Here is a 56475-nt window from a genome sequence, read left to right on the forward strand (position 1 = left end):
GCCGCACGCGCTGCTGGTCGACGTCGCCGAGACGATGTCCCGGTACGGCCGCCTGCAGCTGGTCGCGCACCCCGTGCACGGCCTGGTGCTGCACGCCCTCGACGCCGCGGTCCTGGCCGAGGTGCTGCGGTCCAAGCGCACCGCGGGCCTGGTCGGCGAGCGGATCGACGCCACCGACGTCGTCGTGCACCCCTCCGAGCGCGGGTCGCTCAAGCAGGCGCTGCTCAAGCTCGGCTGGCCCGCCGAGGACCTCGCGGGCTACGTCGACGGCGAGGCGCACCCCATCGACCTGGACACCTCCGGCGAGTCCGACCCCGCCGCGGACGGCACCCCGCGGCCGTGGCAGCTGCGCCCGTACCAGGCCGAGGCCGCCGACGGCTTCTGGCACGGCGGCTCCGGCGTCGTCGTGCTGCCCTGCGGCGCCGGCAAGACGCTGGTCGGCGCGGCCGCCATGGCGCGGTCCAAGACCACGACGCTGATCCTGGTGACCAACACCGTGTCCGCACGGCAGTGGCGCGACGAGCTGCTCCGGCGCACCACCCTGACGCCGGACGAGATCGGCGAGTACTCCGGTGCCCGCAAGGAGATCCGGCCCGTCACCATCGCGACGTACCAGGTGCTCACGCTCAGGCGGAAGGGCGTGTACCCGCACCTGGAGCTGCTCGACGCCCGCGACTGGGGCCTGGTGGTCTACGACGAGGTGCACCTGCTGCCCGCGCCGATCTTCCGGATGACCGCGGACCTGCAGGCCCGCCGCCGCCTCGGCCTCACCGCCACGCTGGTCCGCGAGGACGGCCGCGAGGACGAGGTGTTCAGCCTGATCGGCCCCAAGCGGTACGACGCGCCGTGGAAGGACATCGAGGCCCAGGGCTACATCGCGCCCGCCGACTGCGTCGAGGTGCGCCTCACGCTGCCCGAGCGCGACCGGATGCTCTACGCGACCGCCGAGCCGGAGGACAAGTACCGCCTCGCGGCGAGCGCCCCCGGCAAGACCGACGTCGTCAAGCACCTGGTGGCGAAGCACGCCGGCGAGCCGCTGCTGGTGATCGGCCAGTACATCGACCAGCTCGAGGAGCTGGCAGACGACATCGGCGCGCCCGTGATCACCGGGTCCACCTCGGTGCCCGAGCGGCAGCGGCTGTTCGACGCGTTCCGCGCCGGGGAGATCACGACGCTCGTGGTGTCCAAGGTCGCGAACTTCTCGATCGACCTGCCCGAGGCCTCCGTGGCCATCCAGGTCTCCGGGTCGTTCGGCTCGCGGCAGGAGGAGGCCCAGCGCCTCGGCCGGCTGCTGCGCCCCAAGGGCGACGGCCGCACCGCGCACTTCTACGCCGTGATCGCGCGGGACACCGTCGACCAGGACTTCGCCGCGCACCGGCAGCGGTTCCTGGCCGAGCAGGGCTACGCCTACCGCATCGTCGACGCGGAGGACCTGCAGGCCACCGAGGGCACCCCCGACCCGGCCTGACCGTCCGCGGGCGCTGCTGCGCCCGGCTCGGCGGGTGTCCAGGAACCCGGCCGGTTCGCGGCCTTCGTCCGCGGGTTCCTGGACACTCGACGGGGGGACGGGCTCGGCCCGCGGGAACTCGGCCCGGGGTGCACGCGTTGCGACGGGTGCACGCCCTGAGAAAGGATCGCCGGGTGCCGTCGTCGTTGCGTGGTCTGTCCCTGCTCGTCCCGCTCGCCGTGGGGGTCCCGCTGCTCGCGGGCGCAGCACCCGTGCCCCAGGCGCTGCCCGCGACGACGCTGACCAGCGAGATCACGGACGAGGTCGGCGCGCTCGGCGGGCAGGAGGCGACCGTCCAGGCGGCGCTCGACCAGCTGGCGACCGAGACCGAGTACCAGCTCTACGTCGTCTACGTCGCGGAGTTCGACGGGCAGACCCCCGAGGACTGGACCACCGCGACCCGGTCGTCGTCCGGGCTCGGCGCGAACGACCTCACGCTCGCGGTCGCCACCGAAGAGCGGCAGTACTACCTCGCGCCCGCGTCGGTGCCCGGCCTCACCAGCGCCCAGCTCGACGACGTCGCCGCCGACGTCGAGGACCAGCTGCGCGCCGAGGACTGGGCCGGCGCCGCCGTCACCGCGGCGGACGAGATCCGCGGGGCCGCCACCGGCGCGAGCACCGGCGGCTCGTCGGCCGGCGGCGGCAACCTGCTCGGCAACCTGTTCGTGCTGGGCCTCGTCGCGATCGCGATCATCACGTTCGTCGCCTGGTGGCGGTCCCGGCGGCGCGCGCCGCAGCGGGTGGGCGCCGGGCAGCCCGGTCCGAGCGGCCCGCAGGTGCCCGGCGGCCCCGCCGGCGAGCTCGCCGCGCTCCCGACCGCCGAGCTGGACCGCCGATCCGCGTCCGCGCTGGTCGGGATCGACGACGCGCTGCGGGCCTCCGAGCAGGAGCTCGGGTTCGCGCAGGCCCAGTTCGGGCCCGAGGTCACCGGCGACTTCGAGCGGGTGCTCACCCAGGCCAAGGCGCAGGTCACCGAGGCGTTCCGGCTCCGGCAGACCCTCGACGACGACGTGCCGGACACGGAGCCGCAGGTCCGCGAGACGGCGACCCGCATCCTGCACACCGTCGGCGCGGTCTCCGCGGCCCTCGACGCGCAGAAGGAGGGCTTCGACCGGCTGCGGGACATCGAGTCCCGGGCGGGAGAGGCGCTGGACGCGCACGAGCGCGGCGCCGCCGCCCAGCGCGCCCGGGTCGAGGCGGCGCGCGGCACGCTCGCCCAGCTGGCCGCGGCCTACCCGGCGGTCACGCTCGCGTCGGTGACGGGCAACCCCGACCAGGCCCTCGCGCTGCTGGACGAGGTCGGCACCGCGATCGGCCAGGGGCGGCAGGCCGTCGCCGCCGGCGACCGCGGCGTGGCCGTCCGGTACGCCCGGGCCGCCGAGGAGGCCCTCGGCCAGGTCGGCACCCTGCTCGACGCCGTGGAGCGCGCGCGCACCGACCTCGCGACCATCGGCTCCCGGCTCGACGCCGCGGTCGCGTCGATCGCCGCCGACGTCGACGACGCCGAGCGCCTGGCCCCGCGGCACCCCGAGGTCGCCGCCCGCGCCCAGGACGCCCGCACCGCCGTCGCCGCCGGCCGCGTCGCCCGCGCGGGCGACGGCGACCCGCTCGCCGCGCTGCGCGACCTGTCCCGGGCCGAGGCCGCGCTGGACGCCGCGCTCGCCCCGATGCGCGAGGCGCAGGAACGCGCCCGGCGCGCCCGCCAGCTGCTGGACCAGACGCTCGGCCGGGTCGACTCCGCGGTGCGCGGCACCACCGACTACGTCGAGACCCGCCGCGGTGCGGTCGGCCCCGAGGCCCGGACCCGGCTCGCGGAGTCCCAGCGCCTGCTGCGGACCGCGATCGACCAGCGCGACACCGACCCGGAGCGCGCGCTCGGCGCCGCGCAGCAGGCCGAGCGCCTGGTCCGCGAGGCGCAGCAGCTCGCCCAGCGGGACGTCGACTGGTACGACCAGCAGCGGCGCGGCGGCCCGGGCGGCGGCGGCGGCGGTCTGGGCGACGTCGGGGGCATGGTGCTCGGCGGCATCCTGATCGACTCGATCCTGCGCGGCGGGGGCGGCGGCTGGGGCGGCGGCGGCGCGCACGGCGGCTTCGGCGGCGGTGGCGGCGGCTTCGGCGGGGGCTTCGGCGGCGGCGGTCGTGGCGGCGGCTTCGGCGGGGGCGGTGGCGGCGGAGGCCGCGGCGGCGGGTTCTAGGACATGTTCGGCAGAGGCAAGAGACGAGAGAGGCACCAGGCGATGACCGAGAAGCAGAGCATCTTCGGCCGGATCACCCAGCTCGCGCGGGCGAACATCAACGCCCTGATCGACCAGGCCGAGGACCCGCAGAAGATGCTGGACCAGCTGGTCCGCGACTACACGAACTCCATCGCGGAGGCCGAGAAGGCGATCGCCCAGACGATCGGCAACCTGCGCCTGGCCGAGCAGGACTACAACGAGGACGTCGCCGCGGCCCGCGAGTGGGGCGCCAAGGCCCTCGCCGCGTCCGCGCGCGCCGACCAGTACCGCACCGCCGGCGACGCCGCGAACGCCGACAAGTTCGACAACCTGGCCAAGATCGCACTGGGCAAGCAGATCAGCGCGGAGGGCGAGGTCCGCGACTCCGAGCCGCTCATCGCCTCGCAGCGCGAGACCGTCGAGAAGCTCAAGTCCGGCCTGTCGCAGATGAAGGACAAGCTGGGCCAGCTCAAGCAGCGCCGCGACACCCTGGTCGCCCGGCAGAAGTCGGCCCAGGCGCAGCAGACCGTGCAGACCGCGATCTCCTCGATCAACGTCCTGGACCCGACCAGCGAGCTGGCCCGGTTCGAGGAGAAGGTGCGCCGCGAGGAGGCCATGGCGATGGGCCAGGCCGAGATCGCCGCGTCCTCGCTCGACGCGCAGTTCGCCGAGCTCGAGACGTCCGGCGAGCAGATCGAGATCGAGGCCCGGCTCGCCGCGCTCAAGTCCGGCGGCCAGCCGCAGCAGCTCGGCAGCACCCCGGTGACGCCGCAGATCGAGGCCTGACCCGCCCGCAGCACCACGACGGCCCGGCCCCCCTGCGCGGGGGCCGGGCCGTCGGCGTGCCGGCGCCGGCAGCGTCAGCGGCGTCAGGCGGTGACGCGCCGCGCGGCCCGCGCGCGGACCAGCTCCGCGAACGTCGTCGCGAGCAGCGCGCCGTCGGCGCGGACGCGCTCGTCGGCGGCCTCGACCGCGGCGTCCACGGCGGCCGTCTCCTGCGCGGAGTCGCCGTCGTCCACCGACCAGGCGTGCATCGTCGCCGGCGAGGCCTCCGGGTGGAACTGCACGCCCCAGGCCTGCTCGCCGACCCGGAACGCCTGGTACGGGTACATCCGCGACGCGGCGAGCCAGCTGGCGCCGCGCGGCAGGTCCACGATCGCGTCGGAGTGCATCGTCGGCATCGGGGTGCTGCGGCCGTCCGCCGCCGCGGTCGCGAGGCCGCCGAGCAGCGGGTCGGCCAGCGCCTCGGGACGCCAGCGCACGTCGACGACGCCCGACTCGCGCCCGGGAGGGGCCGACACGTCGACCCGGCCGCCGGTGGCGACGGCGAGCAGCTGCGCGCCCAGGCAGATGCCGAGCGTCGGCACGCCGGCCCCGGCGGCCTCGGTCAGCAGCGCGCGGGTCGCGGCGACGCCGGGCTCGTGCTCGTCGTGCGCGGACATCTGCCCGCCCAGCACGATCAGGCCGTCCAGCTCCGCGGCGGGGGCGAGCGGCTCGCCCAGGTCCGCGCGGACCAGCCGGACCTGCACGCCGGGCAGGTGGTCGGCGAACCGGTCCAGGGGCGCGGTGGCGTCCAGCTGGACGACGGTCACGACGGGCTGCGGGGATGTGTCGGCGCTCACGAGGCAGCACCGTACCGCTCCTGCGGAGCAACCAGCCCGCTCCCAGGAACTCTCCAGCCTCGAGGAGCACACTGGCAGCGTGAGCACCGCACCGCAGACCCCCGAGGCCCGGCTCCTCGTCGTGGACGACGAGCCGAACATCCGCGAGCTCCTCGCGACGTCGCTGCGGTTCGCGGGCTTCGAGGTGCACGCGGCCGCCGACGGCGGCGCCGCCCTGCGCCTCGCCCGCCAGGTGCAGCCGGACCTGCTGGTGCTCGACGTGATGCTGCCCGACATGGACGGCTTCACCGTCACCCGCCGGCTGCGCGAGAAGGGCCAGCACGTGCCGGTCCTGTTCCTCACCGCGCGCGACGACACCGCCGACAAGATCACCGGCCTCACCGTCGGCGGGGACGACTACGTCACCAAGCCGTTCAGCCTGGAGGAGGTCGTGGCCCGGATCCGCGCCGTGCTGCGCCGGACGCAGGTGGGCGAGGTCGCCTCCACGAGCGTCCTGACCTACGAGGACCTCGAGCTCGACGAGGACAGCCACGAGGTGCGCCGCGCCGGGCAGGTCGTCGACCTGTCGCCCACGGAGTTCAAGCTGCTGCGCTACCTGCTGCTCAACCCCGGCCGCGTGCTGTCGAAGGCGCAGATCCTCGACCACGTCTGGCAGTACGACTGGGGCGGCGACGCGAACATCGTCGAGTCGTACATCTCGTACCTGCGCCGCAAGGTGGACCAGGTGGAGCGCGCCGACGGCACCAAGGTGGACCCGCTGATCCAGACCAAGCGCGGGGTCGGGTACATGCTGCGCAAGCCGAGCGGGTCGTGACGGCACCGGCGGACCCGACCGTGCAGCCGCAGGACGGCGTCGACGTCCCCGTCCCGGAGCCCGAGCGGGTGCAGCAGCGCCCGGGCGGCGGCGTCGCCGGGCGCGCGCGCGACGTCTGGTCCCGCACGCCGCTGCTCGCGCGCCTGGTCGGGATCACCACCGCCCTGCTCGCGATGGGCCTGGCGATCGCCGGGACGGTCACCACGACGCTGCTGTCGACGTACCTCGTGCAGCAGGTCGACGAGCGGCTCGGCACGTCGGCGGTGAACTACCGCAAGTGGCTCGGCGAGCAGTACAACGCGACCAACGACATCAGCCTGTCCAACTACTTCGTCGGCGCGCAGGACTTCGCGATGCAGGCGAGCATCCTCGGCTCGGACGCCGTCGTGCGGCCCGCGCCGGAGGTGATCGACAAGTACGGCAGGCCCCACCTGCCCGAGGACGTGACGCTCGAGGACGTGCCGGCGCTGGCGCGCGCGCCCTTCACGGTGACGAGCACCGAGCGGGGGTCCGCGTGGCGGGTCGCCGTGCTGCCCGTGCGGGACCCCGCGAAGGCCACCGTCGGCTGGGTGATGTACGCCGAGCCGCTCGGCGAGGTGCAGGACATCGTCCGCCGCGCGAGCCTGCTGCTCTGGTCAAGCGCCCTCGCGATCCTGGTCATCGGCGTCGTCGTCGGGACCTGGGCCGTGAAGCGCTCCCTGCGCGGCCTCCGCGAGATCGAGACCACGGCCGCCCGGATCGCCGACGGCGACCTGTCCCAGCGCGTCCCGCCCGCCCCCGAGACCACCGAGGTCGGCCGGCTCGGCGCCGCGCTGAACAGCATGCTGGCCCAGATCGAGGCCGCCTTCGACGCCCGGACCCGGTCCGAGGACCGGATGCGCCGGTTCGTCGCCGACGCCTCGCACGAGCTGCGCACGCCGCTGGCCGCGATCCGGGGCTACGGGGAGCTCTACCGGATGGGCGCGCTGACCCAGAAGGACCAGGTCGACGACACCATGCGGCGGATCGAGCAGTCCGCGACGCGGATGGGCGGCCTGGTCGAGGACCTGCTCGCGCTCGCCCGCATGGACGCGGACCGACCCGGCCGCAGCGACCCCGTCGACCTGGCCGTGCTGGCCACCGACGCCGCGCACGACCTGCGAGCCATCGACCCGACCCGGGAGGTCCGGGTCGGCGCGCTGGACGGGGCCGCCGGGGCGGGCGACGAGGACGTGCCGGCGACCGTCGTGCGCGGTGACGAGGCCCGGCTGCGGCAGGTGCTCGCCAACCTGGTCGGCAACGTCGCCCGGCACACCCCCGCCGGGTCGCCGGCCGAGATCGGCGTCGGCCGGCTCGGCGACCGGGTCGTCGTCGAGGTCCGGGACCACGGCCCGGGCATCGCGCCCGAGCACGCCCGGCGGGTGTTCGAGCGGTTCTACCGGGTGGACGCCAGCCGCACCCGCGAGGGCGACGGCGCCGGCGGCGGTGCCGGCCTGGGCATGGCGATCGTCGCCGCGATCGTGGACGCGCACGGCGGCGAGGTCGCGATCGAGCCGACGCCGGGCGGCGGCGCGACCGTCCGGGTCGCCCTGCCCGCCGACGGGCCGCAGCCGTCCGAGCGCCTCGAGGATCACCCGGACAGGTGACGCCCGGGCCGTGCGCGATGTGTCCGCGGCTGGGGCTACGATGGCGCGTCCGAGCAGGGTCGTCTGTCGCAGTGAGGCTGTTCCATGGGCGTCTACGACGCACCACAGTGGCTGTTGTCCGCGTTCACCCGGAGCGCGCAGGGCGCGGGGGCCACGGCCACCGTCGAGCGCATCCGCGAGGTCGGAGCCGACCTCCTCGAGCGGTGGAGCGGCGCCGGCCGGACCTACCACAACCTCCGGCACCTGTGCGACGTGCTGGCCCGCGTCGACGAGCTCGCGGAGGAGACCCACGAGCCCGACCTGGTCCGCCTGGCCGCCTGGTACCACGGCGCCGTGTTCGACTCGGCGCAGGTCGCCGCGTACGCGAACCGCGGCGGCGAGGACGAGATCGCCTCGGCGCGCCTCGCCCGCGAGCAGCTGACCGACCTCGGCGTGCCGGCCCCGCGGGTCGACCGGGTGCACCAGCTGGTGATCGCCCTGGTCCGGCACGCCGCCGACCCGTCCGACTTCGACTGCGCGGTGCTCTGCGACGCCGACCTCGCGATGCTCGCGGCCGAGCCGCAGCGGTACAAGACGTACCTGCACGACGTCCGCGAGGAGTACGCCGACATCCCGACGCCCGACTACCTGCGGGCGCGGCAGCGGATCGTCAACAAGCTGCTCAAGCGGCCGAGCCTGTTCGTCAGCCCGCTCGGCGCCGCCTGGGAGGAGCCCGCGCGGCAGAACCTCGGCGCGGAGCTGCACAAGCTGGACAAGGTGCTGGCCGAGCTCGACGCGCAGCAGCCCGCCGACGACGCGGCGGACGACCGCCGGCCCCTCCCCCACGGCGCGGGGGCGTGACGGTCCTCGTCGACCCCCCGCTCTGGCCGCAGCACGGCCGCTTCTGGTCGCACCTGGTCAGCGACACCTCGCTGGCGGAGCTGCACGCGTTCGCCGAGCGCGCCGGACTTCCCCGCCGCGCGTTCGACCTGGACCACTACGACGTCCCCGACGAGCGGCACGCCGACCTCGTCGCCCTCGGCGCCGAACCGGTCACGGCGGGCGAGCTGATCCGCCGCCTCCGCGCGAGCGGCCTGCGCGTCCCCGCGCGCGACCGCCCCCGCCACCAGCACTGACCTGGGCCGGACCGATGCCGAGCGGGCAGCAGATGTCCCCTCGAGCCCGCCGGAGGGGACGACTACTGCCCGCTCGGCGAATGCCGCGAGACCCCGGACGCGAGACGGGCCCGGCACCCCCGAGAGGGGGGCCGGGCCCGTCGCGTGCGGTGCGGGGCGCTCAGCGTCCCGCGCGCGGCCGGATCAGAAGTCCATGCCGCCCATGCCGCCGTCGCCACCCGGCATCGCCGGGGCAGCCTTCTCGGGCTTGTCGGCGACGACCGCCTCCGTGGTGAGGAACAGCGCCGCGATGGACGACGCGTTCTGCAGCGCGGAGCGGGTGACCTTGACCGGGTCGTTGACGCCGGCGGCCAGCAGGTCCTCGTACACGCCGGTCGCGGCGTTCAGGCCGGAGCCCGCGGGGAGGTTGCGGACCTTCTCCGCCACGACGCCGCCCTCGAGGCCGGCGTTGATGGCGATCTGCTTCAGCGGCGCGTCGATCGCGATGCGCACGATCTGCGCACCGGTCGCCTCGTCACCCTCGAGCTCGAGCGTGGCGAACGCCTTCTCGCCGGCCTGGATGAGCGCGACGCCACCACCGGCGACGATGCCCTCCTCGACGGCGGCCTTGGCGTTGCGCACCGCGTCCTCGATGCGGTGCTTGCGCTCCTTGAGCTCGACCTCGGTCGCCGCGCCGGCCTTGATGACGGCCACGCCGCCGGCCAGCTTCGCGAGGCGCTCCTGGAGCTTCTCGCGGTCGTAGTCCGAGTCCGAGTTCTCGATCTCGGCGCGGATCTGGTTGACCCGACCGGCGATCTGGCCGGCGTCGCCGGAGCCCTCGACGATGGTGGTCTCGTCCTTGGTGACGACGATCTTGCGCGCCTGGCCGAGGACCTCGAGGCCCACGGTGTCGAGCTTCAGACCGACGGTCTCGGACACGACCTGGCCACCGGTGAGGATCGCCATGTCCTGCAGCATCGCCTTGCGGCGGTCGCCGAAGCCGGGCGCCTTGACGGAGACCGACTTGAAGGTGCCGCGGATCTTGTTGACGACGAGCGTGGCCAGGGCCTCGCCCTCGACGTCCTCGGCGACGATGAACAGCGGCTTGCCGGACTGGATGACCTTCTCCAGCAGCGGCAGCAGGTCCTTGACGTTCGAGATCTTCGACTCGACGAGCAGCACGTAGGCGTCCTCGAGGACGGCCTCCTGGCGCTCCGGGTCGGTCACGAAGTACGCCGACAGGAAGCCCTTGTCGAAGCGCATGCCCTCCGTGAGCTCGAGCTCCAGGCCGAGGGCGTTGGACTCCTCGACCGTGATCACGCCCTCCTTGCCGACCTTGTCCAGCGCCTCGGCGATGAGCTCGCCGATCGCCGTGTCGCCGGCGGAGATCGACGCGGTCGCGGCGATCTGCTCCTTGGTCTCGATCTCCTTCGCCTGCTCCAGCAGGGCGGCGGTGACGGCCTCGACGGCCTTCTCGATGCCGCGCTTGAGGGCGATGGGGTTGGCGCCGGCGGCGACGTTGCGCAGGCCCTCGCGCACGAGCGCCTGGGCGAGCACGGTGGCGGTGGTGGTGCCGTCACCCGCGACGTCGTCCGTCTTCTTGGCGACCTCCTTGACGAGCTCCGCGCCGATCTTCTCGAAGGGGTCCTCGAGCTCGATCTCCTTGGCGATGGAGACACCGTCGTTGGTGATCGTGGGGGCGCCCCACTTCTTGTCCAGGACGACGTTGCGGCCCTTGGGGCCCAGGGTGACCTTGACGGTGTCGGCGAGGACGTTGAGTCCACGCTCGATGCCGCGGCGGGCCTCCTCGTTGAAGGCAATGATCTTGGCCATGGGGCTATCGATCCTTCACTGTGGCTCGTGGTTCGGCCGGTCGGTGCCCGCGACGGACGGCCGCGCCGCTGCGACGGTCATGTCCCGTCGTGCGGCGGACCTCACCGGGTCGGCCTCGCTTCTCATTCTGTCACTCTCGACCCGAGAGTGCTAAGTCCATGGTTAGCACTCGACCCCCGTGAGTGCAAGGCGCTCCCCTCACCGCGAACGGGCCGATAGCCTGCCCGGCATGCCCCGCACCGCCGCCGTCGCCCTGGTGCTCGTCGCGCTCGCCGGGGGCCTGATCGCGTGGGGCGCCACGGGGCCGCGGACGGCGACGGTCGACCTGTACGCCGAGGGCGTGGTCGCGACGCCGGACGGGCCGCGCTCCGTGCCCGCCGGCGAGGTGCCCGAGCTGCACCCCGGCAGCCGGGTGCCGGTGGACGACGGCGGCACCGCCGACGAGGCGCTCGCCGCCGAGCAGCGCGACTGGCTCGCCGCCGGGGTGGTGCCGGGGGCCGACGGCCCGTACGCGGACATGGTCACGGACGCCCTGCTCGACCTGCGGACCCTGGTCCTGGACGACGGCGCGGCCGTCGCCGCCTGGACCCCGCACTGGCGGTACGTCTGGCCGCGGGACGCCTCGTTCGTCGCGGTCGCGCTGGCCCGCACCGGGCACGTCGAGGACGCGCTGGAGGTCCTCGGGTTCCTGGCGGACGTGCAGGCGGCGGACGGCTCGTTCCAGGCGCGGTACCTGCCCGACGGCTCGGGCGACGTGCCGGACGACCGCGAGGCGCAGACCGACGGGACGGGCTGGGTGCTGTGGGCCGCCGGCCAGGTCGTGGCCGCCGCGCCCGCCGACGCGCGGGCGGCGACCGCCGAGCGGCTCGCCCCGCTGGTGCGGCGGGCGGCCGCGTCGGCGGTCGGGCTCGTCGCCGACGACGACCTGCCGGCGGCCTCGCCCGACTACTGGGAGCGCCCCGAGCGCGAGCTGACGCTGGGCACGGTCGCCCCGCTGCTGGCCGGGCTGGAGGCGGCCGGCGGCGTGCTGACGCTGCTGGGCGACGACGAGGCCGCGGCGGAGGCGCGGGACGCGGCGGTGCGCACGCGCGGGGCGGTGGAGCGCGAGTTCGGCGACGCGACCGCGTACGGCCGGTACGCCGACGGCGCGCTGCCGGACGCGGCGAGCGCGTTCACCCTGCCGCCGTTCCAGCCGGCACCGCTCGCCGGGGCGCCCGAGGCGTGGCTCGCGTCCGCCGACGCGATGGCCCGGCCCGCAGGCGGGCTCGCGCCGGGCGCGGGCTGGAAGCAGGACGGCATCTCCTGGACGCCGCAGACGTCGCTGTACGCCCTGACCGCGGCCGCGAACGGCTACGACGCCGAGGCCCGCGAGCGGCTGGACTGGCTGGACGCGCACCGGACCGCGATGGGGGCGCTGCCGGAGAAGGTGCTCGCGGACGGGTCCCCGGCGGCCGTGGCCCCGCTCGCCTGGACGGCCGCGTGCGTGGTGCTGGCGGTCACCGAGCTCGAGGGCTGAGGGCCGGCCCGGGCCGCGGCCGGCGTCGGCCGCGGTCCCGCCCGGGTGTCAGAGGGGGCGGACCTGCTCCGCCTGCGGGCCCTTGGTGCCCTGGCCGAGCTCGAACTCGACCGACTGCCCCTCCTCGAGGCTGCGGTACCCGTTCGTCTGGATCGCGCTGAAGTGGACGAACAGGTCCTGGCCGCCGTCGGCCGGGGTGATGAACCCGTAGCCCTTCTCGGCGTTGAACCACTTGACGGTGCCCTGCGACATGCGGCGCTCCTGGGGACGGCGTGATCGGTCGCCGTCGGTGCCCGTGGTCCCCCCGGGTGGCCGGAGGGCGGTCACCGCGACGCGGCCGAGACTAGCCGGGGCCGTCCCACCTGCGGAAGGGGTCAGTTCGCGAAGTCGCGCAGGAGGAGGACGACCACCCCGTCGGGTGCCACGTCGGCCGACTCGACGACGTTCGCGATGCCGAGCGTCGTCGCGACCTGCTGGGCGGTCGCGGCCAGGTCGGCGCTGCCGTAGAAGACCGTCGTCGCCGTGCTGCCGCCCGCGTTGCCGTTCCCGGCCGTGACGTCGGTGAAGCCGGCGTCCTCGAGGTCGCCCTGCGCGCCGCCCGCGAGACCGGAGATGTTGGCGGCGTTGAGGACGCGCACGGAGGCGGTGAGGTCGGCGACAGGCGGTGCCGGCTCCTCGACGACCGGGGGCTCCTCGGTCGCGGGCTCCTCGACGGGCGCCTCGCCCGTGCCGTCGTCCTCGCCGGTGCCCTCGGTCGCGGCGGGGTCCCCCGCCGGCGCGCTCGTGGCCGGTGCGCTCGCGACGGGCTCGTCCGAGCCGCCGAAGCCCGGCAGGCGCCCGTCCCAGGACGACGCCCACAGCACGAAGACCACGGTCAGGGCCGGGACCACGACCAGGACGGCGACGAACGGCCACCACTTGCTCCACCAGCTGCGGGGTGCGCGGTGCACGCCGATCGGCACGTCGTGCGCCGGCTCGGCGTCGAACTCGTCCTCCGGGTACCGGTCGCTGCCCTTGGTCACGGCGGACAGGCTACTGGTTGCAGCCGTGCGTCCCGGCCACCCGGGGCGCGTCGCCGCGAGCCGCGCGCCTGCTCAGGCGTCCGCGCCGAGGCGCCGGGCGCTGCGGGCGCGCTGCCGGGTGGACCGCATCCGGCGCAGGCGCTTGACCAGCATCGGGTCGTGCGCCAGCGCCGCCGGGGAGTCGATCAGGGCGTTCAGCACCTGGTAGTAGCGCGTCGCGGAGAGGTCGAACAGCTCGCGGATCGCCTGCTCCTTGGCACCCGCGTACTTCCACCACTGGCGCTCGAACGCGAGCACCTCGCGGTCGCGCTCGGACAGGTCGTCCGCGGCCGGCGCGCCGTCCTCCACGGCCACCAGGGCGAGCCGGTCGGCCGTGCGGTCGAGCTCCGCCGTCGCGTCCATCCGTGCGCCCCTCCCCGTCGCCTGTGCCTGCCGTGCGCACGCGGGCCCACCGGCCCGCGTCCGGCGCCCATCGTACGGCCGGAATCACACGGGTGTCATTCCCCGCGCCCGCCGGGACGCCGCCCGTCGGCTAGCGTCGGACCCCGTGATCGCCGCGCCGCTGACCGACCTCGTCGCGTCCGACTGGGCGGCCGCGCTGGCCCCCGTCGAGCCCCAGGTGCACGCCGCCGGCGCCTTCCTGCGCGCGGAGCTCGCGGCCGGCAGGGAGTACCTGCCCGCCGGGCCCGACGTGCTGCGCGCGTTCACCCGCCCGCTCGCCGACGTCCGGGTGCTGGTCGTCGGCCAGGACCCGTACCCGACGCCCGGGCACGCCACGGGGCTGTCGTTCTCGGTGCAGCCCGGCGTGCGGCCGGTGCCGCGGTCGCTCGCCAACATCTTCGTCGAGCTGCAGGCCGACGTCGGCGTCCCGGCACCGAGCACCGGCGACCTGACGCCGTGGGCCGACCGCGGCGTCCTGCTGCTCAACCGGGTGCTGACCGTCCGCCCCGGCGCGGCGGCGTCGCACCGCGGGCGCGGCTGGGAGGTCGTCACCGACCGGGCGATCGCCGCCCTCGTCGAGCGGGGCGGTCCGCTGGTCGCGGTCCTGTGGGGCAGGGACGCGCAGTCGCTGGCCCCCGCCCTGGGCGACGTGCCGGTGGTGGCGAGCGCGCACCCCAGCCCGTTGTCCGCGCGCCGCGGGTTCTTCGGGTCCCGTCCGTTCTCCCGGGTGAACGCGCTGCTGGCCGAGCAGGGCGCCGAACCCGTCGACTGGACGCTGCCGTGACCGGCGCGGACGCACCGAACGGCTGACACCGGCGACCCGCCGAGGGCACACTGCGAGGGTGACGACGCACGGAGAACCCCCGGTCTGGCAGCGCTACGTGGCGGTCGGCGACTCGTTCACCGAGGGGCTGTGGGACAGCCCCGAGGGCGACGACGGCCCGGTCCGCGGCTGGGCCGACGTGCTGGCCGGGCTGCTGTCGGAGCGCCGCCGCGCCGCCGGTGCCGAGCCCCTGCAGTACGCGAACCTGGCCGTGCGCGGCCGGCTGCTGCGCCCGATCATCGCCGAGCAGCTCCCGCAGGCGCTCGCGATGCGCCCCGACCTGGTGAGCCTGGTGGGCGGCGGCAACGACATCCTGCGCCCGACCTCCGACCCGGACCGGCTGGCCCGCACGCTGGAGCAGGCCGTGGCGCGGGTCCGCGCGACCGGGGCCGACGTGCTGCTGGCGACCGGCTTCGACTCGTCCGGGTCCGCGATCGTGTCGAGCACCCGGCCGCGCGTCGGCGTCTACAACGCGCACATCTGGTCGATCGCCCGGCGGCACGGGGCGCACGTGCTGGACCTGTGGGGCATGCGGCACCTGCGGGACATGCGGATGTGGGCGCCTGACCGGATCCACCTGACCACCGAGGCGCACGCGCGGGTGGCCCAGGGCGCGCTCGTGGCGCTCGGGCTCGAGCCGGACGACAGCGCGTGGGACGAGCCCCTGACCCCGCGCCCGCGGCTGCCCCGGGGGGAGCAGGCCCGGCTCGACGCCCGCTGGCTGCGGCTGTACGCCTACCCGTGGGCGACGCGGCGGCTGCGCGGGACGTCGTCAGGCGACACCCGGATGGCCAAGCTGCCCTCGCTGACCGAGGTCTGACCCCGCCGCCCCGCCTGCCCGGTCTCAGCCGACCGGCGGTCCGGCCTGCCCGACGTCGGTCACCAGCGCGAGCGACACCCCGGACAGGTCCGTCACCGCGACCGGCGGGCCGAGCATCGGCACCGTCGTCTCCGGCACGACCACCGGGGTGCGGGCCTGCGCCAGCGCCTCGTCGTCGGGGCCGTGCAGCGTGACGGCGACCTCGCGGCCGGCGCAGCCGTCCGGGACGTCCGACAGCGACGTGGCCACCACGCCGTAGCCGCCGAGGCCGGCGACGTAGTCGACGTCGTAGTCCACGGTGATCCGGCTGACCACGCAGGCGCCGGCCGGGGCGTCCTCGCCGCCGTCCCAGGTCAGGGCGCGGGCCATCGACACCGCGAGCCCGGCGCAGCCGAGCCACGCCAGGGTCACCCCTGCCGCACGGCGTGCGCGGACGTGCTCGTGCGCCATCGGCGCCCCCTCCGTGGACCAGCCCGGTCGATCCGTCGACCTGGCGGACCCATCGTCGGGCGGGCCCCGGGGATGAGCATCCGGAGCGCGGACCACCCGTCCGGGCGAGCGCCGCGCTCGCCCGGACCGGGACGGCGGGGACGGCGGGGCGTCAGCCGCGCAGGCAGAGCTGGACGGTGCGCGTGGTGTCGTCGCGCACGCCCCAGGTGTCCCAGGCCGTCGGCGTGACCCTCCACACCGTGCCGCCGCGCGCGCTCAGGCTGTAGTTCCCGGACGCGGACAGGGTCCGCAGGTCCGGCGTCGCGCCGCGGGCGGTGAAGTACGCGACCAGGGGCGCGACGTCGACGTCGGCGTACCAGCCCGCGTAGAACTGCGGCGTCCCGGACACCCCGACGGTCGTGCTGGTGCACGCCCAGCCGCCGCTCGCCGTGACCGGCGTGGTCGTCTGCGTGTACGCCAGCGCGGGGTCGTGCACCGGGGCGGGCAGACCGTAGTGGCAGATCGTCACCGACTGCCGCTGGCCCGGCTGCAGGGTGCCGGACCCGAGCCACGCGCCCACCGACACCACGCCGTCGACCGGACGCGTCTGCTCCACGCGCGCCCACCACGGGTCCATCACGAGGAACCCGGCACCGGAGGTCACGCCGTTGAACGGCCGCTGGTCCAGGTGCAGGTCCACGCGCCAGTCGGTGCCGGACGCCGCGGTCAGCACGACGGTGACGCAGGCCTGCGTGCCCGACGACGCCAGCTGGCTCCAGGTCACCGAGGTGAACGTGGTGCCCGGGCCGGGGGTGACCGGGCCCGTGACGGCCCCGGCGGGCGTGGTCCACGACGTCGGCAGCGACCAGGTGCCGACGGTCAGCGCGACGCCCGCCACCCGGGCCGTCGGGTAGGCCGGCACGGTCACGGTGGTCTGGTCGGCGGCCGCCAGGGTCGCCGTGGTGTCGGCGGTCGCCAGGGCGGTGCCGTCGGCCGCGTAGAGCCGGACGGTCGCGACCTGTCCGCGGCAGGCGGCGGGCACCCCGGAGAGCACCACCTGCGTGGCGGCGCCGGAGGTGCCGGCGGACGCGGGCACGGCCGCACCGAGGGTGCTCGCGGCGCACGGCGCGCCGGTCCCGGTCATCAGCTGGGCGCCGGTCAGCGGCAGCCGCGCCGCGCTCGCCGGGGCCAGCGCGAGCGCGGCGAGCACGCCGACGACGGCGGCGAGCAGCAGGACCGGGAGCGCGCGGCGGCGGGTCGCCGAGGTCATGCGGCACCGACCTCGGCCGGCTCGCGCTCCGCGGCGGGCGGGTCGACCTCGCGGTCGGCGGCGTCGGCGGGGTCCGCGGCGTCGGCGGGATCGGCGGCGTCGGCGCGGTCGGCGCGGTCGGGCCACAGCAGCACGCCGCCCGCCACCACGACGAGCGACAACCAGGCCCACGGGTCGAGCAGGATCGAGGCGACCCGCCCCAGACCGGGCACGTGCAGCCGGGCGATGCCGAGCACGTCGTCGACGTGCGGCCGCCACGGGTCGAGGAAGTCGTTGTTGTCGCCCTGGATCACCCAGCCGGTCGCGGCGTCGCCGGCGACCACGCGGTGGATGATGCGGCCGCGCTCGAGGTCCGGGGGCGTGTACACGACCACGTCGCCGACCTCGGGGACCCCGCAGCGCGACACCACGAGGTCACCGGTGACGTACGTCGGCTCCATCGAGCGGCCGGACACGATCGTCAGGGTCGTGCAGCCGCCCAGCGTGCTCGGCCAGCCGAACCAGACCAGCACGGCCACGACCGCCGCGGTGCCGGCCCAGCCGACCGCGCTGCGCAGCCGCTCGCGCGGGCTCCGCGGGACGCGCGGGGCCACCCGCCGCCCGGGCACGCCGACGGGCCGACGCGGGGCGCGGGTGCCCCGGCCGGCCTGCTCGGCGCGCCGCGTGCGGATGGTCGTCGTCCGCGTCAGCTCGCGATGACGACGGCGACGCCCTTGACGTCGGCCGCCTTGACCGTGCCGGGCACCGCGAGGGTCAGGGTGGTGCCGGAGACCGTGGCGGTCATCTGGCCGAGCGAGGCACCGGTGGAGCCGTCGGCCGGGTCGGTGTTCAGCAGGTCGACCTTGGCGACCTGGCCGGCGCAGCCGGCGGCGACGCCGGTCAGCTTGACCTCGGTGACGGTGTAGCCCTTGGCCGCGGCGGCGAAGGCGTTGGTGAACGCGACGGCCACGCCGTCGGCGTCGCAGGACGCCACGACCGAGGTGCCCGCGCCGAGCGCGCCGGCGGTCAGGTTGAGCTGGGCCGCGGACGCGAGGCCGAGGCCGGCGATGCCCAGGCCGGCGACGGTGAGGGCGACCACCTTGCGGCGGACGGAGCGGCGGGGGCGGGTGGCGGGGGCGGTGACGGACACGGAAGGACTCCTCGGGAGGACGACGGCTCAGCGGGTGCGGCACGCCTCACGGAGCCGGGAGACGCAGGGCGTGCGTCCGCGGCGTCGGAGCAGGGGATCCCGGCGAGGCGGCTCGCGCACACTAGGGCCGCCGCGGACCCCCGCGGCACCACTCTTCTGGGTGCCAGCACCCACCCGTCTGCACGCACCCGTCCGGGTCGCAACATTTATCCGGACGAACCGGACAAACCGTGTGGGTGAAAAAGCAGCGCCGCAGGTCAGGAGCCTGTAGGGCGCAGTGATTCCACCGGAAGACGGGCGACCACCTGGGTGCCGTCCCCGGGCACCGACGTCACCCGCAGGTCACCCCCCACCAGCCGGAGCCGGTCGGCCAGCCGGGCCGTCCCGGACGGGGTGCCGGCGTCGGGCCCGAAGCCCTGGCCGTCGTCCGAGATGCGCACCTCGACGGCGTCCTCGTCCAGCGAGACGCGCACGTCCACCACCTCGGCGTGGCCGTGCCGCAGGGCGTTGCTCACGGCCTCCTCGACCACCCGCACGGCCAGGAGCCGCTCGCTGCGGTTCAGCCGGGACGCGGCCGGGTCGTCCAGCACGCGGACCGCGTCGGTCACGCCCAGCCGGGTGTTGACCGTGCTGGGGATCCGGCCCAGCAGCGCGCGGATCGCCGGCACCATGCCGACCTCCAGCTGCTCCGGGTACAGCATCCGGCTGGTGGCGCGCACGTCGGCCTCGCGCACGGTCTCGATCTCCTCGCGCATCTCGCGCAGCAGCGCCACCTCGTGGTCGGTCACCGGGCGGCGCTCGGCCCCCGCGAGGCCGGACAGCAGGCTGTCCAGGCGGGCCACGACGAGCACCAGCCGCTGCTGCATGCTGCCGTGCAGGCCCTCGGCGACCTCGCGGCGCACCCGGATCTCCTCGTGCTGCAGGGCCGCCAGCGCCAGCTCGATCTGCAACCGGCCCTGCGCCGCCGCCGCGACCTGGTTGCGCAGCCGGCGCTGGGACAGCATCGCCGCCAGCCCCATGCTGGCCGCGATCCACGCGATCACCGCGCCGCTGCTGAGCTCCGCGACGATCGTCGAGCGCGGCGGGTCCACGTAGACGTCCAGCAGCAGCTGGGACGCGAACCGCACCCCGGACGCGGTCACCCCCGCGCTGACCACACCCACCACGACGGTGAGGGGCCCGCGCTGCGGCATCGAGACCCCGGTGACGGCCAGGATCAGCAGCATCGAGGCGACCGCGGTGAGGTTGGCCAGGATGCGGAACGTGACCGGCACCTCGCCGCCCTGGTTGCCGTACACCCACGCGGTCTGCACGGCCGCGCCGACCGCGAACGCGGTCATCACGGTGCCGGCGGCGAGCAGCAGCGCCCGGCGGTCGGCGCGCACCGCCTCGGCGTCGCGCGTCAGAGCCGTCGGCATCCGTCACCACCTGTCCGTGCGCGGTCGCCCGCGTGCCGTCTCCCACTTGCCGGGCCGGGCCACCATACTGTCCGCGATGTCCGAATCCGCACCCGAGTCGACCCGCGTGGTCGTCGTCGAGGACCAGCCGCTGTTCCGTTCGATGCTCGAGCTGACGCTCGGCGCGGCCGGCGACGTGCGCGTCGTCGCGTCCGTCGGCACCGTCAAGGAGGGGCTCGCGGCCCTGCGCCCCGGCGCCGCCGACGTCGCCGTGCTCGACATCGACCTGCCCGACGGCAACGGCATCGCGCTGGGCGTCACGCTGCGCCGCAGCCAGCCCGACCTGGGCATCCTGCTGCTGTCCGCGCACGACGCGATGGACCTGCTGCTCGACCTGCCGCCGGACGTCGCCGCCGGCTGGTCGTACCTGTCGAAGACCTCCTCGACCAGCGCGCAGACCCTGGTCACGGCGATCAAGGCCGCAGCCGCGGGCCGCACGACGCTCGACCCGGCGCTGCTCGACCGGATGGCGCCGCGCGCCGGGTCCGCCGTGTCCCGGCTGACCGACCGGCAGTACGCCGTGCTGCGCCTGCTCGCGCAGGGGCTGTCGAACTCGGGCATCGGCGAGTCCCTGCGGATCACCGAGAAGTCCGTGCAGAACCACATCAACGGCATCTACGCCACGCTCGGCATCGACGCCGACCCCGCGCGCAACCCGCGCGTCACGGCCGCGCTCCGCCTCCTGGAGGAGACCGGCCCCGCGTCCTGACCACGCGTCGGGCCCGGCCCGCGCACACCCCGCGTGCCCGGCCCACGCGCGCGCTCGCCGAGTGTCCAGGAACTCGTGCGGTACGCGTCGTTCGTCCCTGAGTTCGTGGACACTCGACGGCAGGTCGGCCCGGCCCGGAGCGGGCGCGCAGGGTCGGCCCGGGCGCACGTACGGGGACGGGGCACGCGCACCGACCGGTGCACGCACGCACGGGGGCCGACCGGTGCGCGCGCACGGGGGTCGACCGGCGCCCGCGCGCGGGGGCACGATGGGTCCGCGGCCCGGGGCGCCCGGGCACCGTCGACCCCGGGGGGGACGCATGGAGCGCGCGGACGTGATGGCCTGGGTGGCCGCCTACGAGCGGGCGTGGCGGGAGGACGACGTCGCGGCGACCGGCTCGCTGTTCACCGACGACGTGCGGTACCTGCGCTCGCCCTACGAGCCCGCCCTGGAGGGCATCGCCGCCGTCCGGGACTTCTGGTCGGACCCGACCCCGTTCACGATGGACGCCGAGGTGGTCGCGGTCGAGGGCGTGGACGCCGTGGTGCGCGCGGAGGTCCGGTACACCGGCGACGAGCCGCAGGAGTACCGGGACCTGTGGGTGCTGCGGTTCGCGCCGGACGACCGGGTGCAGCACTTCGAGGAGTGGGCCTACTGGCCCGGCAAGACGTACACGGCGGCCGACGCCGGCTGACCGCGGATCACCCGCCGTCGGTGGCATCCGTTCGGGTGAGCGGGCTTGGCACCGGTCCCGCGTGGTGGGTTAGAGTAGGCAACGCCCTCGGTCGCCTGCCCCCTGCGCGGCCGAGGGCACTTTCGTGTCCGGGACCGTCGGGACCGGCGGCGCCGTCAGCGGGCGCGCCACTCCATCGCCCCGCAGAGCGTGCAGCGGGCGACGACCATTCCGAACCGGACGGGACTGGTGTCGAGCTGCCACCCCGGCCGGGTGCACGACGGCGCGTGCTCGGCGGGGTCGAGCGGGTGCAGCGGCCGTGCGAGCGCGTGGTTCATGGCGGGTCCTCCTCAGGACGTGTCGCCCGCCCTGTTCGGCCGCGCGCACCCGGATGTGAGGAGTCGGCCGCCGCACCCGGGTGCTGGCACCCCCTGCGCGACGAGCCGCTCCAGCAGCGGGAGCTCGGGGGATGGCTGGTCCCGCTCGCCGGCGTCCGCCGATCCGGTCCGCCGGTGCCGTGGACGACGATCGCGCGCCCCGTCGTGCCGGACGCCTCCGCCGTGGAGAGCCCCCTGTCGGATTCGAACCGACGACCTGCTGTTTACAAGACAGCTGCTCTGGCCAGCTGAGCTAAGGAGGCGTGCGCCCGCAGGGCGCGGCGACCAGCCTACCGGCCGCCGCCGGCGCCGCCGCCGCCGGTCACGGCTGCGGGTCGAGCGCGTCGTACCGCCAGAACGCGCGCTGCCACCGGACCAGCAGCCACAGCACGACGACGCACGCGAGCCCGCCGACCAGGGCGGCGCCGCCCTCCCCCAGGTGGGACGACACGGCGCCGAGCAGCAGCTCGCCCAGCCGCGGACCGCCGGCGACCACCACGACGAACACGCCCTGCAGCCGGCCGCGCATGTCGTCCGGCGTCGCGGTCTGCAGGATCGTCTGGCGGAACACCGCGCTGACCGCGTCGGCGGCCCCCGCGGCGGCGAGGCTGACGACCGCCAACGCGAGCGCCAGCCACAGCACGTCGTCCGGCTCGCCGCGTCCCGCGACCACCAGCACGGCGCCGAACGCGGCGATCGCGAGGCCCCAGGCGGTGATCGCGAGCACGATGATCCGGCCCTGCCAGCGCACCCGCGCCAGGCCGCCGGAGAACAGGCCCGCGAGCATGGCGCCCGCGGCGACCGCCGCGACCAGCACCCCGGCGGTGGTCTCGCCGCCGCCCAGGTAGACGAGCCCGACCGCCGGGAACAGCACCCGGGGCGACGCGAAGATCATCGCGACCAGGTCCACCAGGAACGTCATGCGCACGTTCGGCCGGGTGCCGAGGTACCGCAGGCCGTCCAGCACGGACGCGAGGCCGGCGCGGGCACGGCGGGTGCCGGACGGCTCGGGCGGCATCGGCGGCAGCTGCAGCAGGGCGGTGAACGCGAACGTGAACAGCATGGCGTCGAGCGTGTAGACGATCCCGTAGTCGAGCGTGGCCACCAGCCCGGCGCCGAGCAGCGGCCCGAGCGTCAGCGCGACGTTCCAGCCGACGGTCTGCAGCGCGTTCGCGGCGGGCATCAGCCGCGGCTCGAGCAGGCGCGGGATGATCGCCGACCGTGCCGGGCTGTTCACGGCTCCGGCGCCGGACTGCAGCGCGACCAGCGCGTACAGGACGCCGACGTGGGTGTTGTCGCTCCAGCCCTGGGCGGCCAGGCCGACCGTGGCCACCCAGCTGACGGCGGAGGCGACCAGGGCGACGGTGCGGCGGTCGGCGTGGTCGACGATCGCGCCGCCGTACAGCCCGAACACCACGAGCGGGATCAGCGCGCACAGGCCGACGACGCCGACCGAGAACGTCGACCCGGTCATCGAGTAGACCTGCAGCCCGACCGCCACGACGGTCAGCTGCGCGCCGAGGTTGGCCACCGAGAGCCCCCACCACAGCCGGCGGAACTCGGGGCTGACGCGCAGCGGGGTCAGGTCGACGAGCAGCGAGGGCACCGCGGGATTCTACGTGGCAGATACAGACGACGAGGGCCGCGCCCCGGGGTCGGTCCCGGGTGGCGCGGCCCCCGCCGGCGCCGATGTCAGCCCTTCGCGGCCTCGACGGCCTCCGTGAGCGGGCCGGCGGTGTACAGGTCGCCGGTGAACTGCTCGCCGTCGATCAGCACGGTGGGGGTGCTGATCCCGCCCAGGTCCGTGCTGGCCTGGTTGGTGGCCGCGGCGAGCCACGGGGCGAACGTGCGCCACTCGGCGTCCGGCGCGGTGGCCGTGAACGCCTCCACCACGTCGTCCGGGACGCCGGCCTCGGTGGCGAGGTCCGCGATCTCCTCGTCGCTCAGGCCCTTGGTGCCCTCCTCCGGCTGGTTCGCGAACAGCGCGGAGCTGAACGCGGCGAAGTGCTCCGGGTCCTGGTCGGCGACGACGGCCGCGGCGTTGCCGGCGCGGGTCGAGTACTCGCCGCCGGCGGACTGGGCGTCGAGGAACGAGATCGGGTGGTACTCGACGGTCACCCCGCCCTCCTCGCGCAGCTGGGCGAGCTCGGCGTCGTTGGCGGCCTCGAACTGGCCGCAGTACGGGCACATGTAGTCGAAGTAGACGCTCACGACGACGTCGTCGGCCGCGGCGGCCTCCCCCGCGACGCCCTCCTGGCCGACCGGGATCGCACCGTTGTCCTGCGCGGTCGACGGCGCCGTGACGTCGGCAGGGGTGACCGAGTCGGCGTCGTCGGCGGTGTAGGCGATGCCGGGGCCGAGCGACGGGATGATGATGAGCGCCGCGACGACGACCAGCGTCACGACCGCCGCGGCCAGACCGCCGATGGCGATGATCTTGTTCCGCTTGTCCCGCTTGGCCTGCTGCTCGCGGAGCACGCGCGCCTGCTCGCGCGCGGCGTCGCGGCGCTCGTTCTTGCTGGGCCGGGCACCCTTGCCGGGGCTCGGGGTGGTGCTGCTCATGGGGTCCTGCTTCCTGCTGGTCCGGTCGGTGGGCTCAGGCGAGCGCCACGGGCGGACCCCGGTGTGGGTGCAGCGCGCGGGCGAGCACGGCCGGCCGCGGGTGGTCGGTGCGCCACGCCGGCGCGGGCCGGGTGCCGCGGACCGGCCGCGGGGCGGTGGCATGCGGCAGGGCGTGCACGACGGCGCCGAGCACGGCGCGAGCGGTGCGGGACGCGCGCAGCAGCAGCGCGGTCAGGCCGAGGCCGAGCGCGCCGAGCGCCGTGTGCGCGGCGGCGACCGGCAGCACCAGGCCGAGCGCGAGCACCGCGCCGTGCGAGGCCGAGGGCGTGAGCGCGAGGGTCCCGCTCGGGCAGTCCGCGGCGTCCTGCAGGAGCGTGAGCCGCACGCCGAGCAGGGCGAGCGGTCCGTCCACCGTCAGGCAGTGGTGCACGACCGTCCGCGCGACGCCGAGCCACAGCGCTCCGCCGAGCGCCAGGAGCGACGCCGGCGCGGTCACGAAGGGCGCGGCGGCGACCCGGCGGCCCTCGGACGCGAGATCGAGGCCCTCGTCGGCACCGGTCCCGGGCACGTCGGCGCGCACGCGCGCGTCAGCCGTCCCGGTCATGCCGTCCAGCCTAGGGCCTGCACCTGGACCCCGGCTGGGTCCCGGTCCCGGCGGGTGGTCAGGCGCCGACGGGCAGCGCGGGCTCGCCCAGCGGCATCCAGTCGACGCCCGCCCCGGTGGCCGCGAGCGCCACCAGCGTCCCGGCGCCGAGCAGGGCCAGCAGCACGACGACCGTCGCCCCGCCGTGCCCGGGGGCGACCCCGGCGAGCGTCCAGCGCGCCCCGGTGCGGGTGGTGCGGGCGAGCGGACCCCACCACAGGGCGGCGAGCCCGGCGGCGGTGGCGACGGCGAGCAGCACCGCCACCGCCCGGTCGGCGGGCGCGTCGCCGTCGGCCACGAGCGGGCCGGCCTGCACCGCGCCGGAGCCGACCAGCCACCAGCCGACCCCGAGCACGATGACCAGCACGCTCGCCGCGACCAGCAGGGACGGCAGCAGCGTGACCAGCGCCCGCACCAGGTGCCACGGGCTGGAGGCGACCGCGCGCAGCGCGTCCGACCGGCGGGCGCCGACCCGCTCCCGCCGCCGGGCCAGCGACGCGGCGACCGACCCGACCGTCCGGGCGAGCAGCACCAGCGGCACGAGCACCAGCAGCGCGATCCCGGGCCGGAGCGCCGCGCCCGCGACGACCAGCAGCGCCAGCGCGAGCAGCGAGCCCGTCCGGCGTGGCGGCTCGGCCGGCGGGAGCGGCTCGCCCGGGTCGGCGTCGGGGTCCTCGTCGCCGACCGGTGCGTACGGCCGGGTGTCCCACGCCTGGGTCTCGCCGAGGGCCTCGGCGGATCGCGGCGCCAGGCTCGGCGGCTGGAAGGCCCGCGTCGCGCCGTCCTGCGCCGGCACCTCGGCCGGTGCGAGCACGGCCGTCTGCCCGGCGCCCGGCACCGCCGTCTGCTCGGGGCCGAGCACCGCGGTCGCCCCGGACACGGCCCCGGCGGCGGCCGGCAGCGGCCCGGTGCCCGCGGGCTGCACCTGCGTCGCCGTGGCGTCGGGCGCGCCGAACGCCACGGTGCCGCCCGCGGGCGTCCCGGCGCGCGCGGGCAGCACCTGGGTCCCGGCCGCGAGCGCCTGCGTCGCCGCCGCCGCGGAGTACCGCTCGCCCCGGCGGACGGCCTCGGCCAGCGCCTCCACCACCTGCTCGGGCTCGGCGCGGTCGGCCGGGTCGGCGGCGAGGGCGTCCCACAGCGCGCCGGCGGTCACCGGGCCGAGGCCCGCGAGGTCCGCCTCGCCGCTGCGGGTGCGGACCAGCACCGCCTCCAGCGGCCGGGTGCCGAACGGCGCGCGCCCGGTGGCGGCGTAGGCGAGCAGGGCGGCCCAGCCCCACCAGTCGGTCGCGGCGGTGGGCTCGGCGCCGTCGATCAGCTCCGGCGCCAGGTAGCCCGGGGTGCCGACCACGAACCCGGCGGAGGTCACGCGGGTCTCGTCGACGGACTGCGCGATGCCGAAGTCGATCAGCACGGGGCCGTCGCCGGTGACCAGCACGTTGCTCGGCTTGAGGTCGCGGTGCACCACCCCGGCGGCGTGCACGGCCGCGAGCGCGTCGCGCAGGCCGTCCGCGAGCCGGTGCAGCGCCGCGGCGTCGAGGGGGCCGCGCAGCCGCACGAGCTCGGCGAGGTCGTGGCCGGGCACCAGCTCGGTCACCAGGAACGCCTCGGTGGAGTCGGCCTCGGCGTCCAGCACGGCCGCGACGCCCGGGTGCCGCAGCCGCTGCAGGGCCAGCACCTCGCGCCGCAGCCGCTCGCGGGACGAGGGGTCGGCCCCGACGTGCGGGTGCAGCAGCTTCAGCGCGACGGCCGAGCCGCCGCCGTCCACCGCCCGGTACACCGTGCCCATGCCACCGCTGCCGAGGGGCGCGAGGATGGTGTACCCGCCGACCTCGGCGCCCGGTGACAGCCCGATGCGCTCCATGTCGGCACGGTAGCCGCCGGACGTGCGCCCGCCGTGTCGGCACGCGGCGCGATGCGTGAAGGCGGACCCTGCGTAGCGCGGGCGACCGCGACACGGTCACGTTAGGGTCAGGACGACCCCAAGGAGTGAGCGTCAGTGACATCTGCTGGTTATGACCTGGTCGTCGTCGCCAACCGCCTCCCGGTCGACGTGACCGTGGGCGAGGACGGCGAGCCGAGCTGGACCCGCTCCCCCGGCGGGCTGGTGACCGCCCTGGAGCCCGTCGTGCAGCGGTCCGACGGCGCGTGGGTGGGCTGGGGCGGCTCGGCCGACCTGGAGCTGGACCCGTTCGACGCCGACGACATGCGGCTGGTCCCGGTCAAGCTCTCCGAGGACGACCTGACGTACTACTACGAGGGCTTCTCCAACGACACGCTGTGGCCGCTCTACCACGACGTGATCCAGCCCCCGACGTTCCACCGGCAGTGGTGGGACGCCTACCAGCGCGTGAACCGGCGGTTCGCGGACGCGGCGGCGGCGCAGGCCGCGCCCGGCGCGACCGTGTGGGTGCACGACTACCAGCTGCAGCTGGTCCCGAAGTTCCTGCGCGAGCTCCGGCCGGACGTGCGGATCGGGTACTTCCACCACATCCCGTTCCCCCCGCTGGAGATCTTCGCGCAGCTGCCCTGGCGGCTCCAGGTCGTGGAGGGCCTGCTCGGCGCGGACCTGATCGGGTTCCAGCGCGGCGGCGACGCGGCCAACTTCGTGCGCATCGTGCGCCGGCTCACCGACGTGACCACGCGCGGGCAGGTCATCACGCTGACGGGTCCGGACGGCCGGGTCGAGCGGCACGTCCGCGCGGCGGCGTTCCCCATCTCGATCGACTCGCACGCGTTCGACCGCCTGGCCCGCACCCCGGAGGTGCAGGCGCGCGCCAAGGAGATCCGCACCGAGCTCGGCGACCCGAAGGTCCTGCTGCTCGGCGTCGACCGGCTCGACTACACCAAGGGCATCCGGCACCGGATCAAGGCGTTCGAGGAGCTGCTCGAGGACGGCCGGATGACCGTCCCCGACGCGACCCTGGTCCAGGTCGCCTCCCCCAGCCGGGAGAACGTCGGCGCGTACCAGCAGCTCCGCGAGGAGGTGGAGGCGCAGGTCGGCCGGATCAACGGCGAGCACGGCGAGCTCGGGCACGCGGCCGTGCACTACATGCACCACTCCTACCCGATGGAGGAGATGGCGGCGCTGTACCTGGCGGCCGACGTCATGCTGGTGACCGCGCTGCGCGACGGCATGAACCTGGTGGCCAAGGAGTACATCGCGGCGCGCTCGGACGACCGCGGCGCGCTGGTGCTCAGCGAGTTCACGGGTGCGGCGGACGAGCTGGGCGGCGCGGCCATCCTGGTCAACCCGCACGACATCGTCGGGCTGAAGAACGCGATCCAGCACGCGGCGAACATCGACCCGCGCGAGGCCCGCAAGCGGATGCGCCGGCTGCGGCGCCGGGTGCTGGAGAACGACGTCGCGCACTGGTCCGACTCGTTCCTGTCCGTGCTGGGCGCCGTGCCGGTGCGCGAGCAGCCCGCCGGGGAGGACGACCGTGGCTGACCGGACGACCGGCACCTCCGCGGACCTCGCCGCGGCCCTGCGGGACGTCGTCGCCGACCCCGCGCGGCACCCGGTCCTGGTGGCGCTGGACTTCGACGGGACCCTCGCGCCGCTGCAGGACGACCCGCAGGCGTCCCGCGTGCTGCCGGAGGCCGTGACGGCGCTGCAGGCGCTGGCCACCCGCCCCGACGTGCTCCGGCTGGCCCTGCTGTCCGGCCGCTCGATGGCCGACCTGCACCGGCTCGCCGAGGTGCCGCAGGGCACCGTGCTGATCGGCAGCCACGGCGCCGAGCGCGCGCGGGTCGCCGTGCACGGGCTGGACCGCGACGTCATCACGCTGACCGACGAGCAGGCCGACCGGCTCGCCCGGCTCGGCGGCGAGCTGCAGGCCGTCGCCCGCGGCCGGGACGGCGTCTGGGTCGAGACCAAGCCCGCCGCGGTCGCCGTGCACACCCGGATGGCCGACCCCGCGACCGGGGACCAGGCCGAGCAGGAGGCGCTGGTCGTCGGCGCGCGCCTGGGGTCCAAGGTGCTGCACGGCAAGAAGGTGGTCGAGATCTCCGTGCTCGACGCCGACAAGGGCGCCGCCCTGGTCGCGCTGCGCGACGAGCTCGGCGCCCGTGCCGTGGTGTGCGCGGGCGACGACGTCACGGACGAGCACGCCTTCGAGGCGCTCGGCCCGGACGACCTGACGGTCAAGGTCGGCGACGGCGAGACGCACGCGCGGTTCCGCGTCCCCGACCCCGACCGGTTCGCCGCGCTGCTGACCGACCTCGCCGCGACCCTCACCGGTTCGCCCGCGGGACCCGCGCCGGGATCGCCGCCGCAGGCATAGGTTGCGCCCATGAGGCGGTCGCGGGACGCGATGCAGGACGTCGAGCTGGTCGACGTCGCGACCGACCTGCCGCTGACGCCCGCCGCGGACGACCCCGAGGCCGCCGCCGCGCACGCCCGCCGCCTCGCGCGGCGCCGGCGCCTGGTGCGCCGGTGGTGGCCGCTGCCGGTCGTCGTCGCGGTCGCGCTGGTCGGCACCCAGTTGGTGCTGGACGCCCGGGAGCAGGACCGGGTCGCCGCGCGCCAGGAGGTGCCGGGCGTGCTCCGCACGGTCGACCCGGGGCTGCCCGCCGCCGGGCGCTACGACCAGACCGTCGCGTCGGTGCTGCTGTCGGGCGTGGAGGTCGGGGACCTGCGGGTCGGCGTCACGTCGCCCCCGTGGGACGGCGCGCGCGAGCTGGCGGCGCTCGACCCGGACGGCGACCAGGTGTGGTCGACGTCCCTGGAGGACCCCGACCGCGGCGCGGCCGACGCGGGCATGGACTACCCGGGCTGCGCACCCGACGCCGAGCCCGTCACGGTCGTGCGCTGCCTGGTGCTGGACCGGGCCGCCCCCGAGCCGGCGGACGAGTCCGGGTGGGACCCGGTCGCGCCGACGGCGGCCCGGCTGCTGGCCCTCGACGCCGTCACCGGGGAGCTGCGCGCCACGCGGGAGGTGGCGCCGATGTCGGGCTGGGGCGGCGCGGGGGCGGTCCAGGTGCTGGCGTCGGTCACCGACGACACGCTGCGCGTCACGGCGTGGGACACGGCCGCCGACCGCGACGCGCCGGACGACCCCGCCGCGGCCCCGCTGTGGCGCACGGACGTCGAGGTCGCTGGCCAGGCCGCGTCGGCGCAGAGCTCGTACCCGCCGAGCGTCACCGTCACGCCCGAGCGGGTGCTGGTGCAGGGCGACGTCGGGTCCTTCGCGTTCGCCGCCGCCGACGGCCGGCTGCAGGCGACCGGGCCGGAGTACCTGTCGGTCTCGCGCACCGGGCACCTGGCGGCGGCCACCGGCGGCGGGGTGCGCCTCATGGACGACACCGGGGCCACCGTCGCCGAGCTGCCCGGGTCGCCGCTGCACCTGACGGTCGACGACGGGACCGTCCCCGGCCTCGAGCTGGTCACCACGTCGAGCGGGGAGGGCCGGGCGATCGCCGCCGTCGACGTCGAGTCCGGCGCCGAGGTCTGGTCGACGCCGCACCCGCGGTGGACCGAGTCCTCCGTGGTGCTGCTGGAGGGGGTGCTCTACGGCACCGACCAGGACGCCGCGTGGGCGGTCGACGCCGCGACGGGGCGCGAGGTCTGGCGCACCGTCGTGGACGTGTCCGGGGAGAGCACCGTGATGACCGACGGCCGCTCCCTGCTGCTCCTGGCGCGCCCCGACGACCTGGAGGCCGCCGGGATGACGGTCGGGCAGCCCGCCGGCGAGGGTGCGGCGTCGCCGGCGGACGGGTCGTCGCGGGCGGTCGCCGCCCTCGACCTGGGCACCGGCGCCCCCGCGTGGGCCACCCGGCTGCCGGCCGGCGTGCACGGCGTCTGGCCGTGGCAGGGCGACCTGCTGGGCTACGGGGACGTCGACGTGGTCGTCCTGAACTGAGGCGCGCCCGCCGGTACGTGACGTGTGGCACTATGTGCGTGGACCGAGGGGGGTCACCCGACCTCCCTCGACCCGTGTCAGCGAAGACACTCTGACACTCTTCACGACGGATCGTCCGGCACGTACCTGCCGGTGAAGGGATTGATGAATCATGGCTACGGTCACGTTCGACAAGGCCACCCGGGTCTACCCGGGGACGGAGCGCCCCGCGGTGGACGCGCTCGACCTCCACATCGAGGACGGCGAGTTCCTCGTCCTCGTCGGCCCCTCCGGCTGCGGCAAGTCGACCTCGCTCCGCATGCTCGCGGGCCTCGAGGACGTCAACGCGGGTCGCATCCTCATCGGCGACCGCGACGTCACCGACGTCCAGCCGAAGGACCGGGACATCGCGATGGTGTTCCAGAACTACGCGCTGTACCCGCACATGACGGTCGCCGACAACATGGGCTTCGCGCTCAAGATCGCCGGCACCCCGAAGGCGGACATCCGCACCCGCGTCGAGGAGGCCGCCAAGATCCTCGACCTGACCCAGTACCTCGACCGCAAGCCGAAGGCCCTCTCGGGTGGCCAGCGGCAGCGTGTCGCCATGGGTCGCGCCATCGTCCGCCAGCCGCGCGTGTTCCTCATGGACGAGCCGCTGTCGAACCTGGACGCCAAGCTCCGCGTGCAGACCCGCACGCAGATCGCCTCGCTGCAGCGCCGCCTCGGCGTCACCACGGTCTACGTCACGCACGACCAGACCGAGGCGCTCACCATGGGCGACCGCATCGCGGTCCTCAAGGACGGCCTCCTGCAGCAGGTCGGCACCCCGCGCGACATGTACGACACCCCGGCCAACGTGTTCGTCGCCGGCTTCATCGGCTCCCCGGCCATGAACATCGGCACCTTCCCGCTGGCCGAGGGCGTGGCCAAGGTCGGCACCGCCGGCATCCAGGTCCCGCGCGACGCGATCAGCAAGCTCGCGGCCGACGACAACAACACCATCGTCATCGGGTTCCGCCCGGAGGCCCTGGACGTCGTCCCCGCCGGCACGCCGGACGCCATCCCGGTCGCCGTGAACATCGTCGAGGAGCTCGGCTCCGACGCGTTCGTCTACGGCTCGCTGGTCGGCGAGGCCGGCGCGGCCGAGGTGCACTCGGGCGCCGGTGACTCGCAGGTGATCGTGCGCGTCGACCCGCGCCAGGTCCCCGGCAAGGGCGAGACGATCCACGTCCGCATCCGCACCGGCGAGCAGCACCTGTTCCACGCCGGTTCGGGCGAGCGCATCTCGCTCTGACCCGCAGCACCACACCGCCGACGGGGCGGGACCGGTCCTCCGGTCCCGCCCCGTCGCCGTTCCGATGGGAGAATCGGACCATGACCCCTCGCACGCGCCTGCAGATCACCGCGGCCGCGCCGGACCCGGCCCTGCTCGACCTGCCCTGGGACGTGCCGCTCGCCGACTGGCCCGCCGACCAGCTGGCCGCGCTCCCCCGCGGCATCTCCCGGCACACGGTGCGGTTCGCCCGGCTGTCCGGCCGCGTCATCGCGATCAAGGAGATCGGCGAGACCGTCGCGTACCGCGAGTACGAGCTGCTGCGCCAGCTGAGCAAGCTCGACGTGCCGAGCGTCGACCCGGTGGGGGTCATCACCGGCCGCACCGCGCCCGACGGCGAGCCGCTCGAGGCCGTGCTCATCACCCAGCACCTGCGGTTCTCCCTGCCGTACCGCGCGCTGTTCAGCCAGTCGCTGCGGCCCGACACCGCCACCCGCCTCATCGACGCGCTCGCCGTGCTGATGGTCCGGCTGCACCTGGCCGGCTTCTACTGGGGCGACGTGTCGCTGTCCAACACCCTGTTCCGCCGGGACGCCGAGACCTTCGCCGCCTACCTGGTGGACGCCGAGACCGGCGACCTGCACGACACCCTCACCCCCGGCCAGCGGGCGTACGACCTCGAGGTCGCGCGGGTCAACATCATCGGCGAGCTGATGGACCTGCAGGCCGGCGAGTTCCTCGAGGAGGAGGTCGACGCCGTCGCCATCGGCGAGATGCTGGTCGAGCGGTACGAGGAGCTCTGGGTCGCGCTCACCACCGCCGAGTCCTTCGGCCTGGACGAGCGCTGGCGCGTGCAGGCCCGCATCGAGCGCCTGAACGACCTGGGCTTCGACGTCGGCGAGCTCGACATCACCACCGACATCGACGGCACCAGCGTCCGCATCCAGCCCAAGGTCGTGGACGCCGGGCACCACTCCCGCCGGCTCATGCGGCTCACCGGCCTGGACGTGCAGGAGAACCAGGCGCGCCGGCTGCTCAACGACCTGGACCAGTTCCGCGCCGCCACGGACCGGCAGAACGACGACGAGACCTTCGTCGCGCACGACTGGCTGACCGAGGTGTTCGAGCCCGCCGTGCGCGCCGTGCCGCGCGCGCTGCGACCCAAGCTCGAGCCCGCGCAGCTCTACCACGAGCTGCTGGACCACCGGTGGTTCCTGTCCGAGGGCAAGGGCCGGGACGTCCCGATGCGCGAGGCCGTCGCGTCCTACGTCAAGGACATCCTGCCGAACCGCCCGGACGAGGAGTCGGTGCTCGGCGTCTCGGCCGCCGACCTCCGCGAGGACACGGACACCATCCCGGCCGTCACGGACTGACCCGCGCGGGCTGCGTGCGCGGGCTGCGTGCGGCGAGTGTGCAGAAACCCGCGCCCGTACCCGCCCGTACCGGGCACGTTCCTGGACACTCGCCGAGCGCGCGGGCGGGGAGCGGGGTCAGAGGTCGACGCGCTCGTTCTCGCCCTCGAGGCGGTCGCCGGTGACCTTCGACTTCACGAAGCTGAGCAGGGTCGCCACGCGGCCGCCGGGGGCGTCCCAGTACTCCGCCGACTCCGCCCGCACCCGCAGCAGCACCGACTGCGGGGACTCCGGGCCCTCGGGCAGCCAGGCCTCGACGGCGGCGCTCCACAGGTCGCGCTTCTTGGCGACGTCGTCGACGACGTCCGCGACGCCCGCGACCGACACCCAGGTCGCGCCGGAGCCGACCGCGACGTTGACGACCGGGTTCGCGGTCACGTGCCGGACCTTGCGGGAGCTCCGCTCGGCGAAGAACCACAGGTCGCCGTCGAACTCCACCTCCTGCAGCGCCATCGGGCGTGCGATCAGCGTGCCGTCGGGCGCGACGGTGGTGAGCACGCCGAGCCGCTGGTCCTGCAGCAGCGCGGCGACGGTCCGGACGGGGTCGGTGCTGGTGTCGGTCATGCCGCCATCGTGCGCCGCCCCGCACCACCCCGCACCCGGGAGCCCGCCCCGCGCCCTCCGCGACGCCCCGGCACCGTCCGCGACGCCCCCGCGGCCTCCGCCGAGGTAGAGGCGGATCGCCGAGGTCGAGCGCGATCCCGCTCGACCTAGGCGAGATCGCTCTACCTCGGCGAGATCGCTCGACCTCGGGGAGGTCGCGGGAGGGACGGCCGCAGCGCGGGTCAGACCGTGCGCTGGCGGGCGACCTCGTAGAGGGCGATGCCCGCGGCCACGCCGGCGTTGAGGGACTCGACCTCGCCCGCGATCGGGATGGAGGCGATCGCGTCGCAGTGCTCGCGGACCAGGCGGGACAGGCCCTTGCCCTCGGAGCCGACGACCAGCACGAGCGGGTCGGCCGAGTACGGCAGGTCCTGCACGGTGACGTCGCCGCCGCCGTCCAGGCCGACGACGAAGCAGCCGGCCTCGTGCAGCCGCTCGAGGGCGCGCACGAGGTTGGTCGCGCGGGCCACCGGCACGCGGGCCGCGGCACCGGCCGAGACCTTCCAGGCCGACGCGGTCACGCCGGCGGAGCGGCGCTCGGGGACCAGCACGCCGTGCGCGCCGAACGCCCCGGCGGAGCGCAGGACCGCGCCGAGGTTGCGGGGGTCGGTGACCCCGTCGAGGGCGACGATCAGCGGGGCGCGGTCGCTGGCGGCGGCCACGTCCAGCAGGTCCTCGACGTCGCGGTAGTCGTACGGCGGGACCTGGATCGCGACGCCCTGGTGCACCGAGCCGTCGGTCATCCGGTCGAGCTCCGGCTTGGTGACCTCGAGCAGCGGGTAGCCCGCGTCGGCCGCGGTGCGCAGGATCTCGCGGGTGCGGTCGTCGGCCTCGAGGCGGGTCGCGATGTACACCGCGGACACGGGGATGCCTGCCCGCATCGCCTCGACGACGGAGTTGCGCCCGGCAACCACCTCGGTGGCACCGGCGCCGCGCGCCCGGCCCGCCGCCGCGCCGCCCCGGCCCGCGGGCCGGCTGCCCGAGCCCCGGGTCCCGGCGACGGCCTTGCGCTCGGCCGCGGCCTTGCGCTTGGCGGCCGGGTGGTAGGACCGGTCCTCGGCCTTGGGGGTGGGGCCCTTGCCCTCGAGCCCGCGGCGGACCTGCCCGCCGGACCCGACGCTCATGCCCTTCTTGCTGCCCGGCTTGCGCGTCGCGCCCCGGCGCTGGGAGTTCCCGGCCATCAGTCCTCGTCCTCGGTCGTCGGGCGCGCGGCGAGTGACCAGCGCGCGCCGGTTGCGTTGTCCTCGACGGCCACACCGGCGGCCGCGAGTCGGTCACGGATCGCGTCCGCGGTGGCCCAGTCCCGGGCGGTGCGGGCGGCTGCCCGCGCGTCGAGCTCGGCGCGCACCAGGGCGTCGAGCGCCTCGGCGTGCCGGTCGTCGGTGCGGCCGGCGCCCCACTGCGCGCCGGCGGGGTCGAGGCCCAGCACGTCGAGCATGGCCCGCACGGCGACCAGGCCGGCGCGCACGCCGGCGTCGTCGCCCGCGGCGAGCGCGGAGTTGCCGGCACGCAGGTGCTCGTGCACGACCGCGAGCGCGGCGGGCACGTTGAGGTCGTCGTCCAGCGCCGCCCCGAACCCCTCGGGCAGCTGGGCGGCGGCCAGCTCGGCCGCGTCGACCTCGCCGACCCGCTCTCCTGCGCGGTCGACGAAGCCGGCGAGCCGGTCCCAGGTGGCCTCGGACTCGGCGAGCGTGTCCGGGGTCCACTCGAGCATCGACCGGTACTGCACGGCCGTCAGGGCGTACCGCACGACGGCAGGGCGCACGGTCTCGAGCAGCGTGCTGACCAGCAGCCCGTTGCCGAGCGACTTGCTCATCTTGGCGCCGGACTGGGTGACCCAGCCGTTGTGCAGCCAGTACCGCGCGAACCCGTAGCCGGCGGCGCGGGACTGCGCCTGCTCGTTCTCGTGGTGCGGGAACCGCAGGTCCAGGCCGCCGCCGTGGATGTCGAAGGTGTCGCCGAGGTAGCGCTGCGCCATCGCGGAGCACTCCAGGTGCCAGCCCGGGCGGCCGCGGCCGAACGGGGTGTCCCACGCGGCGGTGTCCGGCTCGCCCGGCTTGGCGGCCTTCCACAGCGCGAAGTCGTGCGCGTCGCGCTTGTCCCCGGCCGCGCCGTCGGGGGCGGGGGCCATGTCGTCGAGGCGCTGGCTGGTCAGCGAGCCGTAGTCGGCGTACGAGCGGACGTCGAAGTACACGTCCCCCTCGGCGGCGACGTACGCGTGCCCGGTCTCGACCAGGCGCTGCATCAGCGCGACCATCGCCGGGACGTGCCCGGTCGCCCGGGGCTCGTAGGTCGGGGGCAGCACGCCGAGGGCGTCGTAGGCCGTGGTGAAGGCGCGCTCGTTCTGCATCGCCCACGCCCACCAGGCGACGCCGGCCTCGGCGGAGCGCGCGAGGATCTTGTCGTCGATGTCGGTGACGTTGCGGACCATGGTCACGTCGTGGCCGGTGCGGCGCAGCCAGCGGACCAGCACGTCGAACGCGACGGCGGACCGCACGTGGCCGATGTGCGGGGGTGCCTGGACCGTCGCGCCGCACAGGTAGATGCCGACCTTGCCCGGGACCACGGGGACGAAGTCGCGCACCTCACGGGTGGCGGTGTCGAACAGGCGCAGGCTCACGAGGGTCAAGGCTACCGGTCGGGGCGCTCCGGCCCGTCGGCGAACCGTGCCGCCTCCGCGCGCAGCGCGTCGAGCACCCGCCGGACCACGCGGCGCTCGGCCCGGTCGGGGCGCACGAGGACGTCGACCCGGCGGCCGGCGCGCACCCCGGCGAGCGGCACGAGCACCGCCCCGCGGCGGCCGGCGGTGTGCCGGGGCAGCAGGCTGATCCCGTGCCCGGCGGCCACCAGGGCCTCCACCACCCCGAAGTCGTTGAACCGCTGCACGATCCGCAGCGGCGCCCCGGCGGCCGCCCCGACCGCGTCCAGCACCCCTGCGACCGGGAACCCCTCGCGCACGGCGATCCAGGGCTGGTCGGCGAGGTCCGCCGGGGTCAGCACCGCCCGGTCCGCGAGCGGGTGACCCGGCGGCAGCGCCACGTCCAGGGGTTCGCGGAGCAGCGGGACGGCGCGCACCTCGGCCGGCCAGGCGGGTGCGGCGTCCGGCCGGTGCGCGACGACCAGGTCGAAGTCCGCGGTGAGCGCGGGGAACCGGTCCTGCGCGACGTCCTCGTCGCCCAGCTCGACGTGCACGCCGTCCATCGCGGCGACCCGGGCCAGCAGGCCCGGGAGCAGCAGCTCGGCGGCCGACTGGAACGCCGCCACCCGCACGAGGCCGTGCGGCGCCGACCGGAACGCCTCGACGGCCGCCTCCGCGCGCTCGAGCGCCACGGCCACGTCACCGGCGGCGTCCGCGAGGGCGAGGCCCGGCCCCGTGAGCCGGATCCCGCGCCCCACGCGCTCGACCACCTCGACGCCCGCGTCGCGGGTCAGGGCACGGAGCTGCTGCGAGACGGCCGACGGAGTGAGGTGCAGCGCGGCGGCCGCGGCGGTCACGCCGCCCCGGTCCCGGACGGCGCGCAGGGTGGCCAGGTGCCGCGTGTCCATGCAGTGACGCTACAACGTCGGTGCGCGACATCTCGATTGTGCTGCACGGTCGTGGTGCCGCACCCTCGGTCGTATGCCGCTGCGCGACCGCCTGCTCGCCCTCACCGTCGCCGTGCTCTGGGGGCTCAACTTCCCGGCGATCCACCTGTCGCTGGAGCAGTTCCCGCCGTTCTTCCTGGTGGCGCTCCGGTTCGCGCTGCTGGCGGTGCCGACGCTGCTGCTGGTCCCGCGCCCGCAGGCGCCGGTGCGCTGGCTGATCGGGTACGGCGTCGGGTTCGGGGTGCTGCAGTTCGCGTTCCTCTACCTCGCGATGGACACCGGCATGCCGACCGGGCTGGCGTCGCTGGTGCTGCAGGCCTCCGCGCCGTTCACCGTGCTGCTGGGCGCGGTGTGGCTGCGCGAGCGGATCTCGGCCCGGCAGGCGGTCGGCGTCGCGGTGGCGATCTGCGGCCTGGGCGGCATCGCGGCCCTGCGCGCCGGCGGCGGCGCCTCCGCCGGGCTGCTGCCCGTGCTGCTCACGCTGTGCGGCGGGCTCGGCTGGGCGTTCGGCAACGTCTCCAGCCGCCAGGCGCACCCGGACAGCCCGATGCGGTTCATGCTCTGGATGTCGGTGGTGCCGCCGCTGCCGATGCTGGCGCTGTCGCTGGTGGTCGACGGGCCCGCGGCGATCGGGCGGTCGCTCACGACGCTCGGGACGCCGGTCGCGGCCTGGGCGCTGGCGGGGCTGGCGTTCACCGTGCTGATCGCGACCGTCGTCGGGTCGGGGATCTGGACGACGCTGCTGTCCCGGCACCCCTCCGGCGTGGTCGCACCGTTCTCGATGCTGGTGCCGGTGGTGGGGATCGGGGCGTCGTGGCTGGTGTTCGACGAGCGGCCCGCGGCGGCCGAGCTGGTCCTCGGCGCGGTGATCGTCGCGGGCGTGCTGGTCGCGACCCGCCCGCCCCGCGCCGTGACGTCCGCGACCCCCGCACGCCCCACCCCCGCGGCGAGCACCTCGCCGAGATGACAGTCCTGGCCTGCGCGCGGAGCCCGCGGCACAGGCCGGTTCTGCCATCTCGGCGACTGCTGGAGGGCGCGGGGGTGGCGCTGGCGCCTCACCCCCGAGGCACGACCAGCGCGGTCGCGATCGCCGCGACGCCCTCGCCGCGGCCCGTGAGGCCGAGGCCGTCCGTGGTGGTGGCGCTCACCGAGACCGGGGCACCCGCCGCCGCCGACAGCGCGGCCTCGGCCTCCGCGCGGCGCGGGCCCAGCCGGGGGCGGTTGCCGACCACCTGCACCGCGACGTTGCCGACCACGAAGCCCGCGGCACCGACCAGCCGGGCGGCCTCGGCCAGCAGCGCCGTCCCCGCAGCACCGGCCCACTCCGGCCGGGACGTCCCGAACTGCGACCCGAGGTCGCCGATGCCGGCGGCCGACAGCAGCGCGTCCGCGGCGGCGTGCGCGGCGACGTCGGCGTCCGAGTGCCCGGCCAGCGGCCGCTCCCCGGGCCAGGCGAGCCCGGCCAGGTGCAGCACGGCGCCGGGCGCCGGGTCCGGGTCGTAGGCGTGCACGTCGACGCCGACGCCGGTCCGCGGCAGCCCGGTCACGCGGGCACCGCCACGCCGTCCGTGCCGGCCGTGCCGTCGACGCCGTCCGCGCCGTCCGTGCCGTCGACGCCGTCCGTGCGCGCGAGCAGCTCCGCGACCGCGAGGTCGCGCGCGGTGGTGATCTTCATGGCGGACTCCTCGCCGGGGACGACCCAGACCTGCTCGCCCAGCGCCTCCACCAGGGCCCCGTCGTCGGTGGCGGCGGTGGCCTCGTCCCCGGCACGGTGCGCGCCGGCGGCGTGCGCGGCGTCGAGCAGCGCCCGGTCGAAGCCCTGCGGCGTCTGCACGGCGCGCACCGTCGCCCGGGCGACGGTCGCGACCACGGGTGCGGCACCGTCGACGGTGGCGCCCACCTGCTTGATGGTGTCCGTCACCGGCAGGCCCGGCACGACCGCGCGGTGCCCGGACCGCACCGCGCGCTCGACCGCGCGCACCAGGTCGGCCGACGCGAGGGCGCGCGCGGCGTCGTGCACCAGCACCACGTCGACGGCGGGCGGGAGCACGGCGAGGCCGGCGGCGACGGACGCCTGCCGGGAGGCGGCGCCCTCGACCACGGTCACCGGGACGCCGGACCCGCCGAGCACCGGGTCGGCGAGCAGGGCGCGGAGCTCCGCCGCCCGGCCGGGCGGCGCCGTGACGACGATGGACGCCACGACGCCCGACGCGGCGACGCGTCGGGCGGCGTGCAGCACCAGCGGGACCCCCGCCAGCTCGACGAGGGCCTTGGGCCCGGGACGACCGAGCCGCGTGCCACTGCCGGCGGCGGTGAGGACGACGGCGGTGGGCACGCGGCGGCGGTTCAGGCGGGGTGCGGGCGCGTCGTCAGGACGCGAGCACCTCGTCGAGGATGGCCTCGGCCTTCTCCTCCTCGGTGTGCTCGGCCAGCGCGAGCTCCGAGACGAGGATCTGCCGGGCCTTGGCGAGCATGCGCTTCTCGCCCGCGGACAGGCCGCGGTCGGCGTCGCGGCGCGACAGGTCGCGGACGACCTCGGCGACCTTGATCACGTCGCCGGAGGCGAGCTTCTCGAGGTTGGCCTTGTAGCGGCGCGACCAGTTGGTCGGCTCCTCGGTGTACGGCGCGCGCAGCACGTCGAACACGCGCTCCAGGCCCTCGGCGCCGACGACGTCCCGCACGCCCACGAGGTCGACGTTCTCCGCCGGCACCTCGATGGTCAGGTCACCCTGGGCGACCTTCAGCTTGAGGTAGATCTTGTCCTCGCCGCGGATGGTCCTGGTCTTGATCTCCTCGATCAACGCTGCACCGTGGTGCGGGTAGACAACCGTCTCCCCAACAGTGAAAGTCATCTGCAGGTGTCCCCTTTCGCGGAGGGCCAGTCTACCACGCGGCCGTGGGCGGATTTCGTGGAGATCACCGGCGTTTGCGCAGGTCAGAGCGTTGCCGACCACGTCAGCGATTCGACACGCCGTCGATGGGGGTGCCTCGCGGTCCCGACGTGGCTAGTCTGCCGACGCGGGCCCCGTCCGGCGTCGCACCGGACCCGGTACGGCCCTGACCTGCGGCGACGCACGTCCCGGGACCGAGGGCCCACGCGCGCGCCGGCACTCCGTGCGAGGGACCCCCGTGCCCACGTAGGCTCGGCCTCGCGCGCCCGCGCGCAGCCCGGCGCACCGCCGCGCACGCCCCACCGCACCAGCCCCACCGAGGAGTCACCGTGGCCCGCAGCCGCACGTCCGCCCGCCCCGTCGTCGTCGGCGCCGTCGCCCTGGTCGCCGCCGCGGTCCTGTCCGGCTGCTCCGCGACCAACCCGATCACCACGGAGATGGCCTACGCCGCCTCCGACGGCGTCCGGGCGAGCCTGGGCGACCTCACGGCGGAGAACCTGCTGCTGGTCGCCGCGGCGGCCGACTCCCCCGGCGCGCTGCAGGGCGCGCTGACCAACCGCGGCGACGACGCCCTGACCGTGGAGATCTCGCTGGACGCGTCCAGCGAGCGGATCCGCGTCGCGTCGGGCGAGACGGTGCTGCTGGGCGGCGCCGACGGCGAGGAGGTCGTGCTCGACACCCCCGGCGCCCCGGGCTCGACCGTCGAGGTCACGCTCAGCACCGCCGCCGCGGGCGAGGAGGTCGTCCCGGTGCCCGTGCTGGACGGCACGCTGCCCGAGTACGCGGACCTGGTGCCGGAGGAGGTCGTCGTCGTGGTCCCGGAGCCGGAGGCCACCGAGCCGGCCACCGAGTCGCCCGCGCCGACCCCCACGGACACCACCGGCACGGACGCCGCGGGCGGGACCACCACCGAGGACGAGGGCACCAGCGAGCAGTCCGGCGGCAACGAGGGCTGATCCCCCTCCGCACGCACGACAGCGGGCCCCGTCCTGACGAGGACGGGGCCCGCTGCTCGTACCGGCCCGCCGGCGCCGCGGGTCCCTCCCGACCCGGGGCGCCGACGACCCGGAGCGCCGGCTCAGCCGAAGCGGCCGGAGATGTAGTCCTCGGTCGCCTGCTCCTTGGGCGAGGAGAACATCGTCGCGGTGTCGTCGATCTCGATCAGCCGGCCGGGCTGCCCGGTGCCGGCGATGTTGAAGAACGCCGTCCGCTCGGAGACGCGCGCCGCCTGCTGCATGTTGTGCGTGACGATCACGATCGTGTACTCGCTCTTGAGCTCGGCGATCAGGTCCTCGATGGCGAGGGTGGAGATCGGGTCGAGCGCGGAGCACGGCTCGTCCATCAGCAGCACCTGCGGCTTCACCGCGATGGCGCGGGCGATGCACAGGCGCTGCTGCTGGCCGCCGGACAGGCCGGAGCCCGGGCGGTCGAGGCGGTCCTTGACCTCGTTCCAGAGGTTGGCGCCGCGCAGCGACTGCTCGACGACGTCGTTCGCGTCGCTCTTGGACATCCGGCGGTTGTTCAGCCGCATCCCCGCGAGCACGTTCTCGGCGATCGACATCGTCGGGAACGGGTTGGGGCGCTGGAACACCATGCCGACCTGGCGGCGGACGGCCACCGGGTCGATGTCCGAGCTGTAGAGGTCGACGCCCTCGACCGCGACGGTGCCCTCGACGCGCGCGCCGGGGATGACCTCGTGCATGCGGTTGAGCGTGCGCAGGAAGGTCGACTTGCCGCAGCCGGACGGGCCGATGAACGCGGTCACCGAGCGCGGCTCGATGGTCATGTTCACGTCGGCCACGGCGCGGAAGCTGCCGTAGTAGATGTTCAGGTCCTTGACGTCGATGCGCTGAGCCATCTCGGTCGTCTCCTTGGGTCTGGGGAAGGTCGGGAGGGGCGGGGGGTCAGCGGATCTTCGGGGCGAAGAGCCGGCTGACGAGGCGCCCGATGAGGTTCAGCACCATCACGATGAGGAAGAGCGTCAGGGCGGCCGCCCACGCGCGCTGGAGGTTGATGTCCGGGATGCAGGCGGCGTCGCCCTCGGCGCACGGGACCAGGCCCTGAGCGTACTGCCGGTACACGTACACCGGCAGGGTCATCATGCGGCCGTCGAACAGGTTGAAGTTGATCGAGTCGACCACGCCGACGGTCAGCAGCAGCGGGGCCGTCTCGCCGATGACGCGCGCGATCGCGAGCATGACGCCGGTGGTGAGGCCGGCGACCGAGGTGCGCAGCACGACCTTGATGATGGTCAGCCAGCGCGGCACGCCGAGGGCCAGGGACGCCTCGCGCAGCTCGTTCGGCACCAGGCGGAGCATCTCCTCGCTGGACCGGATCACCACCGGGATCATCAGCACCGACAGCGCGACCGAGCCGATGGCGCCGAACTTCGCGCCCGGGCCGAGCAGCAGCGCGAAGAGGGCGTACGCGAACAGGCCGGCGACGATGGACGGGATGCCCGTCATGACGTCGACCAGGAACGTGATCAGCTTCGCCAGCGGCTTGCCGCCGCCGTACTCCACCAGGTAGATCGCGGCGAGCAGGCCGATCGGCACCGAGATCAGGGCCGCGAACAGCGTGATCTCGAGCGTCCCGACGATCGCGTGGTAGATGCCGCCCGCGTCCATGCCGCCGAACACGCCGCGCATGGAGTTCATCAGGAAGTAGCCGTCGAGGCGGCCGATGCCCTTGGACACCACCGTGTAGGTCAGCGACAGCAGCGGCAGCATCGCGACGACGAACGCGGCCGTGATGAGCACGCGCATCGTGATGTCGGTGCGCCGGCGGCGGCGGTCGTTGCCCTGCAGCAGCTCGCGCAGCGAGGCGGAGCCCTGCGGGCTCTCGGGGGCCGGCACCGGGGTGGGGGTGGTCGCGGTCATGTCAGTTCGCCCCCGAGAAGTCCTTGCGCCGCGCGACGATCGCGCGGGCGGCCATGTTCACGGCCAGGGTGATGATGAACAGCGCCAGGCCGGTGGCGATCAGGGTCGCGACGCCGGTCTGGTTCGCCTCGGGGAACTGCGCGGCGATGTTGGCCGCGATCGTCTGCTGCTGCCCGGCGGCGAGCAGCTGGAACGAGTAGAGGAACCCGGGCGACAGGATCATCAGCACGGCCATGGTCTCGCCGAGGGCGCGGCCCAGGCCGAGCATGGCGGCGGACACGATGCCCGAGCGGGCGAACGGCAGCACGGCCATCCGCACCATCTCCCACTGCGTCGCGCCGAGCGCCAGGGCGGCCTCCTCGTGCAGCCGCGGCGTCTGCAGGAACACCTCGCGGCAGATGGCGGTGATGATCGGCAGGATCATCACGGCGAGCACGACGGCCACCGTCATCATCACGCGGCCGGTCGTGGACACCGTGCCGTCGAAGAACGGGATCCAGCCGAGGTAGCGGCCGAGCCACTCCCAGACCGGCTGCACCATCGGGCTCAGCACCAGGCCGCCCCAGAGGCCGTAGACGACCGACGGGATCGCCGCGAGCAGGTCGACGACGTAGCCGAGGGCGCTCGCCAGCCGGCGCGGCGCGTAGTGCGAGATGAACAGCGCGATGCCGATGGCGATCGGCGTCGCGATGATCAGGGACACCGCCGCGGCGAGCAGGGTGCCGAAGATCAGCGGGCCGATGAAGCCCAGCAGCGTGGTGTCGTCCGGGAACCAGCTGATCTTCTCGGACAGGAACGCGGCGTCGGCGGTCAGCGCCGGCCAGGCGCGCTGCACGAGGAAGATCGCGACGGCGGCGAGGATCACGAGGATCAGCACGCCGGCACCGGTGGCGATCCAGCGGAACGTGCGGCTGCCGCCGCGGTCGCCGTGACCGGACCGCAGGCGCTTCGCGGTGGTGCCGGCGGGAACCGCGTCCGGCTCGGTGGACCCCGTCGTGCGGGGCTGGGTGCTGGTCACGCTGTCTCCAGGGGGAGGCGGAGGAGAGAGGCCGTTCTTCGCGCCGACGGCCGGCCCACCCGCGGGTGGACCGGCCAGGGCCCGGGTGGCGGGCCGGCGACCGGATCGCGGTCGCCGGCCCTCACCGGTGGATCAGGAAGCCAGCTCGATCGCGTCGATCGAGGCCTGGACGTCCGTGCGGAGCGCGTCGGAGATCGGCGCGGAGCCCGCGGCCGACTCGGAGGCCGCCTGGCCCTCGGCGCTGGCGACGTAGGTCGCGAACGCCTTCACCAGGTCCACGTCCTCCTGGGAGTCGTACGCCTGGCACAGGACCAGGTAGGAGGCGAGGATCAGCGGGTAGGCGCCGGCCTCGGTCGTGGTGCGGTCGATGGCGATGACGATGTCGCCCTCCTCGCGGGAGTCGTCGCGGGGCGAGACGTCGAGCGCGGCCGCGGCGGCCTCCTCGGTCGGGGCGACGAACTCGTCGCCGACGGCGATGGAGACCTTGCCGAGCGAGCCGGCCTTCGAGGCGTCGGCGTAGCCGATGGTGCCCTGGCCGCCCTGGACCGCCTGGACCAGGCCGGACGTGCCCTGGCCGGACTCGCCGCCCTCGACGGGCCAGTCGCCCGAGGCCTCGTCGGCCCACGCGCCCTCGGACGCCGCCGCGAGGTACTCGGTGAAGTTCTCCGTGGTGCCCGACTCGTCGGAGCGGTGCACCGGCGTGATCGCCAGGTCCGGCAGGGTCGCGTCCGGGTTGGCCTCGGCGATCGCCGGGTCGTTCCAGCTCGTGATCGTGCCGTTGAAGATGTTCGCGATCGTCGCGGCCGAGAGGTTCAGCTCGGTGACGCCCTCGAGGTTGAAGATCACGGCGATCGGGGAGACGTAGACCGGCAGGTCCACCGCGGAGGCGCCGAAGCAGCGCTCCTGGGCCTGGGTCAGCTCCTCCTCGTCCAGCGCGGCGTCCGAGCCCGCGAACAGGGCCGAGCCGTCGAGGAACGCGGTGCGGCCACCGCCGGACCCGACCGGGTCGTACGACACGGTGACGTCGGGGTTCGCGCTCTGGAACCCGGCACGCCAGGCCTCCATCGCGGACTCCTGCGACGACGCACCGGCGCCGACCAGCTCGCCGGAGAGGTCGCTCGCGGCGGTGTCGCCGCCCGAGGTCTCCGGGGTGCTGCCGGTCGGGTTGTCCGAACCACATGCCGTGAGGGAGAGGGCGACGACGCCAGCGAGGGCGAGGGCACCCGTACGACCGCGGTTGAGCTTCACAGTGTTCCGTCCTGTCGTGAGGCGGCGCGCACCCGTGTGGTGCGCGACCTGGCGCCGACGCTAAGCAGGCCAGGTGACCAGACTGACGTCCTCGGGTGAACCGCAGGTGAACGAGCGGCCAATCCTTGCGGGCGCGCTGCGGCTCAGGCCGGCTCGTCGTCGAGCAGCTTGTAGCCGAGGCCGCGCACCGTCACCAGGAGCGTCGGGTTGCCGGGGTCGGGCTCGATCTTGGCGCGGACCCGCTTGACGTGCACGTCGAGCGTCTTGGTGTCGCCGACGTAGTCGGTGCCCCAGACGCGGTCGATCAGCTGGCCGCGCGTGAGCACCCGCCCGGCGTTGCGCAGCAGCAGCTCGAGCAGCTCGAACTCCTTGAGCGGGAACGCCACCGGCCGGTCGTCGACCGTGACCGTGTGCCGCTCGACGTCCATCTTGACCGGGCCGGCCGCGAGCACGCCGTCGTCGGCGGGCTCCTCCTCCACCTCGCCCGTCCCGGGACCGGGGACCTGGCGGCGGCGGAGCACCGCCCGGACGCGGGCCAGCAGCTCGCGCGAGGAGTAGGGCTTGGTGACGTAGTCGTCGGCGCCGAGCTCCAGGCCGACGACCTTGTCGATCTCGCCGTCCTTGGCGGTCAGCATGATCACCGGGACGTCCGAGGTCTGCCGGATCCGCCGGCAGACCTCGGTGCCGGAGAGCCCGGGCAGCATGAGGTCGAGCAGCACCAGGTCCGCGCCCTCGGCCTGGAACGCGGCGAGCGCCTCCGGGCCGGTCGCGGCGGTCGTGACGTCGAACCCCTCGCGCCCGAGCAGGTAGGCCAGCGGGTCGCGGTAGGACTCCTCGTCCTCGACGAGCAGGATGCGGGTCACGGGGTCAGGCCTCCGGGGCGGTGTCGGGGTGCGAGGTGCTGGGGACGACGAGCGGCACGGGCCGGTCGTCGGGGGTGGCGCTCGGCACGGGGCCGACCGCGACGGGCAGGCGGAGCGTGAACGTCGAGCCCCGGCCGGGCTGCGACCACACCTGCACGTCGCCGCCGTGGTCCGCCGCGACGTGCTTGACGATCGACAGGCCGAGGCCGGTGCCGCCGGTCTCGCGGCTGCGCGCGGGGTCGACCCGGTAGAACCGCTCGAAGACGCGGTCCTGCTCCTCGGCGGAGATGCCGATGCCCTGGTCGACCACGGCGATCTCGACGATGCCGTCGTGCGAGCGGACCCCGACGCCGACCGTCGTGCTGGGCGGCGAGTACCGGACCGCGTTGTCCAGCAGGTTGCGCACCGCCTGCACCAGCATCGCGGCGTCGCCGAACACCTGGGCGCCCGACTCTCCGCCGACGTGGAACGACATGCCCTTGGCGGCGGCACCGGTGCGCGCGCGGTCGACCGACTCCGCGACCACCGCGTCGACGTCCACCAGGGCGATGTCCTTGAGCGCGCCCGCGACCTGCAGCCGCGAGAGCTCGAGGATCTCCTGCACCAGGGCGGACAGCCGCTGCGCCTCGCTGATCATCCGGCCCGCGAACCGGCGGACGGTCTCGGGGTCGTCGGCGGCGTCCTGCACCGTCTCGGCCAGCAGGGACAGCGCGCCGACCGGCGTCTTCAGCTCGTGCGACACGTTGACGACGAAGTCGCGGCGGATCGCCTCGAGCCGGCGCGCCTGCGTGCGGTCCTCCGCCAGCACGACCAGCAGGCCCGGGCCGACCTGGGCCACGCGGACCTGCAGCATGATCGTGCCGGGGCTCAGCGGGCCGCGGGGCAGCTCCAGCTCCTCGTCCCGGATCACGCCGCTGCGGCGCACGTCGGCGATCAGGTCCCGCACCGCGGCGTGCACCACCATCCCGTCGCGCACGACGCCGAGCGCGAACGCCGGCGGGCTCGCCCGCACCACGGTGTCGTCGTCGTCGAGCACCACGGCCGCGGACCGCAGCACCGCCAGGGTGCGCACGACGCCCTCGTCCAGGTCCGGACGCGGGCGCTCGGGCACGGTGCGCTGGGCGCGCTCGCTGAACCGGAACGCCAGCATGGCGCCGACCCCGGTGACCATGCCCAGCGCCCCGGCGGCCAGCACGACGAGACCGTTGATGCCCTCCACGCGGTCAGCGTACGGTCGGGCGAGGACCGATCCCGACCACGCCGCGGCCACGACGGGGCAGCGGCACGCGATGTTCATCGCCGTTCACCGCGCGTCCGCGCGCCGTTCACCCACGCGTTCACGTCCGCGTGCGAGCGTGGGCGGCCGGACGGATACTGCGCGCACGGGAGTGCGCGGACGAGAGGAAACCATGCGCGAGATCTTCGACGCCGAGCTCAAGCAGGTGCAGGACGACCTGGTGGCCATGAGCCGCCGGGTCGAGCACGCGATCACGGCGGCCGGGGAGGCCTTGCTGCACCAGGACCTGGCCCTCGCCGAGTCCGTGATCGCCGACGACCTCGCGATCGACGCCCTCGAGCGCGACCTGGACGAGCGGTGCGTGCTGCTGCTGGCCCAGCAGCAGCCGGTCGCCACCGACCTGCGCGTCGTGGTCTCCGCCCTGCGGATGAGCGCCACGCTCGAGCGGATGGGCGACCTGGCCCGGCACGTCGCCCAGGTGGCGCGCGGCCGCTACCCGCGGGCCGCGGTGGACCCGGCGCTGACCGGCGTCTTCACCGAGATGAACGAGGCCGCCCGCCGCGTGGCCCAGCGCACCACGCAGGTGCTCACCTCGCACGACCTGGCCGAGGCCGAGGGCATCGAGCGCGACGACGACCTGCTGGACTCGCTGCACGAGGAGACGTTCCGGATCCTGCTCGCGCCGGGCTGGGCGGGCGACGCGCAGCAGACCATCGACATCACGCTGCTGGGCCGGTACTACGAGCGGTTCGGCGACCACGCGGTGTCCGTCGCGCGCCGCATCGTGTTCCTGGTGACCGGCGAGTTCGCGGCGGAGCGGGCGGCCGGCACCCGCTGACCGCAGCACCCGCGCCGCACGCACGAGGGGCCCGGACCGACTCGCGTCGGTCCGGGCCCCTCGTCGTGCAGGTGGGTCAGCGACCCTGGTTCGCCACCGCGGCGATCGCGGCCTCGGCCGCCGCCGGGTCGAGGTACGTGCCGCCCGGGTTGGTGGGCTTCAGCGTGGTCTCGTCCAGGTGGTAGACGAGCGGGATGCCGGTCGGGACGTTGATGCCCGCGATCGTGGCGTCGTCGACGTCGTCCAGGTACTTGATGATCGCGCGGATCGAGTTGCCGTGGGCGGCGACCAGCGTGGTCTTCCCGGCCTGCAGGTCCGGGACGATCTCGGCGTCCCAGTACGGCAGCGCGCGGTCCAGCACCTGCTTGAGCGCCTCGGAGCGCGGGATCGGCTCGCCGGCGTAGCGGGCGTCCGTGTCCTGCGAGTACTCCGAGCCCAGCTCGATGTCCGGCGGCGGGACGTCGTACGAGCGGCGCCAGAGCATGAACTGCTCCTCGCCGTACTGCTCGAGGGTCTGCTTCTTGTCCTTGCCCTGGAGCGCGCCGTAGTGCCGCTCGTTGAGGCGCCAGGACCGCTTGACCGGGATCCACAGGCGGTCGGCGGCGTCCAGCGCGTAGTTCGCGGTGGTGATCGCGCGGCGCAGCAGCGAGGTGTGCACGACGTCCGGGAGCACGCCCGCGTCGGTCAGCAGGGTGCCGCCGCGCTTGGCCTCCGCGACGCCCTTCTCGGACAGCGCGACGTCGACCCAGCCGGTGAACAGGTTCTTGGCGTTCCATTCGCTCTCGCCGTGGCGGAGCAGAACGAGGGTGTAGGTCATGGGCCCCATCCTGCCGCACGCCGCGCTCCGGCGTCGGGGGACGTTCGACCTGCGGAACACCCGCGGCCGACCCGCGGTTGGGACGAGCATGCCGATCACCGGAGAGTACGAGCCCAGCACCGACACCCGGTCCCGCGAGCAGGTCGAGCTCATCGAGCGCTCGGGCGGGACGAAGGGCACCACGATGCGCGGGATGGGGGTCGTCGTCGTCACGATGCTCGGCGCGCGGTCCGGGAAGGTGCGCAAGATCCCGGTCATGCGGGTGGAGCACGAGGGCGTCTACGCCGTCGTCGCCTCGCTCGGCGGCGCCCCGAAGCACCCCGTCTGGTACCACAACCTGCTGGCGAACCCGCTGGTCGAGCTGCAGGACGGCCCGGCGCGCGCGGACTACACCGTCCGCGAGGTGCAGGGCGCCGAGCGCGACCTGTGGTGGGAGCGGTCCGTGGCGGCGTACCCGGACTACGCCGACTACCAGCGGCGCACCGACCGGGTGATCCCGGTGCTGGTGCTGGAGCCCGTCGCGGGCTGAGCCCGCCGGGGGCCGTCGCGCGCCGGTCAGACGGCGGCGGCGCGCAGGCGGTGCTCGGTGGCCAGGGCGTAGACCTTGAGCACCTGCTCGGCGGTCGCGTCCCAGCCGTACTGCTCGGCCACCCGCCGGGCGTTCGCGCGCCACGCGCCGCGGGCCGCGGGGTCCGCCAGGGTCGCGGCCAGCACGTCCGCCCACACCGCCGGGTCGTGCCCGCGCACCTGGCGCCCGGACACCCCGTCCTGCACGACGGACCGCAGCCCGCCGACCGCCGAGGCCACCACGGGCGTGCCCGCGGCCTGCGCCTCGACGGCGACCAGGCCGAAGGACTCGCTGCGGGACGGCATCGCGACCAGGTCGGCCGCCGCGAACCACCGCGCCAGCTCCGGCCGGGTCACGGGCGGGTGGAACAGGACGTCGTCCTCGAGGCCCGAGGCGGCGACCAGCGCGCGCAGCTCGGTGAGCGCCGTCGCCCGGCCGCTGGGCCCGCCGAGCACCACCAGCAGCGGAGCCGGCCGGCCCGTCGCCCGCAGGACCGCGAGCGCCCGCACCAGGACGTCGGGGGCCTTGAGCGGCTGCACCCGGCCGGCGAACAGCACGACGTCGCGGTCCGCGGGCAGCCCGAGCGAGCGGCGCAGGGCGGCGCGGTCGCCGGTGCGCGGGCGGAAGGTCGTCAGGTCGACGCCCGGCGCCACGACGTGCACCCGCTCGGGGTCGGCGTCGTACATCCCGACCAGGTCGTGGCACTCCTCCGCGGTGCTGGCGACCAGGGCGGCGGCGGCGGCCACCACCTGCTCCTCGCCGATCACGCGGGTGGCGGGCTCGGGGCTGTCGCCGGGGGCCAGCGCGGCGTTCTTGACCCGGGCCATCGTGTGCATGGTGTGCACCAGCGGCACGTCCCAGCGCTCGGCGGCGAGCCAGCCGACCTGGCCGGACAGCCAGTAGTGGCTGTGCACCGCCTCGTACCAGCCGGCGGGCCGCGCGGCCGCGACCCGCAGCACGCCCGCGGTCACCGCGCACAGCTGCGCGGGCAGGTCGTTCTTGTCCAGCCCCTCGTAGGGCCCGGCGGCCACGTGGTGCACCAGCACCCGGTCGTCGCCCGCGTCCAGCTCCACCGTCTCCGGCAGGGCCGACGACGTGGCGCGCGTGAAGATCTCCACCGCCGCACCGCGCCGCGCCAGCGCCCGGGACAGCTCGGCGACGTAGACGTTCATGCCGCCCGCGTCACCGGTGCCGGGCTGGTCCAGCGGGGAGGTGTGCACCGAGAGCATGGCGATGCGCTGCGGCTCGTGCGGCACGACTTCTCCTGCGGACGACGGGGGTGGACTCCCTCCATTGTCGGCCATCGGCGCGGTACCGCAGCGCGTGAGCCGCGCCACTCACGCGCGGGACGCCACCCGGAAGTCCTCCTCGAGCTGCTCCAGCGACCGGTCCCGCGTCTCGGGCAGCACGAACCGGACGAACAGCCAGGACAGCACGTTCAGCGCCGCGAACGCCAGGAACGTCCCGTTGACGCCGATGCCGGCCACCACCGACGGGAAGAACCCGCTGATCACCGCGTTGGCGGTCCAGTTCCAGAACACGCACAGCCCGATCGCGAAGCCGCGGACCCGGAGCGGGAACAGCTCGGCCAGGATCACCCAGCACACCAGCCCGACCGACGACTGGTTGAACCCGACGAAGAGCACCAGGAACGCGGTGACCGCGACCGACCGCGTCGTCCCCTCGGGCAGCACCGCGGAGCACAGCGCGATCATCAGGTGGGACGCGATGATGCCGGTCAGGCCGACCAGCAGCAGCGAGCGCCGCGGCACCCGGTTGATCAGCCGCAGCCCGATCAGCATCCCGAGCACCGAGAACACCCCGTTCAGGACGTTCGCGACCAGGGCCACGTCGCCGCTGAACCCGGACTGCCGCAGCAGCTGCGTGCCGTAGTACATGACGGCGTTGATGCCGCCGAGCTGGTTGACCACCGCGACGCCCACGCCGATCAGCACCAGCCGGCGCACCCAGGGCAGGCGCAGCTCGGCCCAGCCGCCGGACCCGCGCGCCTGCTCGGCCTGCTCGGCGTCCACCAGGGCGCGCACCTCGAGCAGCTCGGCGGCGGCGCGGCCGGGGTCGCGCACCTGGCGCAGCACCGCCAGCGCCTCGTCCTGCCGCCCGCGCGCCAGCAGCCAGCGCGGCGACTCGGGCATCCGCAGCATCCCGGCGAACAGCGCGACCGCGGGGACCGCCTGCACGGCGAGCATGTACCGCCACACGCCGGGGTGGTCCGACCACACCGTGCCGATCACGGCGTTGATGACGAACGCCGCCAGCTGGCCGACCACGATCGCGATCTCGTTGCGGCCGGTGATCGCCCCCCGTCGCTCCGTGGGCGCGAGCTCGGCCAGGTACACCGGCACCGTCACCGAGGCACCACCCACGGCCGCGCCCAGCACGAACCGCATCGGCAGCATCACGCCGAGCGAGGGCGCCAGCACGCTGCCGACCGCGCCGAGGAAGAACACCACCGCGAGCGCCACCAGCGCGCGGCGCCGGCCGATCCGGTCGGCCAGCCGCCCGCAGAGCAGCGCCCCGAGCGCCGCGCCCACCAGCAGGCTGCTGGTGACCAGGCCCTCCGACGCCGGGGTGAGCCCGAGGTCCGCGACCATCGGGTCCAGCGCGCCGTTGATGACGCCGGTGTCGTAGCCGAACAGCAGGCCGCCGAACGTGGCGACGACCGTGATGACGTCGAGCCGCCGCAGGTGCGGGCCCGGCAGGATCGGCGGGAGCACCCGCCCGCGGGCCCCGGGGGCCGGGGTGGCTGCCGCCGCGGTCACGCCGCGACGACGCACGCCGGGGCCGGCAGCGCCACGGTCGACACGACGGCGCCGTCGCGCAGCACGGTCAGGCTGTCGCTCTGCTGGTCGGCGACCACGGTCCAGCCGTCCACGACCGCGAAGTGCCGCGGCCACGCGCCGGGCAGGGCGACCTGGCCGGCGGGCGCCAGGGTGCCGTCGGCGCTCGCGCCGAACGTCGCGAGCACGTCGGCGCCGCGGGTCGCGACCAGGACGCGGTCGCCGACCCGGGCGATGTGCGACGGCAGGGCGCGCTCCTGCGGGCCGGAGCCGTCCTCCACCGCCGGCACGTGCTGCACGACCCGGCCGGACGCGCGCGCGACGTCCCACGCCAGCACCGCGACCGTCACGTCCAGCTCGCACACCACGTAGGCGATCCGGCCGTCCGCGGAGAACACGAGGTGCCGCGGCCCGGAGCCGGGGCGCAGGGTGGCCGCGACGCCGTCCTCGGTCAGCAGCCCCGTCGCGGGGTCGCGGCGGTAGCGGCGGATCTCGTCCGTGCCGAGGTCGCAGACCAGGACGTGCTCCCCGCCCGGGGCCAGCGCGGCGAAGTGCGCGTGCGGCCCCTCCTGCCGGTCGGCGCGCGGGCCGGAGCCGGAGTGCGCCAGGACCTGCGCGGGCGCGTCCCCGACCAGGCCGTCGGTCTTCCGCTCCAGCACCGCGAGCGAGCCCGAGGAGTAGTTGGACACGTACGCGACCCGGCCCGAGGGGTCGAGCAGCACGTGGCACGGGTCGGCGCCGCCGCTGCTCGCCGTGCCGGCCGGGGTCAGCGTCGGGCGCCCGTCGGCGGTGCCGACCCGGAACGCGGACACGGTGCCGTCGGCGTCCTCGCCCACGGCCAGCAGCAGCCCGGCCTGGCGGTCGAGGGCCAGGAACGACGGCGCGGGGGTCGTGACGACCAGCTCCGCGCCGGACAGCCGGCCGGTCTCCGGGTCGAGCCCGACGCGCCACACGCCCTCGCCCAGCCCGGCGGGGGTCCCGGCGCCTGCCGAGGGGTACGTACCGATCCACAGGTCGCGCAGGTGCTCCGTCACGGCGAGGACTGTACGCAACCCCGCGCGCTGCGGGCGACCGTTCCACCGCCCGGGACCCGCGGACCGGGCGGTGACGTGCCCCGCTACCGCCCGCTGCCCCGGGTCACCTGCCCGCCCCGGGCCGCGGGCACCGGCGAGTGTCCAGCAACCGGAGCGCTTTCGACCGGTATGTCCGCGGGTTTGTGGACACTCGACGGTCGGGTCGGGTCCGGGTGGGGTCAGGCGGTCGCGGGGGCGTCGAGCCAGGCGGCGGGGTCGTCGGCGACGGCGCGCAGCACCACGACGGCGGCACCGGTCATGGCCGCGTGCGCGCCGCCCGCCGCCACGCCGACGCGCGCGTCCTCCCACGCCGAGGCCAGGACCCGCGCCCGCAGCTGCGCGACGACCGCCTCGGTCAGCCAGGGCGCGAGCGGCGCGTAGATGCCGCCGAGCACCACCGTCTCGACGTCGACCAGGTTGACGAAGTTCGCCAGCGCCACCCCGAGCGCCTCGCCGCCGGACCGCAGCGCCCGGGCGGCGCGCTCGTCCCCCGCCTGCGCCGCGGCGACCAGCGCGTCGACCGGCTCCTCGACGTCCCGGCCCGCGGCGCGCAGCAGCGCGTCCTTGCCGGCGTACTGCTCCAGGCAGCCGCGCGCGCCGCACGTGCAGCGCGGGCCCTGCTGGTCGACGACGGTGTGCCCGAGCTCCCCGCTCCACCCGTGCCGGCCGACGAACACCTCGCCGTCCAGCACGATCGCGGCGCCGATGCCGACCTCGCCGGAGACGTAGAGGAAGCTCGGGCCGGCGACGCCGGCGCGCGCCTCGGCCCGGGCGGCGAGGTTGGCCTCGTTGGCCAGCCGCACCGCGAGGCCGTCGACCTCCGGGTGCGCGGTGAGCAGCGCGACGACGTCGACGTCCCGCCAGCCGAGGTTCGGCGCCAGCCGCAGGGGCCCGGTGACGCGGTCGACCAGGCCGGGCAGCGCCAGGCCGATCCCGGCGAGCCGCGCGTCGGCGGGCAGCTCGGCGCGCACCTCGCCGACCAGGCGCGCCAGCAGGGCGAGCACCGCGGCCGGGTCGCTGTGCCGGAAGTCGCCGGCCGTCGTGCGGTGCGCGAGCACCTCCCCCGCCAGGTCGAGCGCGCGGACGCCGACGTAGTCGACGTTCACCTCGGCGCCGAGGCCGACGACGGTCCGGGACGCGGGGACCAGCGGGACCGCGGGCCGGCCCGCGCGGGCGGTGACGGCCGGGGGCAGCTCCGCGACCAGGCGCGCCCCGATCAGCAGGTCCACCAGCGCGGACACCGACCCCCGGGTCAGCCCGGTGGCCGTCGCGACGTCGGCCCGCGACGGGGCGGGCACCTCCGCCGCCGGGGTGGACGCGTCGAGCACGTGCCGGAGCACGAGGGCGAGGTTGTGCTCCCGCAGCGAGCCCTGCCGCGCGGGTGCCCGGCGCCGGCCGACGGTGCCGCGGTCGGCGTTCCGGACGGCACCCCGCTCGACGCGCGCGACAGGGCGCGGCGGGTCGGTCGGGGGGTGCGTCACGCGGTTGACCCTAGCCGGTCGCGCGTATAAGTTCGCTCGCAAGACAAACCTGTTCACTCGATGAGGAGCCGATGATGGTCCGCACGCCCACCCGCGACGACAAGTTCTCCTTCGGTCTGTGGACCGTGGGCTGGAACGCCCAGGACCAGTTCGGCTCCGCGAGCCGCCCGTGGCTGGACCCGGTGGAGTCGGTGCACAAGCTCGCCGAGCTCGGCGCCGCGCACGTGACCTTCCACGACGACGACGTGGTGCCGTTCGGCTCCGACGCCGCCGAGCGCGACCGCATCCTCGCCCGGTTCAAGCAGGCGCTGGCCGACACCGGCGTGACCGTCGAGATGGTCACCACCAACACGTTCAGCCACCCGATCTTCAAGGACGGCGCGTTCACGTCGAACGACCGCCGCGTGCGCCGCTACGGCCTGCGCAAGGTCATCCGCAACGTCGACCTGGCCGCCGAGCTCGGCGCCGACACCTTCGTGATGTGGGGCGGCCGCGAGGGCGCGGAGTACGACTCCGCGAAGGACCTCAACGCCGCGCACGACCGGTACGCCGAGGGCATCGACACCGTCGCCGCGTACATCAAGGAGAAGGGCTACGGCCTGCGGATCGCCATCGAGCCGAAGCCGAACGAGCCCCGCGGCGACATCCTGCTGCCGACCATCGGCCACGCGCTCGGCCTCATCGCCAAGCTCGAGCACGGCGATATCGTGGGCCTGAACCCGGAGACCGGGCACGAGCAGATGGCGGGCCTGAACTACACGCAGGGCATCGCCGAGGCGCTGTGGGCCGGCAAGCTGTTCCACATCGACCTCAACGGCCAGCGCTCGATCAAGTACGACCAGGACCTGGTGTTCGGCCACGGCGACCTGTTCTCGGCGTTCGCGACCGTGGACCTGATCGAGAACGGCTTCCCGGCCGGCGGCCCGCGCTACGACGGCCCGCGGCACTTCGACTACAAGCCGTCCCGCACCGAGGACTTCGACGGCGTGTGGGAGTCGGCGCGCGCCAACATGGCGACCTACCTGCTGCTGAAGGAGCGGGCGCAGGCGTTCCGCGCCGACCCCGAGGTGCAGGAGGCCCTGGAGGCGTCCGGCGTGCTCGAGCTCGCGCAGCCGACGATCGGCGAGGGCGAGACCCTCGCGGACCTGCTGGCCGACCGCTCGGCGTTCGAGGACTTCGACGTCGAGGGCGTCGCGGAGCGCGGCTTCGGCTTCGTCCGCCTGAACCAGCTCGCCCTGGAGCACGCGCTCGGCGCCCGCTGAGCACAGCACCTCCCGCCGAGGTCGAGGGTTTCCGGCGAGGTCGAGGGTCTGCGACCCCCGTTCCTCGTGGAACCCTCGACCTCGGCGCTTCCCCGTTCCCTGAGCACAGCAAGGACGCATCCTCATGGCCCTCGTCGCCGGGGTGGACTCCTCCACCCAGTCCTGCAAGGTCGTCGTGCGCGACGCCGAGACCGGCGCCCTGGT

At 75.3% G+C, this 56475-nt stretch carries 56 protein-coding genes and 1 tRNA gene (2 of these 57 running past the window's edge); 23 read left to right on the forward strand and 34 right to left on the reverse strand.

Features of this window, described 5'->3' with window-relative positions; all coding sequences use genetic code 11:
* The 3 genes from AC1050_RS08975 to AC1050_RS08985 form a co-directional block, all read left to right on the forward strand.
* Positions 1-1468, forward strand: the 3' portion of a protein-coding gene (locus tag AC1050_RS08975; RefSeq protein WP_482387007.1) for a DNA repair helicase XPB. The gene continues 233 nt to the left of window position 1, outside the view; the window shows 1468 of its 1701 coding nt (coding positions 234-1701); its start codon lies off the left edge, out of view; it ends in the stop codon at positions 1466-1468.
* 173 nt (positions 1469-1641) lie between these two features.
* Positions 1642-3702 (forward strand): TPM domain-containing protein, encoded by a 2061-nt coding sequence (locus AC1050_RS08980; protein WP_482387008.1) that lies wholly within the window; start codon positions 1642-1644, stop codon positions 3700-3702.
* Between the two features lie 42 nt (positions 3703-3744).
* Positions 3745-4509, forward strand: coding sequence for a PspA/IM30 family protein (locus AC1050_RS08985; protein ID WP_482387009.1), 765 nt, complete (start codon positions 3745-3747; stop codon positions 4507-4509).
* Between the two features lie 83 nt (positions 4510-4592).
* Here the strand turns inward: AC1050_RS08985 and AC1050_RS08990 are convergent, their stop codons facing one another.
* Positions 4593-5345, reverse strand: coding sequence for a type 1 glutamine amidotransferase (locus AC1050_RS08990; RefSeq protein ID WP_482387010.1), 753 nt, complete (start codon positions 5343-5345; stop codon positions 4593-4595).
* 79 nt (positions 5346-5424) lie between these two features.
* On the opposite strand from AC1050_RS08990, the gene AC1050_RS08995 reads away from it, so the two are divergent.
* The 4 genes from AC1050_RS08995 to AC1050_RS09010 all read left to right on the forward strand — a co-directional run bounded on the left by AC1050_RS08995 (position 5425) and on the right by AC1050_RS09010 (position 8899).
* Positions 5425-6159, forward strand: coding sequence for a response regulator transcription factor (locus AC1050_RS08995; protein ID WP_482387011.1), 735 nt, complete (start codon positions 5425-5427; stop codon positions 6157-6159).
* Positions 6156-7784: a sensor histidine kinase gene (locus AC1050_RS09000; RefSeq protein ID WP_482387012.1), complete on the forward strand. Its 1629-nt coding sequence runs from the start codon at positions 6156-6158 to the stop codon at positions 7782-7784. Before AC1050_RS08995 ends, AC1050_RS09000 begins: the two co-directional genes overlap by 4 nt.
* An 84-nt stretch (positions 7785-7868) precedes the next feature.
* Entirely contained in the window at positions 7869-8624 is a 756-nt protein-coding gene (locus AC1050_RS09005) for an HD domain-containing protein (RefSeq protein WP_482387013.1), read from the forward strand.
* The gene (locus AC1050_RS09010) at positions 8621-8899 is read left to right on the forward strand and encodes a DUF4031 domain-containing protein (protein ID WP_482387014.1); all 279 of its coding nucleotides are present in this window, start codon (positions 8621-8623) and stop codon (positions 8897-8899) included. The genes AC1050_RS09005 and AC1050_RS09010 overlap by 4 nt, the downstream gene beginning before the upstream one ends.
* 183 nt (positions 8900-9082) lie before the next feature.
* Here AC1050_RS09010 and groL read toward each other — a convergent pair whose 3' ends face one another.
* The gene (groL, locus tag AC1050_RS09015; protein WP_482387015.1) at positions 9083-10711 is read right to left on the reverse strand and encodes a chaperonin GroEL; all 1629 of its coding nucleotides are present in this window, start codon (positions 10709-10711) and stop codon (positions 9083-9085) included.
* A 229-nt stretch (positions 10712-10940) separates the two neighbouring features.
* Here groL and AC1050_RS09020 point away from each other — a divergent pair, with 229 nt between their 5' ends.
* Positions 10941-12227, forward strand: coding sequence for a glycoside hydrolase family 15 protein (locus AC1050_RS09020; protein ID WP_482387016.1), 1287 nt, complete (start codon positions 10941-10943; stop codon positions 12225-12227).
* A 48-nt stretch (positions 12228-12275) separates the two neighbouring features.
* On the opposite strand, the gene AC1050_RS09025 is transcribed toward AC1050_RS09020, so the two are convergent.
* The 3 genes from AC1050_RS09025 to AC1050_RS09035 all read right to left on the reverse strand — a co-directional run bounded on the left by AC1050_RS09025 (position 12276) and on the right by AC1050_RS09035 (position 13651).
* Complete coding sequence (locus tag AC1050_RS09025) at positions 12276-12479, reverse strand: cold-shock protein (protein WP_482387017.1); 204 nt, start codon at positions 12477-12479, stop codon at positions 12276-12278.
* A gap of 122 nt (positions 12480-12601) precedes the next feature.
* Positions 12602-13249 (reverse strand): LytR C-terminal domain-containing protein, encoded by a 648-nt coding sequence (locus AC1050_RS09030; RefSeq protein ID WP_482387018.1) that lies wholly within the window; start codon positions 13247-13249, stop codon positions 12602-12604.
* Between the two features lie 72 nt (positions 13250-13321).
* A complete protein-coding gene (locus AC1050_RS09035; RefSeq protein ID WP_482387019.1) occupies positions 13322-13651 on the reverse strand; it encodes a DUF3263 domain-containing protein in 330 nt (109 codons plus the stop codon).
* Positions 13652-13796: 145 nt separating this feature from the next.
* Between AC1050_RS09035 and AC1050_RS09040 the strand changes: the two genes are divergently transcribed.
* Both AC1050_RS09040 and AC1050_RS09045 read left to right on the forward strand, forming a co-directional pair.
* The gene (locus AC1050_RS09040; protein WP_482387020.1) at positions 13797-14474 is read left to right on the forward strand and encodes a uracil-DNA glycosylase; all 678 of its coding nucleotides are present in this window, start codon (positions 13797-13799) and stop codon (positions 14472-14474) included.
* A gap of 58 nt (positions 14475-14532) precedes the next feature.
* Positions 14533-15333: an SGNH/GDSL hydrolase family protein gene (locus AC1050_RS09045; RefSeq protein WP_482387021.1), complete on the forward strand. Its 801-nt coding sequence runs from the start codon at positions 14533-14535 to the stop codon at positions 15331-15333.
* 24 nt (positions 15334-15357) lie between these two features.
* Here the strand turns inward: AC1050_RS09045 and AC1050_RS09050 are convergent, their stop codons facing one another.
* From AC1050_RS09050 to AC1050_RS09070, 5 genes are all read right to left on the reverse strand, one after another.
* Positions 15358-15783 (reverse strand): hypothetical protein, encoded by a 426-nt coding sequence (locus tag AC1050_RS09050; RefSeq protein WP_482387022.1) that lies wholly within the window; start codon positions 15781-15783, stop codon positions 15358-15360.
* 151 nt (positions 15784-15934) lie between these two features.
* Positions 15935-17032, reverse strand: a complete 1098-nt coding sequence (locus AC1050_RS09055) for a hypothetical protein (protein WP_482387023.1) — start codon at positions 17030-17032, stop codon at positions 15935-15937.
* Positions 17029-17625: a S24/S26 family peptidase gene (locus AC1050_RS09060; RefSeq protein ID WP_482387024.1), complete on the reverse strand. Its 597-nt coding sequence runs from the start codon at positions 17623-17625 to the stop codon at positions 17029-17031. The genes AC1050_RS09055 and AC1050_RS09060 overlap by 4 nt, the downstream gene beginning before the upstream one ends.
* A gap of 92 nt (positions 17626-17717) precedes the next feature.
* Positions 17718-18161 (reverse strand): hypothetical protein, encoded by a 444-nt coding sequence (locus tag AC1050_RS09065; RefSeq protein WP_482387025.1) that lies wholly within the window; start codon positions 18159-18161, stop codon positions 17718-17720.
* A gap of 257 nt (positions 18162-18418) precedes the next feature.
* The gene (locus AC1050_RS09070) at positions 18419-19579 is read right to left on the reverse strand and encodes a sensor histidine kinase (RefSeq protein ID WP_482387026.1); all 1161 of its coding nucleotides are present in this window, start codon (positions 19577-19579) and stop codon (positions 18419-18421) included.
* Positions 19580-19655: 76 nt separating this feature from the next.
* Here AC1050_RS09070 and AC1050_RS09075 point away from each other — a divergent pair, with 76 nt between their 5' ends.
* The gene (locus AC1050_RS09075; RefSeq protein WP_482387027.1) at positions 19656-20327 is read left to right on the forward strand and encodes a response regulator transcription factor; all 672 of its coding nucleotides are present in this window, start codon (positions 19656-19658) and stop codon (positions 20325-20327) included.
* A 319-nt stretch (positions 20328-20646) separates the two neighbouring features.
* Positions 20647-21021 (forward strand): nuclear transport factor 2 family protein, encoded by a 375-nt coding sequence (locus AC1050_RS09080; RefSeq protein ID WP_482387028.1) that lies wholly within the window; start codon positions 20647-20649, stop codon positions 21019-21021.
* Between the two features lie 155 nt (positions 21022-21176).
* Here the strand turns inward: AC1050_RS09080 and AC1050_RS09085 are convergent, their stop codons facing one another.
* From AC1050_RS09085 to AC1050_RS09110, 6 genes are all read right to left on the reverse strand, one after another.
* Complete coding sequence (locus AC1050_RS09085; protein WP_482387029.1) at positions 21177-21338, reverse strand: hypothetical protein; 162 nt, start codon at positions 21336-21338, stop codon at positions 21177-21179.
* A gap of 228 nt (positions 21339-21566) precedes the next feature.
* Positions 21567-21640, reverse strand: a tRNA-Thr gene (locus AC1050_RS09090).
* A gap of 59 nt (positions 21641-21699) precedes the next feature.
* Positions 21700-22983, reverse strand: coding sequence for an MFS transporter (locus tag AC1050_RS09095; protein ID WP_482387030.1), 1284 nt, complete (start codon positions 22981-22983; stop codon positions 21700-21702).
* An 86-nt stretch (positions 22984-23069) separates the two neighbouring features.
* Positions 23070-23939, reverse strand: coding sequence for a DsbA family protein (locus tag AC1050_RS09100; protein ID WP_482387031.1), 870 nt, complete (start codon positions 23937-23939; stop codon positions 23070-23072).
* A gap of 34 nt (positions 23940-23973) precedes the next feature.
* Positions 23974-24543 (reverse strand): hypothetical protein, encoded by a 570-nt coding sequence (locus AC1050_RS09105; RefSeq protein ID WP_482387032.1) that lies wholly within the window; start codon positions 24541-24543, stop codon positions 23974-23976.
* 58 nt (positions 24544-24601) lie between these two features.
* Positions 24602-26443 (reverse strand): serine/threonine-protein kinase, encoded by a 1842-nt coding sequence (locus tag AC1050_RS09110; RefSeq protein WP_482387033.1) that lies wholly within the window; start codon positions 26441-26443, stop codon positions 24602-24604.
* A gap of 135 nt (positions 26444-26578) precedes the next feature.
* Here AC1050_RS09110 and AC1050_RS09115 point away from each other — a divergent pair, with 135 nt between their 5' ends.
* From AC1050_RS09115 to AC1050_RS09135, 5 genes are all read left to right on the forward strand, one after another.
* Positions 26579-28030 (forward strand): alpha,alpha-trehalose-phosphate synthase (UDP-forming), encoded by a 1452-nt coding sequence (locus tag AC1050_RS09115; RefSeq protein ID WP_482387034.1) that lies wholly within the window; start codon positions 26579-26581, stop codon positions 28028-28030.
* Entirely contained in the window at positions 28023-28865 is an 843-nt protein-coding gene (gene otsB, locus AC1050_RS09120; protein ID WP_482387035.1) for a trehalose-phosphatase, read from the forward strand. The genes AC1050_RS09115 and otsB overlap by 8 nt, the downstream gene beginning before the upstream one ends.
* A 9-nt stretch (positions 28866-28874) precedes the next feature.
* A complete protein-coding gene (locus AC1050_RS09125) occupies positions 28875-30443 on the forward strand; it encodes an outer membrane protein assembly factor BamB family protein (RefSeq protein ID WP_482387036.1) in 1569 nt (522 codons plus the stop codon).
* A 151-nt stretch (positions 30444-30594) separates the two neighbouring features.
* On the forward strand, positions 30595-31719 hold the full coding sequence (locus AC1050_RS09130; protein ID WP_482387037.1) for an ABC transporter ATP-binding protein: 1125 nt from the start codon (positions 30595-30597) through the stop codon (positions 31717-31719).
* Between the two features lie 80 nt (positions 31720-31799).
* Positions 31800-33071 carry a DUF4032 domain-containing protein gene (locus AC1050_RS09135; RefSeq protein WP_482387038.1) on the forward strand — a complete coding sequence of 424 codons (1272 nt, stop codon included), beginning with the start codon at positions 31800-31802 and terminating at the stop codon, positions 33069-33071.
* Between the two features lie 117 nt (positions 33072-33188).
* On the opposite strand, the gene AC1050_RS09140 is transcribed toward AC1050_RS09135, so the two are convergent.
* The 4 genes from AC1050_RS09140 to AC1050_RS09155 form a co-directional block, all read right to left on the reverse strand.
* Positions 33189-33674 carry a pyridoxamine 5'-phosphate oxidase family protein gene (locus AC1050_RS09140; protein ID WP_482387039.1) on the reverse strand — a complete coding sequence of 162 codons (486 nt, stop codon included), beginning with the start codon at positions 33672-33674 and terminating at the stop codon, positions 33189-33191.
* A gap of 221 nt (positions 33675-33895) precedes the next feature.
* Positions 33896-34894: a 23S rRNA (guanosine(2251)-2'-O)-methyltransferase RlmB gene (gene rlmB / locus AC1050_RS09145; protein ID WP_482387040.1), complete on the reverse strand. Its 999-nt coding sequence runs from the start codon at positions 34892-34894 to the stop codon at positions 33896-33898.
* Positions 34894-36333: a cysteine--tRNA ligase gene (gene cysS, locus AC1050_RS09150; RefSeq protein WP_482387041.1), complete on the reverse strand. Its 1440-nt coding sequence runs from the start codon at positions 36331-36333 to the stop codon at positions 34894-34896. The genes rlmB and cysS overlap by 1 nt, the downstream gene beginning before the upstream one ends.
* A gap of 11 nt (positions 36334-36344) precedes the next feature.
* Positions 36345-37259, reverse strand: a complete 915-nt coding sequence (locus tag AC1050_RS09155; protein WP_482387042.1) for a LysR family transcriptional regulator — start codon at positions 37257-37259, stop codon at positions 36345-36347.
* Positions 37260-37332: 73 nt separating this feature from the next.
* Between AC1050_RS09155 and AC1050_RS09160 the strand changes: the two genes are divergently transcribed.
* Positions 37333-38265, forward strand: a complete 933-nt coding sequence (locus AC1050_RS09160) for an EamA family transporter (RefSeq protein ID WP_482387043.1) — start codon at positions 37333-37335, stop codon at positions 38263-38265.
* A gap of 88 nt (positions 38266-38353) precedes the next feature.
* Here the strand turns inward: AC1050_RS09160 and ispF are convergent, their stop codons facing one another.
* From ispF to AC1050_RS09175, 3 genes are read right to left on the reverse strand one after another with little or no spacing between them, the layout of a single operon-like run.
* A complete protein-coding gene (ispF, locus tag AC1050_RS09165) occupies positions 38354-38845 on the reverse strand; it encodes a 2-C-methyl-D-erythritol 2,4-cyclodiphosphate synthase (RefSeq protein ID WP_482387044.1) in 492 nt (163 codons plus the stop codon).
* Positions 38842-39633: a 2-C-methyl-D-erythritol 4-phosphate cytidylyltransferase gene (gene ispD, locus AC1050_RS09170; RefSeq protein ID WP_482387045.1), complete on the reverse strand. Its 792-nt coding sequence runs from the start codon at positions 39631-39633 to the stop codon at positions 38842-38844. The genes ispF and ispD overlap by 4 nt, the downstream gene beginning before the upstream one ends.
* A gap of 34 nt (positions 39634-39667) precedes the next feature.
* Positions 39668-40150, reverse strand: coding sequence for a CarD family transcriptional regulator (locus AC1050_RS09175; protein ID WP_147795473.1), 483 nt, complete (start codon positions 40148-40150; stop codon positions 39668-39670).
* Positions 40151-40518: 368 nt separating this feature from the next.
* Here AC1050_RS09175 and AC1050_RS09180 point away from each other — a divergent pair, with 368 nt between their 5' ends.
* Positions 40519-41145: a hypothetical protein gene (locus AC1050_RS09180; RefSeq protein ID WP_482387046.1), complete on the forward strand. Its 627-nt coding sequence runs from the start codon at positions 40519-40521 to the stop codon at positions 41143-41145.
* Between the two features lie 122 nt (positions 41146-41267).
* On the opposite strand, the gene pstB is transcribed toward AC1050_RS09180, so the two are convergent.
* The 6 genes from pstB to AC1050_RS09210 form a co-directional block, all read right to left on the reverse strand.
* Complete coding sequence (gene pstB / locus AC1050_RS09185) at positions 41268-42047, reverse strand: phosphate ABC transporter ATP-binding protein PstB (protein ID WP_482387047.1); 780 nt, start codon at positions 42045-42047, stop codon at positions 41268-41270.
* Between the two features lie 46 nt (positions 42048-42093).
* Positions 42094-43068, reverse strand: coding sequence for a phosphate ABC transporter permease PstA (pstA, locus tag AC1050_RS09190; protein ID WP_482387048.1), 975 nt, complete (start codon positions 43066-43068; stop codon positions 42094-42096).
* A 1-nt stretch (position 43069) separates the two neighbouring features.
* Positions 43070-44086, reverse strand: a complete 1017-nt coding sequence (gene pstC, locus AC1050_RS09195; RefSeq protein ID WP_482387049.1) for a phosphate ABC transporter permease subunit PstC — start codon at positions 44084-44086, stop codon at positions 43070-43072.
* A 132-nt stretch (positions 44087-44218) separates the two neighbouring features.
* The gene (gene pstS / locus AC1050_RS09200; RefSeq protein WP_482387050.1) at positions 44219-45334 is read right to left on the reverse strand and encodes a phosphate ABC transporter substrate-binding protein PstS; all 1116 of its coding nucleotides are present in this window, start codon (positions 45332-45334) and stop codon (positions 44219-44221) included.
* 143 nt (positions 45335-45477) lie between these two features.
* Positions 45478-46197 (reverse strand): response regulator, encoded by a 720-nt coding sequence (locus AC1050_RS09205; protein WP_482387051.1) that lies wholly within the window; start codon positions 46195-46197, stop codon positions 45478-45480.
* Positions 46198-46201: 4 nt separating this feature from the next.
* Positions 46202-47416: a sensor histidine kinase gene (locus tag AC1050_RS09210; RefSeq protein WP_482387052.1), complete on the reverse strand. Its 1215-nt coding sequence runs from the start codon at positions 47414-47416 to the stop codon at positions 46202-46204.
* A gap of 190 nt (positions 47417-47606) precedes the next feature.
* Here AC1050_RS09210 and phoU point away from each other — a divergent pair, with 190 nt between their 5' ends.
* Complete coding sequence (gene phoU / locus AC1050_RS09215; protein ID WP_482387053.1) at positions 47607-48272, forward strand: phosphate signaling complex protein PhoU; 666 nt, start codon at positions 47607-47609, stop codon at positions 48270-48272.
* Between the two features lie 76 nt (positions 48273-48348).
* On the opposite strand, the gene AC1050_RS09220 is transcribed toward phoU, so the two are convergent.
* Complete coding sequence (locus AC1050_RS09220; protein WP_482387054.1) at positions 48349-49089, reverse strand: phosphoglyceromutase; 741 nt, start codon at positions 49087-49089, stop codon at positions 48349-48351.
* An 88-nt stretch (positions 49090-49177) separates the two neighbouring features.
* On the opposite strand from AC1050_RS09220, the gene AC1050_RS09225 reads away from it, so the two are divergent.
* Positions 49178-49618 carry a nitroreductase family deazaflavin-dependent oxidoreductase gene (locus tag AC1050_RS09225; protein WP_482387055.1) on the forward strand — a complete coding sequence of 147 codons (441 nt, stop codon included), beginning with the start codon at positions 49178-49180 and terminating at the stop codon, positions 49616-49618.
* 26 nt (positions 49619-49644) lie between these two features.
* Here AC1050_RS09225 and mshA read toward each other — a convergent pair whose 3' ends face one another.
* From mshA to AC1050_RS09245, 4 genes are all read right to left on the reverse strand, one after another.
* Positions 49645-50886: a D-inositol-3-phosphate glycosyltransferase gene (gene mshA / locus AC1050_RS09230; RefSeq protein WP_482387265.1), complete on the reverse strand. Its 1242-nt coding sequence runs from the start codon at positions 50884-50886 to the stop codon at positions 49645-49647.
* Positions 50887-50994: 108 nt separating this feature from the next.
* The gene (locus tag AC1050_RS09235) at positions 50995-52437 is read right to left on the reverse strand and encodes a sugar porter family MFS transporter (protein ID WP_482387056.1); all 1443 of its coding nucleotides are present in this window, start codon (positions 52435-52437) and stop codon (positions 50995-50997) included.
* Positions 52434-53489 (reverse strand): lactonase family protein, encoded by a 1056-nt coding sequence (locus AC1050_RS09240; RefSeq protein ID WP_482387057.1) that lies wholly within the window; start codon positions 53487-53489, stop codon positions 52434-52436. The genes AC1050_RS09235 and AC1050_RS09240 overlap by 4 nt, the downstream gene beginning before the upstream one ends.
* A 218-nt stretch (positions 53490-53707) precedes the next feature.
* Entirely contained in the window at positions 53708-55009 is a 1302-nt protein-coding gene (locus AC1050_RS09245) for an ROK family protein (RefSeq protein ID WP_482387058.1), read from the reverse strand.
* A 74-nt stretch (positions 55010-55083) separates the two neighbouring features.
* Here AC1050_RS09245 and xylA point away from each other — a divergent pair, with 74 nt between their 5' ends.
* Both xylA and xylB read left to right on the forward strand, forming a co-directional pair.
* Positions 55084-56271, forward strand: coding sequence for a xylose isomerase (xylA, locus tag AC1050_RS09250; RefSeq protein WP_482387059.1), 1188 nt, complete (start codon positions 55084-55086; stop codon positions 56269-56271).
* A gap of 124 nt (positions 56272-56395) precedes the next feature.
* Positions 56396-56475, forward strand: the 5' portion of a protein-coding gene (xylB, locus tag AC1050_RS09255; protein WP_482387060.1) for a xylulokinase. 1357 nt of this gene lie beyond the right edge of the window; only the first 80 of its 1437 coding nucleotides appear in the window; it begins with the start codon at positions 56396-56398; its stop codon lies beyond the right edge, outside the window.

This window comes from Cellulomonas sp. NEAU-ZC6 (assembly GCF_056844425.1).

Coding starts and splice junctions, on each gene's coding strand:
- AC1050_RS08985 (WP_482387009.1), top strand. CDS start 3,745: ATGACCGAGAAGCAGAGCATCTTCGGCCGGATCACCCAGCTCGCGCGG.
- AC1050_RS09005 (WP_482387013.1), top strand. CDS start 7,869: ATGGGCGTCTACGACGCACCACAGTGGCTGTTGTCCGCGTTCACCCGG.
- groL (WP_482387015.1), bottom strand. CDS start 10,711: ATGGCCAAGATCATTGCCTTCAACGAGGAGGCCCGCCGCGGCATCGAG.
- AC1050_RS09020 (WP_482387016.1), top strand. CDS start 10,941: ATGCCCCGCACCGCCGCCGTCGCCCTGGTGCTCGTCGCGCTCGCCGGG.
- AC1050_RS09025 (WP_482387017.1), bottom strand. CDS start 12,479: ATGTCGCAGGGCACCGTCAAGTGGTTCAACGCCGAGAAGGGCTACGGG.
- AC1050_RS09035 (WP_482387019.1), bottom strand. CDS start 13,651: ATGGACGCGACGGCGGAGCTCGACCGCACGGCCGACCGGCTCGCCCTG.
- AC1050_RS09050 (WP_482387022.1), bottom strand. CDS start 15,783: ATGGCGCACGAGCACGTCCGCGCACGCCGTGCGGCAGGGGTGACCCTG.
- AC1050_RS09055 (WP_482387023.1), bottom strand. CDS start 17,032: ATGACCTCGGCGACCCGCCGCCGCGCGCTCCCGGTCCTGCTGCTCGCC.
- AC1050_RS09070 (WP_482387026.1), bottom strand. CDS start 19,579: ATGCCGACGGCTCTGACGCGCGACGCCGAGGCGGTGCGCGCCGACCGC.
- AC1050_RS09075 (WP_482387027.1), top strand. CDS start 19,656: ATGTCCGAATCCGCACCCGAGTCGACCCGCGTGGTCGTCGTCGAGGAC.
- AC1050_RS09080 (WP_482387028.1), top strand. CDS start 20,647: ATGGAGCGCGCGGACGTGATGGCCTGGGTGGCCGCCTACGAGCGGGCG.
- AC1050_RS09085 (WP_482387029.1), bottom strand. CDS start 21,338: ATGAACCACGCGCTCGCACGGCCGCTGCACCCGCTCGACCCCGCCGAG.
- AC1050_RS09100 (WP_482387031.1), bottom strand. CDS start 23,939: ATGAGCAGCACCACCCCGAGCCCCGGCAAGGGTGCCCGGCCCAGCAAG.
- AC1050_RS09105 (WP_482387032.1), bottom strand. CDS start 24,543: ATGACCGGGACGGCTGACGCGCGCGTGCGCGCCGACGTGCCCGGGACC.
- AC1050_RS09110 (WP_482387033.1), bottom strand. CDS start 26,443: ATGGAGCGCATCGGGCTGTCACCGGGCGCCGAGGTCGGCGGGTACACC.
- AC1050_RS09125 (WP_482387036.1), top strand. CDS start 28,875: ATGAGGCGGTCGCGGGACGCGATGCAGGACGTCGAGCTGGTCGACGTC.
- AC1050_RS09130 (WP_482387037.1), top strand. CDS start 30,595: ATGGCTACGGTCACGTTCGACAAGGCCACCCGGGTCTACCCGGGGACG.
- AC1050_RS09135 (WP_482387038.1), top strand. CDS start 31,800: ATGACCCCTCGCACGCGCCTGCAGATCACCGCGGCCGCGCCGGACCCG.
- AC1050_RS09140 (WP_482387039.1), bottom strand. CDS start 33,674: ATGACCGACACCAGCACCGACCCCGTCCGGACCGTCGCCGCGCTGCTG.
- rlmB (WP_482387040.1), bottom strand. CDS start 34,894: ATGGCCGGGAACTCCCAGCGCCGGGGCGCGACGCGCAAGCCGGGCAGC.
- AC1050_RS09155 (WP_482387042.1), bottom strand. CDS start 37,259: ATGGACACGCGGCACCTGGCCACCCTGCGCGCCGTCCGGGACCGGGGC.
- AC1050_RS09160 (WP_482387043.1), top strand. CDS start 37,333: ATGCCGCTGCGCGACCGCCTGCTCGCCCTCACCGTCGCCGTGCTCTGG.
- AC1050_RS09175 (WP_147795473.1), bottom strand. CDS start 40,150: ATGACTTTCACTGTTGGGGAGACGGTTGTCTACCCGCACCACGGTGCA.
- pstB (WP_482387047.1), bottom strand. CDS start 42,047: ATGGCTCAGCGCATCGACGTCAAGGACCTGAACATCTACTACGGCAGC.
- pstA (WP_482387048.1), bottom strand. CDS start 43,068: ATGACCGCGACCACCCCCACCCCGGTGCCGGCCCCCGAGAGCCCGCAG.
- phoU (WP_482387053.1), top strand. CDS start 47,607: ATGCGCGAGATCTTCGACGCCGAGCTCAAGCAGGTGCAGGACGACCTG.
- AC1050_RS09220 (WP_482387054.1), bottom strand. CDS start 49,089: ATGACCTACACCCTCGTTCTGCTCCGCCACGGCGAGAGCGAATGGAAC.
- AC1050_RS09225 (WP_482387055.1), top strand. CDS start 49,178: ATGCCGATCACCGGAGAGTACGAGCCCAGCACCGACACCCGGTCCCGC.
- mshA (WP_482387265.1), bottom strand. CDS start 50,886: ATGCTCTCGGTGCACACCTCCCCGCTGGACCAGCCCGGCACCGGTGAC.
- xylA (WP_482387059.1), top strand. CDS start 55,084: ATGGTCCGCACGCCCACCCGCGACGACAAGTTCTCCTTCGGTCTGTGG.